The organism is Streptomyces sp. AB3(2024), assembly GCF_041862025.1.
GTDB lineage: Bacteria > Actinomycetota > Actinomycetes > Streptomycetales > Streptomycetaceae > Streptomyces.
On sequence record NZ_JBGWAB010000026.1, the window covers coordinates 1 to 57,671 of the forward strand.

General features: G+C 73.7%; 44 protein-coding genes, 1 tRNA gene and 1 pseudogene (1 of these 46 running past the window's edge). 24 read left to right on the forward strand and 22 right to left on the reverse strand.

All coding sequences use genetic code 11. The features are described 5' to 3' along the window. The 6 genes from ACEPPI_RS13790 to ACEPPI_RS13815 form a co-directional block, all read left to right on the forward strand. Window positions 1-1,007: glutamate ABC transporter substrate-binding protein (locus tag ACEPPI_RS13790; RefSeq protein WP_373915520.1), on the forward strand; the 1,007-nt coding region annotated here is incomplete at its 5' end. Between the two features lie 56 nt (window positions 1,008-1,063). Next, complete coding sequence (locus tag ACEPPI_RS13795; protein ID WP_373915521.1) at window positions 1,064-2,338, forward strand: hypothetical protein; 1,275 nt, start codon at window positions 1,064-1,066, stop codon at window positions 2,336-2,338. 5 nt (window positions 2,339-2,343) lie between these two features. Beyond that, window positions 2,344-5,109 carry a tetratricopeptide repeat protein gene (locus ACEPPI_RS13800; RefSeq protein ID WP_373915569.1) on the forward strand — a complete coding sequence of 922 codons (2,766 nt, stop codon included), beginning with the start codon at window positions 2,344-2,346 and terminating at the stop codon, window positions 5,107-5,109. A gap of 3 nt (window positions 5,110-5,112) precedes the next feature. Next, the gene (locus ACEPPI_RS13805) at window positions 5,113-6,687 is read left to right on the forward strand and encodes a PP2C family serine/threonine-protein phosphatase (protein WP_373915522.1); all 1,575 of its coding nucleotides are present in this window, start codon (window positions 5,113-5,115) and stop codon (window positions 6,685-6,687) included. Between the two features lie 37 nt (window positions 6,688-6,724). Then, window positions 6,725-8,044 (forward strand): VWA domain-containing protein, encoded by a 1,320-nt coding sequence (locus tag ACEPPI_RS13810; protein ID WP_373915523.1) that lies wholly within the window; start codon window positions 6,725-6,727, stop codon window positions 8,042-8,044. A gap of 44 nt (window positions 8,045-8,088) precedes the next feature. Then, window positions 8,089-9,210 (forward strand): FHA domain-containing protein, encoded by a 1,122-nt coding sequence (locus tag ACEPPI_RS13815; protein WP_373915524.1) that lies wholly within the window; start codon window positions 8,089-8,091, stop codon window positions 9,208-9,210. Between the two features lie 3 nt (window positions 9,211-9,213). On the opposite strand, the gene ACEPPI_RS13820 is transcribed toward ACEPPI_RS13815, so the two are convergent. Continuing rightward, window positions 9,214-10,269 (reverse strand): methyltransferase domain-containing protein, encoded by a 1,056-nt coding sequence (locus ACEPPI_RS13820; protein ID WP_373915525.1) that lies wholly within the window; start codon window positions 10,267-10,269, stop codon window positions 9,214-9,216. Between the two features lie 111 nt (window positions 10,270-10,380). Between ACEPPI_RS13820 and ACEPPI_RS13825 the strand changes: the two genes are divergently transcribed. Beyond that, window positions 10,381-10,785, forward strand: a complete 405-nt coding sequence (locus tag ACEPPI_RS13825; RefSeq protein ID WP_266839076.1) for a globin — start codon at window positions 10,381-10,383, stop codon at window positions 10,783-10,785. Between the two features lie 37 nt (window positions 10,786-10,822). Here ACEPPI_RS13825 and ACEPPI_RS13830 read toward each other — a convergent pair whose 3' ends face one another. The 3 genes from ACEPPI_RS13830 to ettA are packed head-to-tail and all read right to left on the reverse strand — an operon-like array spanning window position 10,823 to window position 13,668. Further along, a complete protein-coding gene (locus tag ACEPPI_RS13830; RefSeq protein WP_373915526.1) occupies window positions 10,823-11,542 on the reverse strand; it encodes a hypothetical protein in 720 nt (239 codons plus the stop codon). Then, entirely contained in the window at window positions 11,539-11,994 is a 456-nt protein-coding gene (locus ACEPPI_RS13835; RefSeq protein WP_266839080.1) for a thioesterase family protein, read from the reverse strand. The genes ACEPPI_RS13830 and ACEPPI_RS13835 overlap by 4 nt, the downstream gene beginning before the upstream one ends. Before the next feature lie 9 nt (window positions 11,995-12,003). Beyond that, window positions 12,004-13,668, reverse strand: coding sequence for an energy-dependent translational throttle protein EttA (gene ettA, locus ACEPPI_RS13840; protein ID WP_373915527.1), 1,665 nt, complete (start codon window positions 13,666-13,668; stop codon window positions 12,004-12,006). A 246-nt stretch (window positions 13,669-13,914) separates the two neighbouring features. Between ettA and ACEPPI_RS13845 the strand changes: the two genes are divergently transcribed. After that, window positions 13,915-14,526 carry a hypothetical protein gene (locus ACEPPI_RS13845; protein ID WP_373915528.1) on the forward strand — a complete coding sequence of 204 codons (612 nt, stop codon included), beginning with the start codon at window positions 13,915-13,917 and terminating at the stop codon, window positions 14,524-14,526. A 109-nt stretch (window positions 14,527-14,635) separates the two neighbouring features. On the opposite strand, the gene ACEPPI_RS13850 is transcribed toward ACEPPI_RS13845, so the two are convergent. From ACEPPI_RS13850 to ACEPPI_RS13870, 5 genes are all read right to left on the reverse strand, one after another. Next, the gene (locus tag ACEPPI_RS13850; RefSeq protein ID WP_373915529.1) at window positions 14,636-16,120 is read right to left on the reverse strand and encodes a bifunctional phosphatase PAP2/diacylglycerol kinase family protein; all 1,485 of its coding nucleotides are present in this window, start codon (window positions 16,118-16,120) and stop codon (window positions 14,636-14,638) included. 33 nt (window positions 16,121-16,153) lie between these two features. Next, window positions 16,154-17,356 carry a thioester domain-containing protein gene (locus ACEPPI_RS13855; RefSeq protein ID WP_373915530.1) on the reverse strand — a complete coding sequence of 401 codons (1,203 nt, stop codon included), beginning with the start codon at window positions 17,354-17,356 and terminating at the stop codon, window positions 16,154-16,156. A 317-nt stretch (window positions 17,357-17,673) separates the two neighbouring features. Next, window positions 17,674-18,081, reverse strand: a complete 408-nt coding sequence (locus ACEPPI_RS13860) for a single-stranded DNA-binding protein (RefSeq protein WP_266839090.1) — start codon at window positions 18,079-18,081, stop codon at window positions 17,674-17,676. 95 nt (window positions 18,082-18,176) lie between these two features. Then, the gene (locus ACEPPI_RS13865; protein ID WP_373915531.1) at window positions 18,177-20,132 is read right to left on the reverse strand and encodes a GTPase; all 1,956 of its coding nucleotides are present in this window, start codon (window positions 20,130-20,132) and stop codon (window positions 18,177-18,179) included. A 4-nt stretch (window positions 20,133-20,136) separates the two neighbouring features. Next, window positions 20,137-21,759 (reverse strand): dynamin family protein, encoded by a 1,623-nt coding sequence (locus ACEPPI_RS13870; RefSeq protein WP_373915532.1) that lies wholly within the window; start codon window positions 21,757-21,759, stop codon window positions 20,137-20,139. Window positions 21,760-22,082: 323 nt separating this feature from the next. Here ACEPPI_RS13870 and ACEPPI_RS13875 point away from each other — a divergent pair. Continuing rightward, window positions 22,083-22,155 (forward strand) — tRNA-Arg (locus ACEPPI_RS13875). 135 nt (window positions 22,156-22,290) lie between these two features. Here the strand turns inward: ACEPPI_RS13875 and ACEPPI_RS13880 are convergent. Further along, window positions 22,291-22,764 (reverse strand): phospholipase, encoded by a 474-nt coding sequence (locus tag ACEPPI_RS13880; protein WP_373915533.1) that lies wholly within the window; start codon window positions 22,762-22,764, stop codon window positions 22,291-22,293. A gap of 392 nt (window positions 22,765-23,156) precedes the next feature. Between ACEPPI_RS13880 and ACEPPI_RS13885 the strand changes: the two genes are divergently transcribed. Further along, complete coding sequence (locus tag ACEPPI_RS13885) at window positions 23,157-23,693, forward strand: hypothetical protein (RefSeq protein ID WP_373915534.1); 537 nt, start codon at window positions 23,157-23,159, stop codon at window positions 23,691-23,693. Window positions 23,694-23,742: 49 nt separating this feature from the next. Here the strand turns inward: ACEPPI_RS13885 and ACEPPI_RS13890 are convergent, their stop codons facing one another. Next, window positions 23,743-24,519 (reverse strand): alpha/beta fold hydrolase, encoded by a 777-nt coding sequence (locus ACEPPI_RS13890; RefSeq protein WP_373915535.1) that lies wholly within the window; start codon window positions 24,517-24,519, stop codon window positions 23,743-23,745. A gap of 81 nt (window positions 24,520-24,600) precedes the next feature. Between ACEPPI_RS13890 and ACEPPI_RS13895 the strand changes: the two genes are divergently transcribed. The 4 genes from ACEPPI_RS13895 to ACEPPI_RS13910 all read left to right on the forward strand — a co-directional run bounded on the left by ACEPPI_RS13895 (window position 24,601) and on the right by ACEPPI_RS13910 (window position 29,740). Further along, entirely contained in the window at window positions 24,601-25,302 is a 702-nt protein-coding gene (locus tag ACEPPI_RS13895) for a 4'-phosphopantetheinyl transferase superfamily protein (protein ID WP_373915536.1), read from the forward strand. A gap of 452 nt (window positions 25,303-25,754) precedes the next feature. Further along, a complete protein-coding gene (locus tag ACEPPI_RS13900; RefSeq protein WP_373915537.1) occupies window positions 25,755-27,092 on the forward strand; it encodes a S8 family peptidase in 1,338 nt (445 codons plus the stop codon). A gap of 219 nt (window positions 27,093-27,311) precedes the next feature. After that, a complete protein-coding gene (locus tag ACEPPI_RS13905; protein WP_373915538.1) occupies window positions 27,312-28,604 on the forward strand; it encodes a hypothetical protein in 1,293 nt (430 codons plus the stop codon). Window positions 28,605-28,708: 104 nt separating this feature from the next. Continuing rightward, entirely contained in the window at window positions 28,709-29,740 is a 1,032-nt protein-coding gene (locus ACEPPI_RS13910; RefSeq protein WP_373915539.1) for a WxL protein peptidoglycan domain-containing protein, read from the forward strand. A gap of 195 nt (window positions 29,741-29,935) precedes the next feature. On the opposite strand, the gene ACEPPI_RS13915 is transcribed toward ACEPPI_RS13910, so the two are convergent. The 4 genes from ACEPPI_RS13915 to iolC form a co-directional block, all read right to left on the reverse strand. Next, complete coding sequence (locus ACEPPI_RS13915) at window positions 29,936-31,435, reverse strand: CoA-acylating methylmalonate-semialdehyde dehydrogenase (RefSeq protein WP_373915540.1); 1,500 nt, start codon at window positions 31,433-31,435, stop codon at window positions 29,936-29,938. Between the two features lie 10 nt (window positions 31,436-31,445). Beyond that, a complete protein-coding gene (gene iolD, locus ACEPPI_RS13920; protein WP_373915541.1) occupies window positions 31,446-33,320 on the reverse strand; it encodes a 3D-(3,5/4)-trihydroxycyclohexane-1,2-dione acylhydrolase (decyclizing) in 1,875 nt (624 codons plus the stop codon). Further along, window positions 33,317-34,192 carry a 5-deoxy-glucuronate isomerase gene (iolB, locus tag ACEPPI_RS13925; protein ID WP_373915542.1) on the reverse strand — a complete coding sequence of 292 codons (876 nt, stop codon included), beginning with the start codon at window positions 34,190-34,192 and terminating at the stop codon, window positions 33,317-33,319. Before iolB ends, iolD begins: the two co-directional genes overlap by 4 nt. Window positions 34,193-34,616: 424 nt before the next feature. Beyond that, entirely contained in the window at window positions 34,617-35,588 is a 972-nt protein-coding gene (iolC, locus tag ACEPPI_RS13930; RefSeq protein ID WP_373915543.1) for a 5-dehydro-2-deoxygluconokinase, read from the reverse strand. Between the two features lie 105 nt (window positions 35,589-35,693). Between iolC and ACEPPI_RS13935 the strand changes: the two genes are divergently transcribed. The 5 genes from ACEPPI_RS13935 to ACEPPI_RS13955 all read left to right on the forward strand — a co-directional run bounded on the left by ACEPPI_RS13935 (window position 35,694) and on the right by ACEPPI_RS13955 (window position 40,895). Continuing rightward, the gene (locus tag ACEPPI_RS13935; RefSeq protein ID WP_373915544.1) at window positions 35,694-36,608 is read left to right on the forward strand and encodes a sugar phosphate isomerase/epimerase family protein; all 915 of its coding nucleotides are present in this window, start codon (window positions 35,694-35,696) and stop codon (window positions 36,606-36,608) included. Window positions 36,609-36,627: 19 nt separating this feature from the next. Next, window positions 36,628-37,653, forward strand: coding sequence for a Gfo/Idh/MocA family protein (locus tag ACEPPI_RS13940; protein ID WP_373915545.1), 1,026 nt, complete (start codon window positions 36,628-36,630; stop codon window positions 37,651-37,653). Between the two features lie 242 nt (window positions 37,654-37,895). Further along, the gene (locus ACEPPI_RS13945; RefSeq protein WP_373915546.1) at window positions 37,896-38,096 is read left to right on the forward strand and encodes a helix-turn-helix transcriptional regulator; all 201 of its coding nucleotides are present in this window, start codon (window positions 37,896-37,898) and stop codon (window positions 38,094-38,096) included. Window positions 38,097-38,283: 187 nt separating this feature from the next. Then, entirely contained in the window at window positions 38,284-38,517 is a 234-nt protein-coding gene (locus tag ACEPPI_RS13950) for a heavy-metal-associated domain-containing protein (protein ID WP_373915547.1), read from the forward strand. Between the two features lie 95 nt (window positions 38,518-38,612). Continuing rightward, window positions 38,613-40,895 carry a heavy metal translocating P-type ATPase gene (locus ACEPPI_RS13955; protein ID WP_373915548.1) on the forward strand — a complete coding sequence of 761 codons (2,283 nt, stop codon included), beginning with the start codon at window positions 38,613-38,615 and terminating at the stop codon, window positions 40,893-40,895. Between the two features lie 357 nt (window positions 40,896-41,252). On the opposite strand, the gene ACEPPI_RS13960 is transcribed toward ACEPPI_RS13955, so the two are convergent. Both ACEPPI_RS13960 and ACEPPI_RS13965 read right to left on the reverse strand, forming a co-directional pair. Further along, a complete protein-coding gene (locus tag ACEPPI_RS13960) occupies window positions 41,253-42,542 on the reverse strand; it encodes a citrate synthase (RefSeq protein WP_136216460.1) in 1,290 nt (429 codons plus the stop codon). Between the two features lie 182 nt (window positions 42,543-42,724). Then, a complete protein-coding gene (locus ACEPPI_RS13965) occupies window positions 42,725-44,971 on the reverse strand; it encodes an ATP-dependent RecD-like DNA helicase (protein WP_373915549.1) in 2,247 nt (748 codons plus the stop codon). A gap of 265 nt (window positions 44,972-45,236) precedes the next feature. Here ACEPPI_RS13965 and ACEPPI_RS13970 point away from each other — a divergent pair, with 265 nt between their 5' ends. Together ACEPPI_RS13970 and ACEPPI_RS13975 are read left to right on the forward strand one after the other, a co-directional pair. After that, window positions 45,237-45,779 carry a DUF937 domain-containing protein gene (locus tag ACEPPI_RS13970; RefSeq protein ID WP_373915550.1) on the forward strand — a complete coding sequence of 181 codons (543 nt, stop codon included), beginning with the start codon at window positions 45,237-45,239 and terminating at the stop codon, window positions 45,777-45,779. A gap of 165 nt (window positions 45,780-45,944) precedes the next feature. After that, window positions 45,945-46,442: pseudogene (locus ACEPPI_RS13975) on the forward strand (GNAT family N-acetyltransferase); the annotation flags it as partial. On the opposite strand, the gene ACEPPI_RS13980 reads toward ACEPPI_RS13975, so the two are convergent. Continuing rightward, the gene (locus ACEPPI_RS13980) at window positions 46,393-47,316 is read right to left on the reverse strand and encodes an EamA family transporter (protein ID WP_373915551.1); all 924 of its coding nucleotides are present in this window, start codon (window positions 47,314-47,316) and stop codon (window positions 46,393-46,395) included. The pseudogene ACEPPI_RS13975 and the gene ACEPPI_RS13980 sit on opposite strands and share 50 nt — an antisense overlap. 83 nt (window positions 47,317-47,399) lie before the next feature. Here ACEPPI_RS13980 and ACEPPI_RS13985 point away from each other — a divergent pair, with 83 nt between their 5' ends. Next, complete coding sequence (locus ACEPPI_RS13985) at window positions 47,400-48,356, forward strand: LysR substrate-binding domain-containing protein (protein ID WP_373915552.1); 957 nt, start codon at window positions 47,400-47,402, stop codon at window positions 48,354-48,356. Between the two features lie 55 nt (window positions 48,357-48,411). Then, a complete protein-coding gene (locus ACEPPI_RS13990; protein ID WP_373915570.1) occupies window positions 48,412-50,190 on the forward strand; it encodes a glycoside hydrolase family 3 protein in 1,779 nt (592 codons plus the stop codon). Window positions 50,191-50,200: 10 nt separating this feature from the next. Here the strand turns inward: ACEPPI_RS13990 and ACEPPI_RS13995 are convergent, their stop codons facing one another. Further along, window positions 50,201-51,637, reverse strand: a complete 1,437-nt coding sequence (locus ACEPPI_RS13995; protein WP_373915553.1) for an aminopeptidase — start codon at window positions 51,635-51,637, stop codon at window positions 50,201-50,203. Between the two features lie 84 nt (window positions 51,638-51,721). Then, window positions 51,722-52,087, reverse strand: coding sequence for a hypothetical protein (locus ACEPPI_RS14000; RefSeq protein WP_373915554.1), 366 nt, complete (start codon window positions 52,085-52,087; stop codon window positions 51,722-51,724). 306 nt (window positions 52,088-52,393) lie between these two features. On the opposite strand from ACEPPI_RS14000, the gene ACEPPI_RS14005 reads away from it, so the two are divergent. After that, window positions 52,394-52,948, forward strand: a complete 555-nt coding sequence (locus ACEPPI_RS14005; protein WP_373915555.1) for an EF-hand domain-containing protein — start codon at window positions 52,394-52,396, stop codon at window positions 52,946-52,948. A gap of 10 nt (window positions 52,949-52,958) precedes the next feature. Here ACEPPI_RS14005 and ACEPPI_RS14010 read toward each other — a convergent pair whose 3' ends face one another. Both ACEPPI_RS14010 and ACEPPI_RS14015 read right to left on the reverse strand, forming a co-directional pair. Beyond that, window positions 52,959-56,738: an ABC transporter ATP-binding protein gene (locus tag ACEPPI_RS14010; protein WP_373915556.1), complete on the reverse strand. Its 3,780-nt coding sequence runs from the start codon at window positions 56,736-56,738 to the stop codon at window positions 52,959-52,961. Window positions 56,739-56,922: 184 nt separating this feature from the next. Beyond that, window positions 56,923-57,671 carry the end of a thiamine pyrophosphate-binding protein gene (locus ACEPPI_RS14015; protein ID WP_373915557.1) on the reverse strand. Its footprint extends 919 nt past the window's final position, so the window shows 749 of its 1,668 coding nt (coding positions 920-1,668); its start codon lies beyond the right edge, outside the window — the gene reads right to left on this strand; it ends in the stop codon at window positions 56,923-56,925.

Here is a 57,671-nt window from a genome sequence, read left to right on the forward strand (position 1 = left end):
CCGGGGCGCCCGGGGCGGTCCGGCCGCGGCGGGCCGCGCACCGGCTGCGCGGCTGGGGCGGGGTCACCGCGATGGCCGCCGCCTGCGCGGTGACGGCGGCGTCGGTGCTGCTGCCGCTGGCCAGGACCTCGCCGGGCACCGCGCACCGTACCGCGGTCCAGGAGCCGGCCACGATGGCGGCGGCCCCCTTCGTCCCGGCCGACACCTGCCAGGACCCGGAGGCCAGCCTGGCCCCGTCCGGTCTGGACGGTCCGACGATCGAGCGGATCCGCAAGGCGGGCAAGCTGGTGGCGGGTGTGGACCAGAACAGCTTCAAGTGGGGGTACCGCAATCCGGACGGCCACCTCGACGGCTTCGACATCGACCTGGTCAAGGCCATAGCCAAGGACATCCTGGGCCGGGAGGACGCGGTCATCTACCGGGCCATCCCCACCAGCCAGCGCATCCCGGCGCTCCAGGAGGGCCGTGTAGACATCGTCGTGCGGACCATGACGATCAACTGCAAGCGGCTGGAGGACGTGGCCTTCTCCACGGCCTACTTCGAGGCCGGGCAGCAGGTACTGGTCCCCAAGGGTTCGCACATCACCGGCTACGACGCCTCGCTGGCGGGCCGCCGGATCTGCACGGCCGCCGGCTCCACGGCGGAGACGGCGCTCAAGGCCAAGTCGTACGGCGCGCTGCCGGTGTCCGTGCCCAACCAGCTGGACTGCCTGGTGCGGCTGCAGCTGGGCGAGGTGGACGGCATCATCACGGACAACGCCCTGGCCGCCGGCCAGGCGGCGCAGGACCCGTCGGTGCAGCTGGTCGGCGCTCCCTTCACCCGCGAGTTCTACGGGGTGGCGATGAACAAGGACGCCTCCGACCTGGTGCGCCGGGTCAACAAGGTGCTGGAGAACTACCGTGCGGGCGGCGAGCAGAGCCCCTGGGTGACCTCCTACCGCAAGCACTTCGAGAACGTGCTGCCGAGCCCGGCCCAGCCGCCCGCGCCCAAGTACCGGAACGGCTGAGGCCGGTGTCGGAATCGAAGCCGTACGCGAGCCATCCGGGAACGGGGCGGGACGTGATGGACCGGGACGAAGTCGACCGCGCGCTGGCGCGGCTGGGCGCGGAGCACGAAGCGGTGGAGACCTCGCTGCTCGCCCTCCAGGACCACGCCGGCCGCCGGCTGCTGGAGGGCGCCGCGCTGAGCGGGGTCACCGAGGAGCGCTGGGCCGCCACCGACGCGGCGGTCACCCGGCTGTGGACGTACTTCGACGCCTACAGCGGGGCGCTCGCCGCGGCCCGGGAGATCCGGGAGCGGCGCCGCTGGCCCACCCGGGAGGACCTGGCCGAGCTGACCGAGCGGCTGCGCGGTCCCGGAGTGGTGATCGCCGGGGCCGGAGCCGGGGGCGCCGCGCTCGCGGAGCGGTTCTCGCTGGCCGAGCTGGTGGCCCGGATGAACGAGCTGTACGCCGGCTCGCTGGACGTGGTGGTCGCCGCCGACTCGGTGTGGTCGGCGCTGCCCGCGCGGATCGACCTGCTCGGCGCCGAACTGCACCGCACGCGCGCGCTCGCGCACTCGGTGGGGGTGCGGCCGGGCGAACACCCCTCGGGGGACGACCTGGAGGAGATCACCGCCGAGCTGGCGGAGCTGCGCGCCCGGGTGATCGCGGACCCGCTGGGGTTCTGGATCCCGGTGGCGGGGAGCTCCGCCCCCGGCGGCGGCCGGCCCGACACCGGCCGCTACGACCGGGCGGCCCGCGCGCTGGACGACGTACGCCGTGAGGTGGAGGCGGTGCTGACCGTGCGGCAGGACGCGGAGGCGCGGCTGATCGGTGTGCGGGACGTGCTCTCGCGGGCCGACCGGACCCTGGCGGAGGCGCGGACGGCGCGCGGCGAGGTGCTGGCGAAGATCGCAGCGTCCGAGGTCCCGGCGGTCAGCGGTCCGCCGACGGCCCTGCAGGAGCAGTTGGCGGCGGCGGCCGAGTACCGGCGGCGGTCCCAGTGGCACCGGCTGTCGCCGCTGCTGGACTCCCTGGAGGACCGGGCCGACGAGGAACTCCGACGGGCCCGCGAATCGTTGACCGCTGTGACGGCGCCGCTGGCGGTGCGGGCGGAACTGCGCGGCCGGCTGGACGCGTACAAGGCGAAGGTGGCCAGGCACGGCATGGCGGAGGACCCGCTGCTGATCGAGCGGTACGACACGGCACGGCGGATGCTGTGGAGCGCGCCGTGCGACCTGCGCGCCGCCGAGCAGGCCGTCCTGCGCTACCAGAGTGCGACGGCCGAGACACTGGTGCCGAGGCAGCCCCTGCCGCAGGACCACCGGCCCGCCGGGCCGGGGGAGGAGGACGCGTGAGCCTGATCGGAACACCGTGCGTGCGTCCCGGCTGCCCGGGGACGTACGAGGACATGGGCGGCGGGGAGCTCTACTGCGACACCTGCGGGCTCGCGCCGGTCGGCGCGGTCGCGGCGGGCGCGGAAGAGCTGGTGTCGCCGCCGACGGGGATGACGAGCGCCGCCCGGCACGGGGATTCCCGGGGGTCGGCGGGCTCGCGCGGTTCGGGCCGCTCCTCGGCCTCGGCGCGCTCCTCTCGGTCCTCGCGCTCCTCGTCCTCGCGCCGTTCGGTGTCGGGGCGGCTCTCGCGGTCCCTGCCGGGCGCCGCGTCCACCCGTTCGGTGTCGGTGCGCAGTTCGGGCTCCTCCGCCCCGTCCTCGGGGCGCAGCAGGCTGGGCGCCGGGCTGGTCACCATGCCGGAGGTGCCGCGTCCGGATCCTTCGGCGGCGGTGCTGGAGAACCCTGAGGTGCCGGAGCGCAAGCGGTTCTGCTCGCGTTCGGACTGCGGGGCGCCGGTGGGCCGTGCGCGCGGCGACCGGCCGGGCCGCACGGAGGGGTTCTGCACCAAGTGCGGGCACCCGTACTCCTTCGTGCCGAAGCTGCGCGCCGGTGACGTGGTGCACGGCCAGTACGAGGTGGCGGGCTGTCTGGCGCACGGCGGCCTGGGCTGGGTCTACCTGGCGGCGGACCGGGCGGTCTCGAACCGGTGGGTGGTCCTCAAGGGCCTGCTGGACACCGGCGACCAGGACGCGATGGAGGCGGCGATCTCCGAACGGCGCTTCCTGGCGGAGATCGAGCACTCCAACATCGTGCGGATCTACAACTTCGTGGAGCACCTGGACCAGCGGACGGGTTCGCTCGACGGGTACATCGTCATGGAGTACGTGGGCGGCAAGTCGCTGAAGGAGATCGCGAACGAGCGGCGCCGGCCCGACGGACGGCGGGACCCGCTGCCGGTGGAACAGGCGTGCGCGTACGGGATCGAGGCGCTGGAGGCCCTCGGCCACCTGCACAGCAGGAACCTGCTGTACTGCGACTTCAAGGTCGACAACGCCATCCAGCAGCAGGACCAGCTGAAGCTGATCGACATGGGCGCGGTCCGGCGGATGGACGACGACGAGTCCGCGATCTACGGCACGGTGGGCTACCAGGCGCCCGAGGTGGCGGAGCTGGGCCCCTCGGTGGCCTCGGACCTGTACACGGTGGCGCGCACCCTGGCGGTGCTGACCTTCGACTTCCAGGGCTACACGAACGTGTTCGTGGACTCGCTGCCGGACCCGGAGCACATCGAGGTCTTCGGCCGGTACGAGTCCTTCTACCGGCTGCTCGTGCGGGCGACCGACCCGGATCCCGGGCGGCGGTTCGCCTCCGCGCAGGAAATGGCGGACCAGCTGACGGGTGTGCTGCGGGAGGTGGTCGCGCTCCAGACGGGGCGGCCGCGGCCGCAGCCGTCGACCCTGTTCGGGCCGGAACTGCGGGTGCCCGACACCCGGTTGTACGCCGATGCTGACGGGGCGGAGGTGTCCCGGCTGGGCGTGCGGGAGATCCCGCGCCGCATCTGGGGGCGCCGGAGCCGGGCGGCGGCGGTTCCCGGGCCGGCTCCGCTTCCGGCTCCGGACGGATCCGTGGGGGCCGGGACGGCCGGCGCGGCCGGATCGGGTGCGCCGGGGCCGTCCGGGGCCGGGGGTTCCGCGCCCGCCCCGGTGGTGGCGTCGGGAGCCGGGAGCGTGCCCGCGCTCGGCACCACCGCCACGCACGTGGCGGGCGCCGCGGTGCCGACGCCCCGCCGCGGGAGCGCGGTGCCGGACCCGCTTCCGGTACCGGTTCCGCTTCCTTCGGGGGCCGGGCCCGGGCGGGCGGCGGCCGGGCCCGCCCCGCTCGACGCGCACGACACCGCACTTGCCCTGCCGGTGCCGCTGGTGGACCCGGCCGACCCGAACGCCGGTTTCCTGGCCGGCCTCCTCGCCTCCGCCCCGGCCGACCTGCTGGGCGCGCTCGGCTCGGCCCCGGCCGACTCCGCCGAACTGCGGCTGCGGGAGCTGCGCGCCCGGCTCGAACTGGGCGAACCGGCCGTCGCCGGAGAGGCCCTGGCCGAACTGGAGGAGCGGCACCCGGACGACTGGCGGGTGGTGTGGGCCCGCGGGATCGCCTCGCTGGCCACCGGCGACGACGAGATAGCGGCCCTGTCCTTCGACGCCATCTACGACGCCTTCCCCGGCGAGCCCGCCCCGAAGCTGGCCCTCGGCCTGTGCGCGGAGGTGCTGGGGCAACTGGACAACGCCGCCGAGTACTACCGGCTGGTCTGGATCACCGATCCGGGGTTCGTCAGCGCGGCCTTCGGACTGGCCCGGGTGCAACTGGCCGCCGGGGACCGGGAGGCGGCGGTGCTCACCCTGGAGTCCGTGCCGGAGGCCTCGATCCACTACACCGCCGCACGGGTGGCGGCCGTACGGGCACGCCTGCGCGACCGGTCCCCTCACGAGGCCCTGCTGGCCGATCTCTCGGCCGCGTCGGACCAGGTGGAGGCGCTGCGCCGGTTCGGGCTGGATCCGGAGCGGCACGAGCGGCTGGCGACGGAGGTTCTGGGCTCGGCCCTGGACTGGGTACTGTCGGGTAGCCGGGGTGCCGACCCCGGCCGGACCTCGTTGCTCGGCATTCAACTGGACGAGCGGGGGCTGCGCTTCGGCCTGGAGCGCTCTTACCGCATCCTCGCCCGGCTGGCGCAGCGGGGCGAGGAGAGGATCGAACTGGTGGAGCGGGCAAACCGTTTCCGACCCCGGACGTGGGTGTGATTGATGTCGATGCATCGGCTGTCGGGCTGCCCCGGCTGCGCGGAGCCCCTCGAAGAGGGTGACCGTTTCTGCGGCGTGTGCGGATACGCCCTCTCCTCGCCGCCTCCCGACCCGGATCCGACGCCGACCCTCCCGGTCACCCCGGTGGCCGGGCCCGGGGCCGGGCCCGGGGCCGGGGCCGCCGGGGAGTCCGCCCTCGCGGGCGGGTCCCGCTCACCCGCGCCGGCGGGTCCCCGGTACGCGGCCGCGGCGGACCCGGCCGGGGCCGCCCTGGTGTCGGTCCCGACGTCGGCGGGCGGGGTCCCGGCCGGGAACACCGCCGCGCACTCCGGCTTCTCCGGGGTGCCCGCGCCCGGATGGGGCGGCACCGACGAGCAGGCCCCGACCCTGGCCGGGGACGCCTGCGCACTGCCCGGCGGCGGCCCGTGGGGTTCCGCCGGCTCCGGGCACGAGACCCCGTACGGCGCGGAGCCCGTCCGCCACGACCTCCCCGGCGGGACCGGAACGCCCCCCGAGGGCACGCCCTGGGGCCCGTCCGCGCCCGAGGAGCCGTACGCCGGCGCCCCGCAGGGTCCGGCCGCGCCCGAGGACCCGTACGCGGCCGCCCCGCAGGCGGACGGCGGGAAGACCTGCGTCGCCTGCCGGGCCGGGCACGTCGACACCGACGGGTACTGCGAGCACTGCGGCCACGCGCAGCCCCGCGAGCGCGACCACCTGGAGGAGGAGCTCTGCAGCGTCGCCGCGGTCAGCGACCGCGGACTGCGCCACCACCGCAACGAGGACTCCTTCGCCGTCGCGGCCACCGCGCTGCCCGACGGCTCCGCCGCCACCGTGGCCATCGTCTGCGACGGGGTGTCCTCCGCGAGCCGCCCCGACGAGGCGTCGGCGGCGGCCGCCGGCGCCGCCAACGAGGCCCTGCTCGACGCGCTCCCCCGCGGCGCCCACCCGTCGGAGGCCATGCACGGCGCGATCCTGGCGGCAGCCGCCGCCGTGAACGCCCTCGCCCCGGAAGTCCCCGGCGCGCAGAACGCCCCGGCCTGCACCCTGGTCGGCGCCGTCGTCAGCGGCGGGGTCCTGACCATCGGCTGGGTCGGCGACAGCCGCGCCTACTGGGTCCCGGACGACCGGGCCGCCCTGCCACGCCGCCTCACCGAGGACGACTCCTGGGCCGCGCAGATGGTGGCGGCGGGTCTGATGGGCGAGGCCGAGGCGTACGCCGACGTCCGCGCGCACGCCATCACCGGCTGGCTCGGGGCCGACGCCTACGACCTCGACCCCCACACGGCCAGCTTCAGGCCGGACCACCCCGGCGTGGTCGTGGTCTGCACGGACGGCCTGTGGAACTACGCCGAGTCCGCGACGGACATGGCCCAGATCCTCCCCGCGGACGCCGCGGCCCGCCCCCTGCACAGCGCGCAGGTGCTGGTCGGTCACGCCCTCGACGGCGGCGGGCACGACAACATCACCGTCGCCGTGGTGCCCTTCGCCGCGGAACCGGAAGCAGCACAGGAAGCCGAAGCGGAAGCGCAACCGGAAGCACCGGCGCGGGCGGAGACGGAACCGCGCACCGAGGCCTGACCCGCCCTCTCCCAGCCAGCCCCGAGGAGTCCTGTCGATGGCGAACTTCGCCAAGCCGAGCGCCCCGCGCTTCAGCGTGGAGGTGTACCAGAACGAGTTCCTTCCCGTGGGCGGGCGGGACGTGCACGCCATCGTGACCGTCACCTCCACCGGCGGCGCCACCGCCACCCGCTCCCTCGGCCAGGACGCGGCCGTCGTGATCATGGTGGACTGCTCCGGCTCGATGGAGTACCCGCCGGACAAGATGCGCGGCGCCCGCGAGGCCACCGCCGCCGCGATCGACACCCTCCGCGACGGCACCGCCTTCGCCGTGATCGCCGGCACCCATGTGGCGAAGGAGGTCTACCCCGGCCAGGGCCGCCTCGCCACCGCCGGTCCGGACACCCGCGCGCGGGCCAAGGAGGCCCTGCGCGGCCTCGGCGCGGGCGGCGGCACCGCCATCGGCACCTGGCTCCGGCTGGCCGACGGCCTGCTGCGGCAGTCCACCGCCACCATCCGGCACGGCATCCTGCTCACCGACGGCCGCAACGAACACGAGGAACCGGCCGTGCTGCGCGCCACCCTCGACGCCTGTGCCGGCCGCTTCACCTGCGACGCCCGCGGGGTGGGCACCGACTGGGAGGTGAAGGAGGTGACCGGGGTCGCGCACGCGCTGCTCGGCTCCGCCGACATCGTCGCCGACCCGGCCCACCTCGCCGAGGACTTCACGCGCATGATGGAGAACGCCATGGGCAAGGAGGTCGCGGACGTCGCGCTGCGCCTGTGGACCCCGGTCGGCGTGGAGATCCAGTACGTCAAGCAGGTCTCGCCGTCCGTGCAGGACCTCACGGACCGCCGCACCGGGGCGGGTCCCCGCGCCGGGGACTACCCGACCGGTTCCTGGGGCGACGAGTCCCGCGAGTACCACGTGTGCGTCCGGGTGCCGGGCGCCTCCGTCGGCCAGGAGATGCTGGCCGCCCGCGCCTCGCTGGTGCTTCCCGGCCCGTCGGGAGAGCCTCAGCCCCCGCTCGCCCAGGGTCTGGTGCGGGCCGTGTGGACCGACGATCTGGCCGCCTCGACCGCCATCAGCCCGCAAGTGGCGCACTACACAGGGCAGGCGGAGCTCGCGCAGGCTATCCAACAGGGGCTGGAAGCCCGCAAAATGGGTGATGTCAACGGCGCCACGGCCAAACTGGGTCGTGCCGTGCAGCTGGCCAGCGTCTCCGGGAACGCGGACACTGCCAGACTGCTGGCGAAGGTGGTGGACGTCGTGGATGCCGTGGCGGGTACTGTGCGGCTGAAGGCGAAGGTCGCCGATGCCGACGAGATGACCCTTGAAACGCGTTCGACGCAGACCGTCCGAGTGAAGAAGACCTGAGAAGACCTGACGCCTTGACGCAGGGAGAAGGGGGAAGCGCCGCGATGCCGACCTGCCCGAACGGGCACCAGTCCGCCTCCGACGACTGGTGCGAGGTCTGCGGCCACCGCATGGCTGCCCCTACGGGCACCCCCGCGGCGCCCTCCTACGGCTACGGCTACCCTCCCACCTCGGGTGAGCCGACCGCCCAGGCCGAGTTGTGCCCGCAGTGCCGGACCCCGCGCGAGGCCATGGCGCCGTTCTGCGAGGAGTGCCGGTACAACTTCCTGACGCGCAGCGCGACCTCGTATGCCTCGGCCCCGGACGCCGGTCCGGGCGGCGGTCCGGGCCATGCGGCGGGCCAGGGCCAGGGCCAGAGCTCGGGTCAGGGCCAGGCGACCGGTGCGGGAACGGGCGCGGGCACCCCGCCGCCCCCGGCGCCGCCCCAGCCGGTTTACTCCCAGGACCACTTCGACTACCAGGGCTCCCGGCCCTCGCGGGTCAACCGCCCCGCCGAGCCGCTCCAGGGCGAGGACGACTGGCTGCTGCCGCCCCCCGCCTCCGCGCGGCAGCCGCAGGCGCAGCCGGTGCCACCCCAGCCGGCACAGCCGCAGCCCGTGCACCAGGAGTACCGGGAGTACCAGCAGCCGCACTACCAGCAGCAGCCCCCGCCGCCGGAGTACCCGCAGCAGCCGGTCCAGCAGCCCGCCCCGCCGCAGCACGAGTACCAGCCGGAGAAACCCCAGCAGGCGCAGCAGCCTTTCCCGCCCCAGAACGGCACCGGCTCCTGGACGGCGACGATCGGCCCCGACCGCTCGTACTTCATGGCGATGATGCAGCGCAGCGGCCCCGAGGCGGCCGGGCTCAACCTGCCCGCGTACTCCCCGGAGCAGCACCTCCCGCTCTCCGGCGGCCAGATCACCATCGGCCGTCGACGCGCCTCGACGGGCGAGTCCCCGGACGTCGACCTGTCGGTGCCCCCGGAGGACCCGGGCGTCTCCCACCAGCACGCGGTACTGGTGCAGCAGCCCGACGGCGGCTGGGCCGTGGTCGACCAGAACTCCACCAACGGGACCACCATCAACGGCGGTGAGGAAGCGATCCAGCCGTACGTCCCGGTCCCGCTCGCCGACGGCGACCGGGTCCACGTCGGCGCCTGGACCACCATCACCGTCCGCCGCGGCTAGCCGCTATCCGACGGCCTCCCCCAGGGGCCACACGTAGGGCCCCTGGGGATCGTCGAGCCAGGACCACTGGCCCTCGGCGGTGACGGTGACGCCGAACCGCTCGCGCGGCGGCCGGCCCTCGCGGCGCCACAGGTCCAGCGCCTCGCGCGGGTGCAGCACGCCCGCGGTCAGGATCAGCAGGAACTGGAAGCGCTCGTTCTCCACCATCTCGTACGGCACCCCGTGCAGCGGCCCCGTCGCCCCCGCGGGCAGCGGTGAGGCCGTGGCCCCGCGCAGCGGGACGAAGTAGGCGGAGGTATGCAGGAAGCGGCCCTCGGCGAAGTCCGCGTCCCGGACCGTGAGGGCGATCAGCCCGGTCGACAGGGGCGCCAGGATCCGCGCCCCCGGCCGGCACTGGCCCAGCCAGGCGTGCGGGATCAGCGGCAGGGTGCAGGTCACCAGGACCCGGTCGAAGGGGGCTCGGGCGGGGCAGCCGCGCGCCCCGTCCCCGGTGACCACCGTCGGCCGGTAGCCGAGCAGGGCCAGATGGGCCCGCGCCGCCTCGGTGATCTCCTCTTCGAGGTCCACCGTGGTGACGTGCTCCTCGCCGAGCCGGTGGCACAGCAGCGCGGCGTTGTAGCCGGTCCCCGCGCCGATCTCCAGCACGTCGTCCCCGTCGCGCACCTCCAGGCTCTCCAGCATCTTCGCCATCAGGGAGGGCTGGCTGCTGGAGGAGACCAGCTCGCCGTCGCGCAGCCGCGTCGCCAGGGGGGCGTCCGTGTAGACCCCGCGCAGCCAGCGGGCCCGCCGTACCGGATCGGGGTCCTCGCCCCACAGCCGTTCGTGCCCGGCGCCTCGGCCGGTCCAGAAGTACGGCACGAAGAGGTGCCGGGGCACGGCCGCGAAAGCCGCCCGCCAGGCCGGGTCCTCCAGCGCGCCCGCCGCGGTGAGCTCCCGTACCTGGGCGGCGTGCGCGGTCGCCCGCAGGTCCCGTACCGCCGGGCCGCCCGGCGGGGTGCGGGGTGTGCGGGGATCGCCTGGAGTGCGTGACGCGTGAGCGCCCGTGCCGCCCGTGCCCATGTCTCCACTGTGCTGCGGGCGGCCTCCGGGTGCGACCCCTCGCCCCCGCGGACGGGCATCCGGGGTCCTGGGGCCGGGGTCCTCCGTCCGGGCGTCTGAGACGATGGTCGGGTGAATGACGATCCGCAGAGCACGGTCCAGGAGACGACCTTCTACGAGCAGGTGGGCGGCGAGGAGACCTTCCGCCGTCTGGTCCACCGCTTCTACCAAGGGGTCGCGGGGGACCCGCTGCTGCGTCCGATGTACCCGGAGGAGGACCTCGGGCCCGCCGAGGAGCGGTTCGCGCTCTTCCTGATGCAGTACTGGGGCGGTCCGACGACGTACAGCGACCACCGCGGCCACCCGCGCCTGCGCATGCGGCACGCCCCGTTCCAGGTGGACGCGGCCGCGCACGACGCGTGGCTGGGGCACATGCGGGTCGCGGTGGACGAGCTGGGCCTGGCGCCGGCGCACGAGGCGCAGCTGTGGCGGTACCTGACCTACGCGGCCGCCTCGATGATCAACACCGCGGGCTAGGCGGTCCGTCCGGGCCGGCCGGGACCGGGTCGTGCGTTCAGACCGGGCGCACCTGGAGGGCGCCCAGCCCGCCGGTCCGGCCGGGACGCCGGGTGGCGACGGAGCCGTAGGGCGTGGCCAGCCGCAGCCAGCTGCCGGAGGCGAACAGCGCCACCGGTGTGGGGGCGCCGGCGGGGGTGGCGGCCGGGGGGACGGTGGCCCGTACCGGCCGCAGGAAACCCAGGGACTGGGCGGCGTGCACGGCGCGCAGCGGGAGGTCGGTGTCACCCAGCGTGCGCGACCAGATCTCGTGGCCGATGCGGTCCCGCTCGGACCGGGTCCGGTGCTGCGGGGGCAGGGCCTCGTCGCGGGCCCGGAACTCGGCGACGGCGGCGGCCACGGCCGCCCGTACGGCCTCCGGCGCCGGCAGTCCGGGCACGGGCTGCCAGCCGCCGCGCGGCGGGAGCACCCCGGCCCAGGGCGGGCCGGTGACGGGTCCGGGGACGAGCAGCCCGGCGCCGGTCTCGTCGACCGCCTCCAGCAGCTCGCCGACGGACACGGTCACGTCCAGCGGGGTGGCGAAGGGTGCGGCGAGCCGCGCCGTGCGGACGGCCAGCACGTCGAAGGACGGCGGCCGCCCGAAGACGGCGAGCGCGCCGCCGCCCGCCCGCGCCTGGAGGCGCACGGCGGCGGCGCGGTCGTAGTGCACCAGCCGGCCCAGGAAGGCGGCGAGGTCCGCCGCCTCCCCGGAGTCGGCGAAGTGCAGCTGCTCGTTCATGCCGCGAGGCGCCCTTCGGCCGCCGCGGGCGCGTCGAGGTACTGCTCCAGGAAGTGCCGTTCCTCGGCCGTGATGCGGCGGGGCCGCCCCTCGGCGAGGTTGTAGGGCACGACCACGGTCTCGGCCCGGACGTACACCGTCTCGGGAGCGTCGGCCGTCGCCTCGTCCTTCACCTCGTAACGGATGGTCAGGGACGCGGCGCCTATCCGGGTCACCCAGGACTCGATGAGCACCGGCTCGTGCCGGTGCACGAGGGGCAGCTTGTAGTCGATCTCGTGACGGGCCACGACGGAACCGCCTGTGAACGAGTCGCTGCCCTCCCCCGGCGCCAGGCGGAACATGAAGTCGATGCGCGCCTCCTCCAGGTAACGGAGGAAGACCACGTTGTTGACGTGCCCGAAGGCATCCATGTCCGCCCAGCGGAGGGGGCACCGGTAGTGGTGTCTGGCCATGGTCTCGGCCTAACCCCGGGTGAGCTTCTTGTAGGTGGCGCGGTGCGGGCGCGTGGCGTCCGGGCCGAGCCGCTCGACCTTGTTCTTCTCGTAGGACTCGAAGTTGCCCTCGAACCAGAACCACTTCGAGTCGCCCTCGTACGCCAGGATGTGCGTGGCGACGCGGTCCAGGAACCAGCGGTCGTGGGAGACGACCACGGCCGCACCGGGGAACTCCAGCAGCGCGTTCTCCAGGGAGCCCAGGGTCTCGACGTCGAGGTCGTTGGTGGGCTCGTCGAGGAGCAGCAGGTTGCCGCCCTGCTTGAGGGTGAGCGCGAGGTTCAGGCGGTTGCGCTCACCGCCGGAGAGCACGCCGGCCGGCTTCTGCTGGTCCGGGCCCTTGAAGCCGAAGGCGCTGACGTAGGCGCGGGACGGCATCTCGACCTGGCCGACGTTGATGTAGTCCAGCTCGTCCGACACGACCGCCCAGAGGGTCTTCTTGGGGTCGATGTTGGCGCGGCCCTGGTCCACGTACGAGATCTTGACGGTCTCGCCGACCTTGATCTCGCCGGAGTCCGGCGTCTCCAGGCCCTGGATCATCTTGAAGAGCGTGGTCTTGCCGGCGCCGTTCGGGCCGATGATGCCGACGATGCCGTTGCGCGGCAGCGTGAAGGACAGGTCGTCGATGAGGACCTTGTCACCGAACGCCTTGGAGAGGTTGGCGACCTCGACCACGATCGAGCCCAGACGCGGGCCCGGCGGGATCTGGATCTCGTCGAAGTCGAGCTTGCGCATCTTGTCGGCCTCGGCCGCCATCTCCTCGTAGCGAGCGAGACGGGCCTTGGACTTGACCTGACGGCCCTTGGCGTTGGAGCGGACCCACTCCAGCTCTTCCTTGAGGCGCTTGGCGCGCTTCTCGTCCTTCTTGCCCTCGACCTTGAGGCGCTCGGCCTTCTTCTCCAGGTAGGTGGAGTAGTTGCCCTCGTAGGGGTGGGCACGGCCGCGGTCGAGTTCGAGGATCCACTCGGCGACGTTGTCGAGGAAGTAGCGGTCGTGGGTGACGGCCACGACGGCGCCCTTGTACTGGGCCAGGTGCTGCTCCAGCCAGTTCACGGACTCGGCGTCGAGGTGGTTGGTGGGCTCGTCGAGGAGCAGCAGGTCGGGGGCCTCCAGCAGCAGCTTGCAGAGGGCCACGCGGCGCTTCTCACCACCGGAGAGGTTGTTGACCGGCCAGTCGCCGGGCGGGCAGCCCAGGGCGTCCATGGCCTGCTCCAGCTGGGCGTCGAGGTCCCACGCGTTGGCGTGGTCCAGGTCGTCCTGGAGCTTGCCCATCTCCTCCATCAGCTCGTCGGTGTAGTTCGTCGCCATTTCCTCGGCGATCGCGTTGAACCGGTTGAGCTTGGTCTTGATCTCGCCGACGCCGTCCTCGACGTTCTCCAGGACGGTCTTGCTCTCGTCGAGCTTGGGCTCCTGCATGAGGATGCCGACGGAGTAACCGGGCGACAGGAAGGCGTCACCGTTGGACGGCTGCTCGATGCCCGCCATGATCTTCAGGACGGTGGACTTGCCGGCGCCGTTCGGGCCGACCACGCCGATCTTCGCGCCGGGCAGGAAGTTCAGGAAGACGTCATCCAGAATCACCTTGTCGCCGTGCGCCTTGCGCGTCTTGCGCATGGTGTAGATGAACTCAGCCAAGAGAAACCGTCCGGCAGATCGATGGGTGGGCAGATACACCCCATACTGCCGTACGTCCATCCCCCGGGGGAAACGCGTATGGTCAACGGCCTGCGAGCCCGGCCACCGTCCGTGACCGCGGTCCAACGGTCCGAACGCGTCCGGTCGCTGCCCGGCGCCGGGGGGCGGACCGGGATCCTCGACAGCGGTCGAGGTGCGGGGCCGCCGTAGCGGTGGGGAGCCGGTGTTCCGGGGGGACGGGGAAGAATGGACAACGCGTTACTGGCGCTCGCCAGCGCGATCGTGGCGGTGACGGGCACCCTGCTCGCGCCGGTCCTGTCGCAGCGGATCACGGCCCGGGTCCAGGCCGATCAGTTCGACCGCCAGGAACGGCTGGCGCGGGCCCAGTGGCATCGGGACCGGCGGGTGGCCGAGCGCGAGAGGCGGCGCGACTGCTACGTGCACGCCAACGCCGGGTACCGCCGCTACCGGGTCGAGCTGATGAACCACCTGTGGGCGGTGCACCGGGACGAGGTCACGGACGAGGGGCGCAGCGCCCTCCAGGAGGCCCGGCACGCCATGCACTCCGCCTTCGCGGAGGCCCAGATGATCGCCTCCGACGCGGTCATGGCGGAGCTGGACACCCTGACCCGGGAGCTGGCGGGCGCGTACGCCCGGACGATGCGGCTGGAGCGGGGGAGCCCGTCGCCGGGGTGGGGGTTCGACGAGATACTCGCCGGGCTTCTGGAGCTGGGCGACGCCTGGGTACGGGCGCGGTCCGTGATGCGCACCGACCTCGGGGTGGAACCGGGGCCCGTGGCGCCGGACGACGCGGTGGACGGGGACGGCCCCGAGGACGTCGGGCCCGACGACGACTGACCCGACGGCTACCGACCCGACGGCTACGGCCCGCACGGCGCGGACGGACGGGGCGGGGAGGCGGGGGCGCCGTCCGGGGGCGGTCAGCGTGGGCGGTCAGCGTGGGCGGTCAGCGTGGGCGGTAGACGGTCAGGGCGTCGGGGAGCGCGGCCAGCACGAGGGAGCCGGGCGCCTTGGCGTACTCGCCGTCGTAGGCGAGCGGGGTGCCCGGCGGGATGTCCTCGACGCGCAGACCGTGCCGGCGGGTGGCCACGTGGAGCGGGGAGCGGCTCAGCGGGCCGGTGAAGGCCGCGGCCAGCAGGCGGGGGCCCGGCCGGCCTCCGCCGTGGACGAGCCGGAGGTCGAGGAGGCCCTCGCCGACGCTGTCACGGCGCCGGGGCGTGGGGCCGGTGCCGTGGTAGGTGCCGTTGCCCGCGAAGAGCAGCCAGACGCTGCGGGGGCGTCCGGCCAGGGTGAGCCGGACGGGCCGCTCGGCCCGCAGCACCCGCCAGGCGGCGAGCACGGCGGCCGGGCCGCCGCCGATCCGCGGGGCCCAGCGCAGCCGGTGGCGCAGCAGTTCCGGGTAGGCGCCGATGCTGAAATTGTTCAGGAAGTACCGCGTCGCACCGTCGCCGGACCCGTCCGTCGGGGTGATCCGACCCACCGAGACCCGGACGGCCCGGCCCTCGGCGATCGCCCGGCAGGTGTCCTCGGCGCCGCCGAGCCCGAGGTCGAGCGCGAAGTGGTTCAGGGTGCCGCCGGGGAACAGGGCGAGCGGCACCCCGGCGCGCAGGGCCGCCGTGGCCGCGGCGTTGACGGTGCCGTCACCCCCGCAGACCCCCAGCACCTCGGCCCGGGCGGCGGCCGCGGCCAGCTCGGCCTCCAGCTCCTCACCGGTGCATTCGACGACCTCCGCCTTGGGCAGCCGCTCGCGCAGCACGTCGGTCCCCGCCGACCCGGCGGTGCCCGAGGCGGTGTTCACCACGACCGTGAGCCCCTCCCCGTCCGGCAGGGCGGGGACCCCGGGCGCCGTGCGCTCGTCGCCCGGTACGGCCCTCGCCCGCTCGGCCTCGTGCGCGAGGCGGCGTACGGCGAACGCCGCGGCCACCCCGAGCGCCGACCCGACCGCCACGTCGGAGGGGTAGTGCACCCCGGTGTAGACCCGCGAGAAGGCCACCGACGCGGCGACGGGGACCAGCACGGCTCCCCACCCCGGGGATTCGAGGGCCACGCCTGCGGCGAAGGCGAAGGCAGAGGCGGAGTGCCCGGACGGGAACGAGGTGGTCCGCGGCGGCACGGCCGGCTGCCGCGGCAGCGGGACCCCGTCCAGCACGGGCCGGGGCCTGCGCACCGACCACTTCCCGACGGTGTTGATCGTGGCGGAGGCCAGCGCCAGCGAGCCGATTCCGCGCAGCGCCGCCGTGCGGGCCCGGGGTGAGCCCAGGACGGTGATCGCCACGGCGGCCCCGCCCCACAGCACCCCGTGGTTGGCGGCGCGCCCGAGCCGCGGCAGCACCCGGTCGGCGCCCGGCCAGTGCCGCCGGGCCACCGCGTCGAACAGATGGCGGTCCCACCGCGCGACCGTGCCCCGCCAGGTCAGTTCCTCATCAGCCATTGCCTGCGCCTACCCCGGGACGACGCTCCGGAATCAGCCTTCCGCTCCCTCGGACCCCCCTGCGTCCTCCTCTCCCTCCAACGGACGCTTGCGCAGCAGGAGGACCACCATGCCGCCCAGTACCACCAGCCCCACCGCGAGCGAGGCGATCACCGGCGTGGCGGCGGAACTGCCGCTGATGGCCAGCCGCTCGTCGTCCGGAGACTCCGGCGAGGCGGTCGCGGACGCCTCGGCGCCCGCCACCTCCGAGGCTCCCGCCAGGGTGCCCACCGTCCCCGCCGGGCCCTGCGCCGGCGGCTGTGCCTGCGGCCAGACGGCCGTGGCGGTGGCCGTCGCCGCGGCGTCGCTGGAGCCGGCCACGATCTGCGCCTCGGCCGGGATCCCGCTGGCGAAGACCCGCCCGACGGGCACCTTCGTGGAGCCCTGCACGACGACCGACGCCGTCCCGTCCGGGGTGCCCGCGGGCACCTCGAAGTAGAGCCGGCTCCCGTTGCCCGCGGAGTCCAGCGGCCGCCCCTCGGCGTCCACCACGCGCACCCCCATGGCCGAGGCCGCCGCGTCCGGGGTGACGGTCACGCTCTGCGCCCCCGTCCGGACCGTGACCGGCCCGAGCCGGCTGCCGGTCGGCCCCGTCACCGGGCCGGAGACCCGGCCGGGGTCCAGGTCCAACGAGGCCGGGGGCTCCGGCAGCCGCCCCGCCTCCCGCTGGAGGTAGTCGGCCAGCCGCGCCGCCGCCGGGTCCGCCGCCTCGACCTGCGCGCCGTCGGCCAGCCGCCAGATGGCCACCTGGGTCCCGGCGGCGGCGCTCTCCGCGGTCAGCGTCCCGGCCCCGGCCTCCTTCGCCAGCCCGGCCAGGTCGTTGTGCTGCGGATAGGAGTGCTCCAGGACCCAGCGGATCCGTCCGGCCTCGGCGTTCCCCGCCAGGGAGCTGCCGTTCCAGCCGCTCTCCGTGTACCGGGCCTGCGGCTGCGCCGAGCCCGCGATCCCGACCCCGTACGTCTGCAGCATGCCGCCGCCGTCGACCCGCATCTCGTAGAGCCCGGCCGGGATCTGCCGGACCGAACCGTCCCCGGCGCGCAGGACCGCCTGCCCGTACGTCTTGAGCCCGTCCAGCACGGCGCTCGCGCCCTCCGCCGCCCGGCCGGCGGCCGGGTCCGGGTCCGTCGAGGCGCGGGCCCCGGGCCCGCTGGCGAGGGCGGCCGCGGTGAGCAGGGCGACCGCCAAGGGCCGCCGCACGGACCCCCGCGCCGGGCCCCCGGCGCCCGCGCCCGGATCCGGAACGGGCCGCGCGGGCCTCCCGGGAACGACGCCGGGACCAACGGGCCCCGCGGGAAGCGGAATCGCCGCACGGGCCGCGGCGACGGCCGGTGGCGCGGCGGACGCGGACGGTGATCCGCCCACGGATGCGGGCGGCGATCCGCACGCGGAAGCGCGGGGATCGGGGGACGCAGAGGACGCAGAGGACGCGGGAACAGCAATCGACACAGTCTTCCCCTTCGGGCCAAAGACCCAGGTGCCCGTGAGTACCGGGGAATCCTAGCCTCCTCGAACACTCAGACCACCGCCGCCTTCTGAGGCCCCATCAGTGGCGTGTCCGTCTTGACCACCCGCCGGAACGCGGCAGTTCCGCGGTTGAGGTCGTGTCCGATGGCCACCGCGTCGATGTCGGCCGAGAACCACCGCACCCCGTCGCCGTCGGGTGGATCCTCCCGGACCCGCAACCGCCCGTGGACGACGAGGGGTTCCCCCACCGAGACGGAACTGGCCAGGTTCAGTGCCAGCACCCGTCGTGCCCAGACGGTGTAGAAGCTGGTCGCGGCATCCGTCCAGGTGTCCGTGCGCCGGTCGAAGTACCTCGGGGTCACCGCGAAGCGGAACCGCGCCGACGGGCCGGCCGGCGTCTCCTTGAAGTCGATCTGCGTCGCCACGTACCCCACCAGCGTCACCAGGGTGTCGTTCATCCCGGCCGCCCTCCCCGCGTCGTACCCGTCCGGACCGTCCGCACGGGATACGACCATGCTGGCGCGGGGCGGACCTCCCCGCTCGGGCCTGTGGACTACTGGCGGGTTGTGGACAACTTCGTCCCCCCTGCGGCGACGGTGGCGTACTGCTCGCGCACCTCGCGGTAGCGCAGCAGTTCCGCCGCCACCGGCTCCAGCACCCTGGCCCGCCCGCAGCCGGCCGCGGCCTGACGCAGTTTGCGCTCGGCGTCCTGCCCGTAGCGGCGTGCCGGACCGCGGGCCGCGAGAGAGCACGCCCACTCCACGAGCGGCCCGCCGACGATCCCCGCCACCATGAACAGCACCGGCGGCAGCAGCCTCGGCTCCAGGACCCCGGCGATCTGTCCGACCAGCCAGAGCCCGCCGAAGATCTGCACCAGCGTCATGGCCGCCTGCGCCAGCACCGCCACGGGCCACCAGGCGGGCCGCGGCGGCCTGGCGGCGGGCACCGCGACGGCCGCACCCAGCGTGACCGCCAGTTCGTCGAGCGCCTCCGGCAGCCGTTCGGCGCCGCGTACGGCGGTCTCCCGTACGGCCTGGGCCCAGGGGTCGGGCAGCCCGATGACCGCTTCGTCCGCGACGGTCCGCACGGCCTGCTCCACCCGCTGCCGGGCGGTCACCTCCTGCTCGACCGGGGTCTGCTCGGAAGCCGCCGGGGTACGGCCGATCGCGGCGAGGGCGGCCAGGCCCGCGAGCGTGCGCGGGGCTCGCCTGCTCTCGTACCAGCGCCACAGCCGCAGCCAGGGCGTGCCGCAGGCCTTGCCGGCGTTGCGCCGCCAGGCCCGTTCGGCGGCGAGGCCGGCCGCGTAGGCCCCGACGGCCTCCGCGAGCCGGTCCTCGAACTCGGCGCGGGCGGCCTCGCCGATCTCGGGTCCGGCGTGCCCGTCGGCGACGTACAGGGGCCGCAGGCGTCCGGCGGCCCGGTCCACATCGGCGGAGATGCGGCGGGTCGCCGCGCCCTTCTCCTGGGTGAACTGACCGAGCAGTTCCCGGAGTTCCCCGACCCCCTCACCCGTCAGGGCGGACAGTCCGAGCACGGTGGCCCCCGGCTCGCCGTGTTCGCCGAGCGCGATGCCGTCGTCGTCGAGGAGCCGGCGCAGGTCGTCCAGGACGAGGTCGGCGGCCTCGCCGGGCAGCCGGTCCACCTGGTTCAGGACGACGAACGTCACTTCCGCGTGGCCGGCCAGCGGTCGCAGGTACCGCTCGTGCAGGACGGCGTCCGCGTACTTCTCCGGGTCCACCACCCACACCACGGCGTCGACCAGCGCCAGCACCCGGTCCACGTGGTCGCGGTGCGCGCGGACCGCCGAGTCCAGGTCGGGCAGGTCGACGAGGACCATCCCGCGCAGCACCTCGGCCTCCGAGGTCTCCCGGGGCCTGCGTCGCAGCCGGCCCGGGATCTCCAGCCGGTCCAGCAGCCCCGCGGCCCCGTCGGACCAACTGCACGCGATCGGCGCGGCGGTGGTCGGGCGGCGCAGACCGGTCTCCGAGATCTGCACTCCGGCGAGCGAGTTGAAGAGCGTGGACTTGCCGCTTCCGGTGGCTCCGGCGATGGCGACGACCGTGTGCTGCGGGGACAGGCCGCGTCGCGCCGCCGCCTCGTCCAGCACCCGGCCGGCCTCGGCGAGGGTCTTGCCGTCCAGCCGGGTCCGGGACAGCCCGACGAGCTGGCGCAGGGCGTCCAGGCGCAGCCGCAGGGCCCGCGCCTCGGGGCTGAGCGGCAGGGCGGGAGCCTTGCCGCCGTCGCTGCCGGCGCCGGAGACGGCCCGGACGAGGGCCTCGTCGCCCTCGCGCCGCTCCTCGTCCGGCTCCTCGCCGAACACGTCGTCGAGGTCGTCGAGGCCGACGCCGCCGCGTTCCTCGCGCGGCCCCGACGCCCCCGGGGAACCGGACCGCGGTCCCCCTCCTCGCGCCCCCGCACCGCCCTTGCGGATGCTCCGGTGGCGCGAGCGCGCGATGAAGCCGTCGTCCCAGCGGTCTTCGGTGCGGTCGCGGTCGGTCAGCGCGGTCACCGCGTCACCTCTCCTTCTGCAGTAGGGACAGCGCGGCGATCAGCTCGGCCTGCGGTTCCGGGGTCACTTCGAGCGCTTCCAGCGGGGCGAGCCTGCGGTCGCGTTCGGCGCGCAGCACCTGGTCGAGGTGTTCGGCGACCAGCTCCCCGCCCCGGTCCCGCAGCCGTACGGCGGCCTGTACACCGATCCGCTCGGCGAGCTTCTCCCCCGCCGGCCGGGCCCGCTTGCCACCCAGGAGGGCGGCGACGAGGAGGGCGGCGATGGCGTCGGGGTCGGGCGCCGGCTGCCGGTCGAGCCGGGCGACCTCCTCCTCGGCCAGCTCCTCCAGTACGCGCCGCCAGCGCCGTACGGCCACGCCGATGCGTTCCGCCGCCTCGCGGTCGGGCGCGGGCAGCGTCACCGCCCCGGCGGCCGGTTCGCGCCGCCAGGCGGCGGCGATGCGTTCGTCGGCGGCGGCCACGGCGCACTGGAGGAGCGCGGCCAGCGATTCGGCGAGGGAGTCGAGGAGTTCGTCGGCGCTGGTGTCGAGGGGGTAGCCGCGCCATCTGGTCAGCGCGTCCCCGGCGAGTACGGCGCCCCGGTCCAGGCGGTTGCGCACCCGCCTGCCCTCCTGCTTGTACGCGTCCTCGACGGCCGACGTCAGCCGCACGGCGGCGGCGTGCTGCGCGGCGACTGCGGAGGCGAGTTCCGGCATGCGGCGTCCGAGGGAGTCGAGGGCGCCCAGCGCGGTCCGCCCGACGGCGTACTGCCGGGCGGCGGGGTCCTGGACGTGGTGGCTGAGCCAGGCGAGCAGCGGCGCGACGGCGCTCGCCGGCAGCAGCCCGCCCCCGCCCGCCGACTCGGGCAGCTCCGGCACCGTGAACCGCGGTACGTCACCCAGCCCGGCCCGGGTGAGCAGGGCCCCGTACTGCCGCGAGACCTCGGTGAGCACCTGGTGCGGGACCCGGTCCAGGACGGTGACCAGGGTGGCCCTGTACTGCTTGGCGGTGCGCAGCATGTGCCAGGGGACGGCGTCGGCGTACCGCGAGGCGGTGGTGACCATGACCCAGACGTCGGCGGCGCAGATCAGCTGCGCGGCGAGCGTCCGGTTCTCGACCACCAGGGAGTCGACGTCGGGGGCGTCGAGGACGGCGAGCCCTCGTGGGAGGGTCGAGACGGTCTCGATCCTCAGTTCGCCCGTCACGGTCCGCTGGCCGGATCCGCGGGGAAGGCGCTTCTTGGGCGCGGGGAGCAGTTCGTCCTCGCCTTCGGGCGCCCATACGCGCAGGAGGTCGGGCAGGATCCGCATCCCGGCGAACCAGTGATGGTCATCCGGATGGCAGACGAGCACGGGGGTGCGTGTCGTCGGCCGGAGCACCCCCGCTTCACTCACCTGGCGTCCGACGAGGGAGTTGACGAGGGTGGACTTACCGGCACCGGTGGACCCGCCGACGACGGCGAGCAGGGGCGCCTCGGGCGCCTTCAGCCGGGGTACGAGGTAGTCGTCGAGCTGCGCGAGCAGCTCGGCTCTGGTCTGGCGGGCGCGCGGGGCGCCGGGCAGGGGCAGCGGCAGACGCACGGACGCGACCCGGTCGCGCAGGGCGGACAGGGCATCGAGCAGCTGAGGCCGAACATCCAAGGTCACCACATGCGAAGAATGCCCAATTTGGGACCATTTTTGAAGCTTATACGCCCTCTGCGCGCCGACCGCGACCCCGATGGGACATCCTGGACACGAAGGACGAGTGGGACGCAGGCATAACGAGTGCACAACACCCAGGCCGACGCGGCGCAAAAGCGATGCGCGAATCGCACCTGCCTGCGATTATCGGGACCGCTTCACCGAACCTCCACATCGTGGCACGCGGGTGAAGCAACCGGGACAAGGCGACCGGAGCCCTATCCTTGACCCGGCACGGACCGCAGTCCCACCCCCACCAAGGGGCTCCAGGCCACCACGGTCACCTTCCGGCCCCCGTAGCTCAGTGGATAGAGCAGGCGCCTTCTAAGCGCTTGGCCGCAGGTTCGAGTCCTGCCGGGGGCACTCTTCGCACCACGACGGAAGCCCTCCCACCGGGAGGGCTTCCGTGTTTCCCGCGAGGGGGGCCGTCCCGCCCGACGGGGGCGGGGGCGGGACGGGGATCGGAGGCGGCGACAGGGCCGGGGCGGGACGGGGCCGTCAGGCGGCCGGGGCGTCCTGCGGGGAGACGCCGAACGCCTTGACCGCCTGGTAGTAGGTCCAGGCCGTGCTGTCGCAGGAACCCTTCTTGACGCCCGAGTACTGCGAACACACCCGCTTCAGGTCCGCGTACAGGGCGTCGTCCAGCCGGGACTTGTTCGCCGGGAAGGAACCCGCCGCCTTGTAGTTGCGATAGCCGAAGTCGTGGCGGGCGCAGGCCGTCTGGAACGGGAAGCCGAACGGGTTGTCCGGGGAGGACGAGCAGTAGTCCGTGGACCAGTCGAAGCCGTACGAGGCCCAGTTGCCCTGGCTGCCGCGCGCCGCGACCCAGGCGTTGTAACTGGACGCGCTGGTCTGCGTCCAACTGCCGAGGACCTGCGGCTTGTCCGCCGGGGCGGCCGACGCGGGGGGCGCGAGGGCGAGCAGACCCGCGGCCGCCGTGGCGGCGAGCAGGGGAGCGAGACGAAGACGCATGACATTCCTCCGGGCGGCGGGGGGAGTGGGGGGAGAGCGCGGGCCGCTCCGTCAACTTCGCGGCGCGGCTTGCGTGTTCACTCTCGGAGCGCGACATATCCGCGATCCCCAGCGCATCTATAACGAGGCCCCGCAGGTCCGGTGGGTACGGCGGCCCTGGTGGGTCCGGCGGGTCCGCCCTCGCCCGGTGTTCCGGTGTTCCGGTGTTCCGGTGTTCCGGTGTTCCGGTGTTCCGGTGTTCCGGTGTTCCGGTGTTCCGGCGAAGGACCGTCGACCTAAGCCGGCCGCCCGGACCGGCACTCAGGTATGACGGCGTATGCGACTTCAGGCAGAGTCAAGATTCGTACTGCGGAGGGACGCGCGAGCGGGCTTCGACCCGAACACTTATAGCTATGAACCGCCGTCCGCTCGTCATCGCCGCCGCCTTGGCGGGAGCCTTCGCCATCGCCGCGCTCGCTCTGCCGAACCTTCCGCCCAACCCGGTCACCAACACCCTCAACGACCGCTTCTTCAAGGAGAAGGGCAGGCACTTCGCCACCGCCGCCGACGCTCCGACGCGCGGTGACCTGGCGTTCGTCCTGCCGAGCTGGATACCGAAGGATGCCACCGATGTGCGCGTACGGGTGCGCACCACCGGCGAGGCCCGGCTGATCCGGTTCACTCTCGGCAAGACCCCGCTCGATGGTCCGCAGTGCGCCGTCAGCGCCCCGAAGAAGGCGGGCGGGCCTCATCTGAACGCCCGTTGGTGGCCCGGCGACACACGCTCCGAGGAACGGCCCGAGTGCCGTGACCGGTACCAGTACCAGGTCGCCGTGCGCGGCAGGAAGGTCTACGCCTGGACCGACGGCACGCCCTCACCGGGGGCGCGAATACCGGACGGACAGCCCTCCGTGGCACCGGCCTCGGCCGTCCCGGCCGGACGCCGCTGACCCCTCCACCGACCCTGCCGCTCCCCCGGGCCCACCCGGCGGGGACGGGTCAGGGAGCGGTCGGGGCGAGGGCGGCGGCGGTGGCGCGGACAAAGGCCTCGGGGTTGTCCAGCATGATGTTGTGCCCGCAGTCCGGCACCGCGACGACGGCGACCCCCGCGGCCTCCAGGGCCTCGGCCCCGGGCAGGGAGCCGTCGGCCTCCGGGTAGAGGAAGGTGCGCGGGAGCTTCAGGTCCAGCAGGAGCTCGCGCATGGTGGGCGTGGTGCCCGCGGCGAGGTGCACCGCGCTGCGGTGCAGGGCGGTGCGGTCGGCCAGCCGCATGGTCGACCACCAGTGCGCGCCGACCCGGTCGCGGACCTCGGACCAGCCTCCCGCCAGGAACTCCTCCTCCGTGTAGGAGGCGATCCCGCTGCTGCCCGGTACACGGGGAACGACCGGGACCGGGTCCAGGTTGGCGTCGACCAGCACGAGCCGGGAGACCAGCCGGGGGTGCCGGGCGGCGAGCACGATGGCCACCGCCCCGCCCATGCTGTGGCCGATCAGCTCGGTCCCCTCGACCCCGGCCTCGGAGAGCGCCCGCGCGACGGCGTCGGCGTGCGCCTCCAGGGTGTACGTGAACGCCTCGGGCCGGTCGCTGTGCCCGTGCCCCAGCATGTCGACCAGCAGCGAGCGCCGCCCGGCCAGCAACGGGTGCGCGGCGACGGCCGCGAAGTAGGCCGGCGAGGTGGCGCCGAGCCCGTGCAGCCAGACGCGGACCGGCCCCTCCCCGGCGAGTTCGACCCAGCGGATCCGGTCGCCTTCCGGCGTCACGACAGCACTGTGCACGGCGAGTTCCCCCTGGACTCGGAAAGATCAATACCGGACGAGGGTAGCCGGGCCCGCCGCCGCCTCGTCTACCCTCATCAGGTGATCGAGTACGTGAACCAACTCGGCGAGGGCATACCCCGGACCGGCGCTCTCCCGGTGGGCGCCGCCGTGACCGTGTGGTCGCTGGACACCACGCGCGAGGTGGTCGGCGGCCACGACGTCGCCGGTGCGGTCGCACTGCTGGACGCGTCCGAGCGGGACCGGCTCTCGCGGCTGCTGCGCGCCCGCGACCGCCGCAGCTACCTCGCGTCACACCTGGGGCTGCGCGTACTGCTCGGCGGTTACCTCGGGCTCCCGCCGGAGAGGGTCGCCCTGGTGCGGGAGGACTGCCCGTGCTGCGGCGGGCCGCACGGGCGCCCCGCCGTGGCCGGGGGCGCGCTGCACTTCTCGCTCTCGCACAGCGACGACATGGCGTACTTCGCCTTCGCGGGGGTACCGGTCGGCGTGGACATCGAGGGTCTGCCCGGAGCGGGAGCGGTGGACGACGTCCTGGGTACCCTGCATCCGGCGGAGACGGCCGAGCTCGTGGGCCTCCCGGTGGCGGAACGCCCGGCCGCCCTCGCGCGGGTGTGGTCCCGCAAGGAGGCCTACCTCAAGGCCACCGGCACGGGACTGGCACTCGGCCTGGTCGACCCGTACGTGGGCTCGGCGGCCACTCCGGCCCCGGTCCCGGGCTGGACCCTGCGCGACCTCCCGGCACCACCCGCGTTCGCGGCCGCCCTGGCCCTCCGCGCCATCTGATCCACCGGCCCGCCCTGGCCACGTACGACTCGGCAGGCGCCGGGCACGAGGGCGTCCCCACGATGCGCGGCCGGGCACTCGGTCGGCCCGTCCCCTCCGGATCCCCCCGACCGAGCCCGCGCCGCCCGGCACCACATCCCTCGGCCCCGCGAGGCTCTCCTCGGCCCCTCGACACCGGCGGCCCCGAAGCACCAGCGGCACCGGCTTCCCGCGCGTCCCCGAGACACCGGCAGCCCCCGGCTACCCCGAGGGCCCGGCAGCCCCGGCAGCCCCGGCGTCCCCGCCCATCGGCCGGCGCGGGCTCGGCCGGCGCGGGCTCGGCCGGCGCGGGCTCGGCCGGCGTTATTCGGGAGTGGCGGCCCGATCCGGCGCGCCCCTCGCGGCGGCGTGTCGTGCGGCCGGTCGGCGCACCCTCCGCGCGCCGCCGCCGGGGCGGCCCGAGCATCGGCGGCATGACCGCCATGACCGCGCTCCTCCCGGCCGCCGCCCTCCTCGCGGCGGCCACCGTCCTTCCGCCGCACACCGCCGACGCCGCGCGTGCCACCGACGCCCCCACCGCCCCCTACGTCGTCGTCCTCAAGGACACCAGCTCCCGCGCCCCGGCCCGCGCGCTCGCCGCCGAGGCGGCGGAGGCGGGCGACCAGGTCTCGGCGGTCTACGACACCGCCCTCAACGGCTTCGCCGTGCGCACCACCGCGGCCCGCGCCGCCGAGCTCGCCGCCGACCCGAGGGTGGCTTCCGTGGAGCCGGACGGGCTGTACCGGATCTCCGACGACCCGACGCCGCCCCCACCCTCCGCTCCCGCGGCGCCCGCCACCACCGTCGCGGCCCCGGCACCCGCGGCGCCCGCCCCCGCCGTGCAGCGGTCCGCGCCCTGGCCGTTGGACCGGATCGACCAGCGCGAGCTGCCGCTCGACGGCTCGTACACGTACGCCTCCCAGGGCCGGGGCGTCACCGTCTACGTGGTCGACACCGGAATCAACGCCCTCCACCAGGAGTTCGGCGGACGCGCCCGCGCCGGCTACAACGCGGTGTTCCTGGAGGGCGCGTCCGACTGCAACGGTCACGGCACCCACGTCGCCGCGGCCGTCGGCGGGGCCACGTACGGGGTGGCGAAGGGGGTCTCCCTCGTCGGGGTGAAGGTGGCCGACTGCCGGGGTGACGGGCGGCTGTCGGCCATCCTGCGCGGCCTCGACTGGATGGTGAAGGACGTGGTCAAGAACGCGACGAAGGGCCCGTTCGTGGCCAACATGAGCATGGGCGGCTCCCGTAGTCACGCCATGGACGCGGCCGTCATCCGCGCGGTGGCGTCCGGGATCACCTTCACCGTGGCCGCCGGGAACGAGGGCGAGGACGCCTGCGCCGGTTCCCCCTCCGGCGTCCCGCAGGCCCTCACCGTCGGCGCGACCGACGCCACCGACCGCCGCCCCGCGTTCTCCAACCACGGCCCCTGCGTGGACATCTCCGCGCCGGGCGTGTCCGTCGTCTCCGCCTGGAAGGGCTCCGCGACCGCCCTCGCCCGTGCTTCCGGCACCTCCATGGCCGCCCCGCACGTGGCGGGCGTGGCTGCACTGATCCTTTCGGACACCGGGGACGGCACGGCCGGAACCGGCGGGGCCGTCGGCGCGCCGGGCACGCCCGGCGCCACCGGCCTGCCCGGCGTGACCGGCATGCGCCCGTCCCCCGAACAGGTCCGCCAGGCCCTGGTGCGCGCCGCTGTTCCGGACCGGATCACGAACCTCCCGGCCGGGACCGCGAACCTGCTCCTGCAGGTCCCGACAAACCGCTGACCCCTCCCGCCCCGGGCGTACCCGCCACCGACCAGTCGGTATCCGATGTCCCATCAGACCGGGTCTGATGGGACATCAATGTCTGTGTGCTTCGGGCGAAAGCAAGCCATTGACTTCTCATGACCGCGACGCGTCAATGACGGCCATCCGCACCGGCTCAACCTCCTCCCCACAGCGGGTGGGGGGAGGGGTTTCGTCTGACGAAGGAGTCGCGACCCAGTGAGTACAACGTTCCGACGAAGAGTTCTGGCCGGGGCGGGCGCCCTTTCCCTGGCCCTGACGGGCGGTGTGGTGGCCCTCACGGGCACGGCGCAGGCCGCGACCAAGACCACTTCGGTCCCCGTGAAGTGCGTGGCCCCGGCGCCCCAGCCGGGCGCCAACGGCAACCAGGACTACACGATCACGCTGCCGGACACCGCGAAGGCGGGCCAGAGCGTCCCGATCACCATCGACCCCGGTGAGACCCCGGTCGTCCCGATGTTCACCATCGACACGGTCAACACGATCAAGGCGAAGCTGCTCGTCGGCGGGGTCGCCCAGACGGTCACCAGCGCGGCCGTCCCCAGCCACCAGGAAGCCGGCAAGAAGGCCGACCCGCCCGCCTTCAGCGGGAACATCACCATCCCGGACGGCGCCGAGGGCACCACGGTCCAGATCACCATCGACCAGGTCATCACGGACGCCGACCTCGGCGGCACGGTCTACACGACGACCTGTACACCGGATCCGCGTCCCAGCGCCTCCGTCGGCTCGGTGGCCGTCGAGGCCCTGCCCAAGGACCCGGTCACCACCAGGCTGACGCCCAACAGCGGCAAGGCGGGCACCGCCGTCACCGCCACCGGCGCCAACTTCCCGGCCGGCCCGGTCACCTGTTCCGCCCTCCTCGCGGGCGCCGCGACCGGTGACACCGGTACCGGCACGGCGGACGCGACCGGCGCCGCCACCTGCAACATCACGGTCACCAAGAAGGCCGACGCCATCAAGATCGACGGTTCGGTGCCCCCGGCCAAGCCCTTCGTGTTCGTCGAGGAGCAGGCGGGCGTGCAGAACCCGGTGGACGTCGAGGTGCTGCCCGGACCGCTGGCCCTCGGCCCGAAGGCCGGCCAGCCGGCCGTCAGCTTCGGCTCGGTGACCATCAACGGCAAGGCCCAGTCGGTGTTCGGCGCGTTCAACGCCGCCACCGTCCAGGACTTCCGCGGCGGCAGCCTCGGCTGGGACGTGACGGCGACCCGTACGCCGTTCCTGAACCAGACGACCGGCCACTCGATGGCGAAGGCGCAGATCGGCATCCAGCCGTCCTGCACCGTGACCAACCCGGACAGCCCGAGCACCTGCACCGCCGGTGCGCCGGGCGCGATCACCGACACCCCGATGAAGGTCGCCTCCCAGGCGGCCGGCGGTGACGAGCTGACCGGCGGCGAGTTCGCCGTGGGCGGCGCGGCGATGCTGCAGCTGCCGCCGTTCATGTTCGCCGACACCTACCAGTCGGTCGTGACCTTCTCGATCGCCTGACCGGGCCCGGCCCCGGGGGGGGGGGGGGGGGGGGGCGGGGGCGCCCCCCCCCCCCCCCCCCCACCCCTCTTCCCGTTCCGCGCCGTGACTGGAGAGACCCGCCCATGCGCCTGCGCACCCTCCCGCACGTCCTCCTCGCCGGACTGTGCGGGCTGCTGCTGCTCCCCGCCCTGTCCGCCGCCCCCGCCACGGCCGCGGACAACGGCACCTGGGGGGTGTTCCCCACGCCCGCCGCGGGTGCCGCGATGACCGACCGCGCGTACTTCTTCCACCAGGGCGCCGCCGGGGCCACCGTCGGCGACAGCGCCACGATCCTGAACTCCTCCGACAAGGAGCTGACCTTCCAGGTCTTCGCCACCGACGCCGTGAACACCCCGTCGGGGGGCGCCTTCGCGCTGTTGCCCGCCGAGACGAAGCCCAAGGACGTCGGCACCTGGATCGCGCTGGCACCGCAGGCGTCGGCCACCGTGACCGTGCCGCCGAAGGGCCGCGCCGACATCCCCTTCACCGTCAAGGTCCCCCGGGACGCCACGCCGGGCGATCACGTCGGCGGGATCGTCGCGCTCAACACCGCCGTCGAGGGGGTACAGAAGGACGGCAAGGTGCAGGTGGGGGTGAAGCGTTCGGTGGGGGCCCGGCTGTACTTCCGGGTGCCGGGACCGCTGACCCCGGGGCTGAGCGTGGAGGACGTACGGGTGACCCGGGGGGCGCCGCTGCTGCCGTGGGTGAAGGACGCCCGCGCCACGGTCTCGTACGCGCTGGTCAACCGGGGCAACGTGGTGGTGGAGCCGAAGGTGGCGGTGTCCGCGCGGGGGCTGTTCGGGCGCCGGGTGCTGGACCGGCCGGCCCGGGAGCCGAAGCTGGTGCTGCTGCCGGGGCAGCGGGTGGAGCTGACCGAACCGTGGCCTGACTCGCCCCAGTTGGACTGGGTGAGCGTCAAGGTCTCGGCGGGCGCGGCCGCCTACCCCGACCTCTCCTCCGAGTCCGCCACGGACTTCCTCGCGGTCCCCTGGGCAGCGGCGGGAGCGGTCCTGGTGCTGGCGGGGGCGGGGACGGCCGTGCTGGTACTGCGCCGGCGGCGACGCTCGGATCCCCCACGGCCGCGACCCGCACGGGACTTGGCGCAGACGTACTGACCGGCGAGGCCCCGGGCGGCCCGAGGCACGGGCGGCCCGAGCGCCCCCGGCGCGGCGAACGGCAGGACCCCCCGGCCGGTGAGGGTGGGCCAGGGGGGCCTGCCGTTCGGGGACGCGCCGGCCGACGACGGTGGCGGCCGGGGACCGGAGGCCGCCGGGGATCGGAGGCCGCCGGGCGTCACCGGCGGCCGGGCGTCAGTGGTTGCGGGGGAAGCCCAGGTCCACGCCGGCCGGGGCGTCGGCCGGGTCCGGCCAGCGGGTGGTGACGACCTTGCCGCGCGTGTAGAAGTGGATGCCGTCGTTGCCGTAGATGTGGTGGTCGCCGAAGAGCGAGTCCTTCCAGCCGCCGAAGGAGTGGTAGCCCACCGGCACCGGGATCGGCACGTTCACGCCGACCATGCCCGCCTGGATCTCCAGCTGGAAGCGGCGGGCGGCGCCGCCGTCGCGGGTGAAGATCGCGGTGCCGTTGCCGAACGGCGAGGCGTTGATGAGGGCCACGCCCTCCTCGTAGGTCTCGGTGCGCAGCACGCACAGCACCGGGCCGAAGATCTCGTCGCGGTAGGCGTCGGAGTCGGTCTTGACGTTGTCCAGGAGGGACAGGCCGATCCAGTGGCCGTTCTCGTTGCCCTCGACCGTGTAGCCGGTGCCGTCGAGGACGACGTCGGCGCCCTGGGCCGCGGCGCCCTTGACGTAGGAGGCGACCTTGTCGCGGTGGGCGGCGGTGATCAGCGGGCCCATCTCGGACGTGGGGTCGTTGCCGGGGCCGATCTTGATCTTCTCGGCGCGCTCGCGGATCTTCTCGACGAGCTCGTCCGCGATGGAGCCGACGGCGACGACCGCGGAGATCGCCATGCAGCGCTCGCCCGCCGAACCGTAGGCCGCGGAGACGGCCGCGTCGGCGGCGGCGTCCAGGTCCGCGTCCGGGAGCACCAGCATGTGGTTCTTGGCGCCGCCCAGCGCCTGGACGCGCTTGCCGTTGGCCGAGGCGGTGGTGTGGATGTGGCGGGCGATCGGGGTCGAGCCGACGAAGGACACGGCGGAGATGCCCGGGTGCGCGAGGAGCGCGTCGACGGCCACCTTGTCGCCGTGGACGACGTTCAGGACGCCCGCGGGGAGACCGGCCTCGGTCATCAGCTCGGCCAGCTTGTTGGCGGCCGAGGGGTCCTTCTCGCTGGGCTTGAGGATGAAGGTGTTTCCGCAGGCCACGGCCAGCGGGAACATCCACATCGGGACCATCGCCGGGAAGTTGAAGGGCGTGATGCCCGCGACGACGCCCAGCGGCTGGCGGATCGAGGAGACGTCCACCCGGTTGGAGACGGAGGTGGACAGCTCGCCCTTGAGCTGGGTGGTGATCCCGCAGGCCAGCTCGACGATCTCCAGGCCGCGGGCGACCTCGCCCAGCGCGTCCGAGTGCACCTTGCCGTGCTCGGCGGTGATCAGTTCGGCGATGGCGTCGCGGTTGGCGTCCAGCAGCGCGCGGTAGGCGAACAGCACCTTGGTGCGGGCGGCCAGCGAGGACTGGCCCCAGGACAGGAACGCCTCCTGGGCGACCCGTACCGCGGCGTCGACCTCCTCGGCGGAGGCGAGGGCGACCTGCGTGGTGACCTCGCCGGTGGCCGGGTCGGTGACCGGGCCGTAGTTGCCCGACGCGCCCTCGACGGTCTTGCCACCGATCCAGTGGTTGACGGTCTTCATGCTTGCTCCTTCACAGATGGCGACGTCGCTGCGCGGCTTGCCGGTCGTACTCGTCACGGGCCAGGGCCGCCGACGCACGGGTCGCGGTCTCGGCCACAGGAACATCCCACCACGCCTGTGCCGGGGGTGGGCCCGACACAGTGTCGGGTGTTCGGGTCTGTGCGTAGACACATGTGGGACGGTCCGCCGCACGTGCTTCGGAGAGGGCTTTTCGCAGGTCACCGATGGTGTGGGTACGGATGGTGGCCATCCCCAGGGAGGCCGCGTTCGCGGCGAGGTCCACCGGGAGGGGGGCGCCGTCGTACGCGCCGTCGGGCCCCCGGAAGCGGTACGCCGTGCCGAAGCCCTCGCCGCCCACGGCCCCCGACAGGCCGCCGATGGAGGCGAAGCCGTGGTTGTCGAGGATCACCACCTTGACGGGGACGCCCTCCTGCACGGCGGTGACGAGCTCGGTGGGGTTCATCAGGTACGTCCCGTCGCCGACCAGGGCCCACACCGGGCGGCCGGGCGCGGCGAGGGCGGTGCCGAGGGCGGCGGGGATCTCGTAGCCCATGCAGGAGTAGCCGTACTCGACGTGGTACTGGTCGGCCGAGCGGGCCCGCCAGAGCCTGTGCAGGTCTCCGGGGAGCGAGCCGGCGGCGTTGACCAGGATGTCGGTGCCGTCCACGAGCCCGTCGAGGAGGCCGAGGACCTGGGCCTGGGTGGGCGGCAGGTCCTCCGCGTCGGCGGGTACGGCGTACGCGGCGTCCACGCGGGCCTCCCACCCGGCCTTGGCCGCGGTGTACGCGGCCTCGTACGCGGGCGCGACCCGGTACCCGGCGACCGCGTCGAGCAGCTCCGCCAGCCCCTCGCGGGCGTCCGCCACCAGGGGCAGGGCGGCGAGCTTGTGGGCGTCGTACGGGTCGAGGTTGAGGCCGAGGAAGCGGACGGCCGGGTTCTGGAAGAGGGTCGAGGAGGCGGTCGTGAAGTCGGTGAGCCGGGTCCCGGCGGCGATGACCAGGTCGGCCTCCCGGGCCAGCGTGTCGGCGGTGGCCGTCCCGGTGTGACCGACGCCGCCCACTTCGGCGGGGTGGTCGTACGGGAGGACCCCCTTGCCCGCCTGCGTGGTGGCGACCGGGATCCCGGTGGCCTCCGCGAGGGCGGCGAGCGCGGCCCCGGCGGCGGCGTGCCGGATGCCGCCGCCGGCGACGATCAGGGGGCGCGCGGAGCCCCGTACCGCCTCGGCGGCGGCGGCCAGCTCGCGGCGGTCGGGGCGCGGGCGGCGCACGGTCCACACCCGCTCGGCGAAGAACTCCTCGGGCCAGTCGTGGGCCTCGGCCTGCACGTCCTGCGGCAGCGCGAGGGTGACGGCCCCGGTCTGCACGGGGTCGGTGAGCACCCGCATCGCCTGGAGGGCGGCCGGGACCAGGGCCTCGGGCCGGGTGATCCGGTCGAAGTGGCGCGAGACGGGCCGCAGGGTGTCGTTGACGGAGACGTCTCCGGCGTAGGGGACTTCGAGCTGCTGGAGCACCGGATCGGCGGGCCGGGTCGCGAAGGTGTCGCCGGGCAGCAGGAGCACCGGGATCCGGTTGATCGTGGCGAGGGCGGCTCCGGTGACGAGGTTGGTCGCGCCGGGCCCGATGGAGGTGGTCACGGCGTGCGCGGAGAGCCGGCCGCTCTGGCGGGCGTAGCCGACGGCGGCGTGCACCATGGCCTGCTCGTTGCGCCCCTGGAGGAAGGGCATGGCCTGGGGGCCGCTCTCCAGCAGGGCCTGCCCGATCCCGGCCACGTTGCCGTGCCCGAAGATCCCCCAGGTGGCGGCGATCAGCCGGTGGCGCCGGCCGTCGCGCTCGGTGTACTGGCGGGCCAGGAAGCGGACCAGGGCCTGGGCGGTGGTGAGCCTCATGTGCCGTCCTCCGGGCGGTCGTCCTGCGGGCGGTCGTCCTGCGGGCGGGGGAAGGGCAGCCGGGGGTCGACGGCCAGGCCGGGCCAGGTGCCGCGGATCCAGCCGTGGTCGGGGTGGTCCCGGATCAGCCACTCCCGCGTGGCGTCCGGCCCGGCCATCACGTTCAGGTAGTACATGTCGTGGCCGGGCGCGGCGATGGAGGGGCCGTGCCAGCCGTCCGGGACGAGGACGGTGTCGCCCGTCCGCACCTCGGCGAGGACGTCGGTCCTCCCGGCCGGGGAGGGGCTCACGCGCTGGTAGCCGACACCGGGGACGCCGTCGTGCGGGGCGATCTCGAAGTAGTAGATCTCCTCCAGGCGGGACTCCTCGCCGGGGTGGTGCTCGTCGTGCTTGTGGGGCGGGTACGAGGACCAGTTCCCGCCGGGGGTGAGCACCTCGACGGCGATGAGCCGGTCGCAGGGGAACACGTCGGCGGCGGCGAAGTTGTGGACCTGCCGGGAGCAGGTGCCGGCGCCGCGCAGCTCCACCGGGACGGCCCCGGCGGGCCCGTACCGGGCCGGCAGGCGCCGCTCGCAGCGGGCCCCCACGAGCGCGAACCGGCCGCCCCGCGCCGAGGTGACGTCCGCGCGGCCGTCGCGGGGCAGGTACGCGAAGTCGCTCGGGCCGTCGAACACCCCGCTCCGGCCCCCGAGCCGGAAGACCTGCGGTCCGCTCCCCCCGGCCCCGCCCGGCCCGCCGGCGAGCCGGTCCGGACCACGACGCCCGTCCGGGCCCGGATCCGAGCCTGCGCTCCGGTCCGGAAACGGCCCGGGGCGCCCGTCCGGGAACGGCTCGGGATCGGGCTCAGGATCCGGATCCACCCCGGGACCCACCCCGGAACACCCATCCGGGAACGGCTCAGCATCCGGCTCCGGATCCGGGCCCACCCCGGGACCCACCCCGGAACACCCATCCGGGAACGGCTCAGCATCCGGCTCCGGATCCGGGCCCACCCCGGGACCCACCCCGGGGGACCCTTCCCGGGCGGGGCCGGGGTGTCGTGCCGGGGCCGCGCCGGAACGCCCGTCCGGGAACGGCTCCGGATCCGGGCCAGGACGCCCGTCCGCAAACGGCCCGGAGGCCGGATCGGGATCCGGTCCGGCACGCCCGTCCGGGGCCGGGGAAGCCCCCGCGCAGCGGACCTCGCAGCCGCCCGCGAGGGGGAGGACGATCCACTCCGCGTCGCCGCAGGCGAACCCGTACGTCTCCCCCGGCGCGAGTTCCAGCACCCGCAGCCGGGTGAACTCCATCACCGACTCAGACACCACCGGCACGGCCCAGCACCTCCTCCACCTCGTCCGGGAACGGCATCGCCGTCGAGCACGCCAGCCGGGAGGCCACGATCGCGCCGGCCGCGTTCGCGTGGCGCAGCACCCGTTCCAGGTCCCAGCCGGCCAGCAGTCCGTGGCACAGGGCGCCCCCGAACGCGTCCCCGGCGCCCAGCCCGTTGACCACCGTCACCGGCACCGGCGGCACCTCCACCACCGTCCCGTCCCGGTGCACGGCCAGCACGCCCTGCGGCCCGCGTTTGACCACGGCCAGTTCCACCCCGGCGGCGAGCAGCGCCCGCGCGGCCGCGTACGGCTCGTCCCGGCCGGTGGCCACCGCGCACTCCTCGGTGTTGCCGACGGCGACGGTGGCCAGGGCGAGGGCCCGCTCGTACCAGGGCCCCGGCGGTTCCTCCCAGAGCATGGGCCGCCAGTCCAGGTCGAAGACGGTGGTCCCGGACTTCGAGCGGGCCTCCAGCGCGCCGAGGGTGGCGCTGCGGCTGGGCTCCGCGCTGAGTCCGGTGCCCGTCATCCAGAAGACCCGGGCCGCGCGCACCGCCTCCCGGTCCACCTCGTCCACCCCGATCTCCAGGTCGGGGGCCTTGGGGAGCCGGTAGAAGTAGAGCGGGAAGTGGTCCGGCGGGAAGACCTCGCAGAAGGTGACGGGCGTCGGGTACCGCTCGACCTCGCCCACCCACCGGTCGTCGACGCCGAAGCCGCGCAGCTCGGCGCGCAGGTACGCCCCGAAGGGGTCGGCCCCGGTCCGGGTGATCACGGCCGTGCGGCGGCCCAGCCGGGCCGCGGCGACGGCGACGTTCGTGGGCGAGCCGCCGAGGAACCTGCCGAAGGTGTCGGCCTCGCCGAGCGGTACACCGGTCTTGAGCGGGTAGAGATCCACCCCGATCCGTCCCATGGTGATCAGGTCGTACGCGGACCCGTCCACGCTGTTCACAGCCGACACTCCCGCGACTCCTGCCACTTGCGCCGCTCCTCCCGCTCCCCGTACCCGTACCCGTCCCATTCGCCTTCCCCGTTGCCTTGAGCCTCGCACCCTAAGGTGGCCGTCATGACCTCCTCCCCACCCGCGTTGACCCGTATCCGTGTCGGTTCGGCTCCGGACTCCTGGGGTGTCTGGTTTCCGGAGGATCCCCTCCAGACCCCCTGGGAGCGCTTCCTCGACGAGGTGGCCGACGCCGGGTACGAGTGGATCGAGCTCGGCCCCTACGGCTACCTGCCCACCGACGCGGCCCGCCTCGCCGACGAGACGGCGAAGCGGGGCCTGCGGGTGTCCGCCGGAACCGTCTTCACCGGACTCCATCACGGGCCCGCCGTCTGGGAGGAGACCTGGGAGCACGTGTCGCGGATCGCCGCGCTCACCCGGGACACGGGAGCGGAGCACCTGGTCGTCATCCCCTCCTTCTGGCGCGACGACAAGACGGGCGCGGTGCTGGAGGACCGGGTCCTGACCCCGGACCAATGGCGCGAACTGACCTCCCAGACCGAGCGGCTGGGCCGGGAGGTCCGGGACCGCTACGGGCTGCGGATCGTGGTCCACCCGCACGCCGACACCCACATCGACACCCCGGCGAACGTGGCCCGGTTCCTGGACGCCACCGATCCGGCCCTGGTCTCGCTGTGCCTGGACACCGGGCACTACGCGTACTGCGGCGGGGACAGCGTCGAGGCGATCGAGACCTTCGGCGAGCGGATCGGCTACCTCCACCTCAAGCAGGTGGACCCGCGGGTCCTCGCCGAAGTGCGGGCCGAGGAGCTGCCCTTCGGGCCGGCCGTGGCCCGCGGGGTGATGTGCGAGCCGCCGTCGGGAGTGCCCGCGCTGGAGCCCGTACTGGCGGCCGCGCAACGGCTCGGGGTGGAGCTCTTCGCCATCGTGGAGCAGGACATGTACCCGTGCGCGCCCGACCGGCCGCTGCCCATCGCCCGGCGCACCCGGGCCCATCTGCGCTCCTGCGGCGCCCGTTGACACCCTGGAGGAGAGACACATGAGCGGCACGCTCGGCATCGCGGTCATCGGCACCGGGAGGATGGGTTCAGATCACGTCCGGCGGATCGGCACCACGGTGGGCGGAGCGCGGGTGGTGGCCGTCGCCGATCCGGACGGGGACCGGGTCAAGGAGGTCGCGGCGGGTCTGGAGGGCGCGGGCGCGTACACGGACCCGGAGGCCGCGATCGCGGCGCCCGGGGTGGACGCCGTACTGATCGCCTCCCCCGGTCCCGCCCACGAGGAGGCGGTCCTGCACGCCCTGGAGCGCCGGCTGCCGGTGCTCTGCGAGAAGCCCCTGACCCCGGATCCGGAGGGAGCCCTGCGGATCATGGAGGCGGAGCGGCGGCTGGGGCGGCGGCTGGTGCAGGTGGGGTTCATGCGGCGTTTCGACGCCGAGTACGAGCGGCTCAAGGAGCTGCTGGACGCGGGCGGGATCGGCCGGCCGCTCTTCCTGCACTGCCGCCACCGCAACGCCTCCTCCCCCTCCTTCTTCACCGGCGACATGCTGATCAGCGACTCGGTGGTGCACGAGGTGGACGCGGCCCGCTGGCTGCTGGGCCAGGAGGTCACCGCGGTGACCGTGCTCGCGCCCACCCCCACCTCGGCCGCTCCGGAGGCACTGGGCGATCCGCGCTTCGTCCTGCTGGAGACCTCGGGTGGCGCGATCGTGGACGTGGAGATCTTCGTCAACTGCGGTTTCGGCTACCAGGTGCGCTGCGAGGCGGTCGGCGAATCCGGCACCGCCCGCATCGGCGACGGCCACGCGATGGTGGTCGAGTCGGGCGGCCGGTGGGGCGGGGAGGTGGTCCAGGACTACACGACCCGGTTCGCCGACGCCTACGACCGCCAGGTGCGGCGCTGGGTGGCCGCGGCGGCGCGGGGCCGGGTGGCGGGACCCGACGCGTGGGACGGGTACGCGGCGGCGGCCGTCTCGCGGGCGGGGCTGGCGGCCGCACGCAGCGGCGTACGGACCGAGGTGCGGCTGGCGGAGCGGCCGGAGCTGTACGCGGCCGGGCGGGACTGACCGGGCTCGCACGCCCCGCACGCCCTGGTGACTCCTGTGTCGTATTCCGTCACGGGAGTCACCCTCCTATGACGGATGTCCGCATTTCGCGGGTTTTCTGTCACAGGCCGTCGACAGCCGCTCCCCCGAACTCACCGGACGTCGTTCTCCGGGCACAACCCGAGTGATCGTCAGCGTCCACGCGCCGGCTCCCCCGACGGCCGTCCGGCCGGCCCCGCGGCGTGGACCAGGAGGTGTCGTGGATGAGCGACCGAACGCTGTGGTCGTACAAGGAGATCGCCGCCCATATCCAGGTCCAGCCGGACAGCGTGCGCTCCTACCGGAAGCACGGGCTGCTCCCCGCGCCCGACCATGTGGAGGGCTCGAAGCCCTACTGGTACGCCGACACCATCCGCGCCTGGGTGGCCCGCCGCCCGGGCAACCGGGGGCGCCGCGACGGCTGACGGCCCCGGTGGCCACTATCGGTGGATACCGTTCCATATGCACCGTAAACGCCGTTTACTGGGATTGCGGCGATCTTGCCCCCCACGCGCTTCACTGAGATCCCGCCAAGTCCCGCCAGATGCTCGCTCAATACCCCCTAGGGGTATAATCTGGGAGCAGAGAGACACCCCGATGAAGGAGAACGACATGACCGCCGAGACGGACAACCGGACCACCGCCGTGTACAAGGTCACCGGAATGACCTGTGGGCACTGCGAGGGCGCCGTGACCGCCGAGCTGACCGCCCTGGCGGGAGTGTCCTCGGTCAAGGCCGTCGCCGCCACCGGTGAGGTCACCGTGGTCTCCGCCGCCCCGCTCGCCGAGGAAGACGTCCGCGCCGCCGTGGACGAGGCGGGCTACGAGCTCGCCGGCCGGGTCTGAGCCGCGCCCCGCCACTCCCGCAGCGCCCAGCCGGTCCGTACCGGCCAGCTCATACTGGTCCCGTACGGGCCGGCCCTCCCCCTGGAGCCGGAAACATGACCAGCACAGTGCACGACGGGCCCATAACGGCGGTCGAGCTCTCGATCGGCGGGATGACCTGCGCCTCCTGCGCCGCCCGGATCGAGAAGAAGCTCAACCGGATGGACGGCGTCGAGGCCACGGTGAACTACGCCACCGAGAAGGCCCACGTCTCCTGCACGGGCGACGTACGGGTCGCCGACCTGATCGCGACCGTCGTGAAGACCGGGTACACCGCCGAGGAGCCCGCGCCCCCGCCCCCGCCCCCCGCGGCGGCCGACGGGGCCGGACCGGAACGGGAAGCGGAAGCGGAAGCGCCCTCCGGACGCGACCCGGAACTGGCCGCGCTGCGGCAGCGGCTGCTGGTCTCCGCCGTCCTCGCCGTGCCCGTCGTCGTGCTCGCGATGGTCCCGGCCCTCCAGTTCGACAACTGGCAGTGGCTCTCGCTGACCCTGGCCGCGCCCGTGGTCGTCTGGGGCGGCTTCCCCTTCCACAAGGCCGCCTGGACGAACCTGCGGCACGGCGCGGCCACCATGGACACCCTGGTGTCCATCGGCACCCTCGCCGCCTTCACCTGGTCGCTGTGGGCCCTGTTCTTCGGGCAGGCGGGCATGCCCGGCATGCGGCACGGCTTCGACCTGGGCGCCTCGCACGCGGACGGCTCCTCCGCCATCTATCTGGAGGTCGCCGCCGGAGTCGTCACCTTCATCCTGCTCGGCCGCTACCTGGAGGCCCGCTCCAAGCGGAAGGCCGGGGCCGCCCTGCGGGCCCTGCTGGAACTGGGCGCCAAGGACGTGGTGGTGCTGCGCGCGGGCCGGGAGGTCCGCGTCCCGGTCGCCGCGCTCGCGGTCGGAGACCGGTTCGTCGTCCGCCCCGGCGAGAAGATCGCCACCGACGGCACCGTCGTCGAGGGCTCCTCCGCCGTGGACGCCTCGATGCTGACGGGGGAATCCGTCCCGGTCGAGGTGGCCGTCGGGGACCCGGTGACCGGCGCCACGGTCAACGCCTCGGGCCGGCTCGTCGTCGAGGCCACCCGGATCGGGGCCGACACCCAGCTCGCCCGGATGGCCAAGATGGTCGAGGACGCGCAGAGCGGCAAGGCCGCGGTGCAACGGCTCGCCGACCGCGTCGCCGGCGTCTTCGTCCCCGTCGTCCTGCTCCTCGCCCTCGGCACCTGGGTCGCCTGGCTGCTCATCGCCGACGACGCCACCGCCGCCTTCACCGCCGCCGTGTCCGTCCTGATCATCGCCTGCCCCTGCGCCCTGGGCCTGGCCACGCCGACCGCGCTGATGGTCGGCACCGGACGGGGGGCCCAGCTCGGCATCCTGATCAAGGGCCCCGAGGTGCTGGAGTCGACCCGCCGGGTGGACACCGTGGTCCTGGACAAGACCGGGACGGTCACCACCGGCCGGATGACCCTGTCCGCCACCCATCCCGCCGAGGGGGTCGACGCCGGCGAACTGCTGCGCCTGGCCGGCGCCCTGGAGCACTTCTCCGAGCACCCGATCGCGCGGGCCGTCGCCGCGGCGGCCGCGGACGCCGCCGGCGGGCTGCCCGTCCCGGAGGACTTCCGTAACCACGGCGGGCTCGGCGTCGAGGGCACCGTCGAGGGACACGCCGTACTCGTGGGGCGCGAACGGCTGCTGGCCGACCGGGCGGTGCCGCTGCCCGCCGCGCTCGCCGACGCCAAGGAGGCCGCCGAGGCCACCGGCGCCACGGCCGTGCTGGTGGCCTGGGACGGAACGGCCCGCGGGGTGCTGAGCGTGGCCGACGCGGTCAAGGAGACCAGCGCCGAGGCCGTGACCCGGCTGCGCGCACTGGGCCTGACCCCGGTCCTGCTGACCGGCGACAACCGGGCCGTGGCCGAGACGGTGGCCCGCGAGGTGGGCATCGACGAGGTCATCGCCGAGGTGCTCCCGCAGGACAAGGTGGACGTGGTCCGCCGGCTCCAGGCCGAGGGCCGCACGGTCGCCATGGTGGGCGACGGGGTCAACGACGCGGCCGCGCTGGCCCAGGCCGACCTCGGCCTGGCCCTGGGAACCGGTACCGACGCGGCCATCGAGGCCGGGGACCTGACCCTCGTACGGGGCGACCTGCGGGTGGCCGCAGACGCCATCCGGCTCTCCCGGCGCACCCTCGCCACCATCAAGGGCAACCTCTTCTGGGCCTTCGGCTACAACCTGGCGGCGCTGCCGCTGGCGGCGGCCGGGCTGCTCAACCCGATGATCGCGGGGGCCGCGATGGCCTTCTCCTCGGTCTTCGTGGTCACCAACAGCCTGCGGCTGCGGTCCTTCCGCTAGTGACCCTCCTCCCCCAGCCCTCCACAGTTCCTTCACTGGAGACGCAGATCACAGTGATCGCAACGTAACCATCCGGGGTCGACACGGGTCTAATGGGGCGATGCCAGAAACATCTTGGGGGATGTTTCACGGAGGTCTTGGGGGACGTCCTGGGCATCTGCCGGCCGGGACGCGTGCCCTCGGGAAGCCTTGAGCGGCCCTCCCGACCCGAACGGGTCCCGGCACACACCGACGCCCCGGCGCGGATCCCGTGGGGGGAATCCGCTGCCGGGGAAAAGGAAAGCGCCCCGACCGTCGACCCGTGGGGGGATCGACGGCGGGGCGCTTTTCGTACGCTCGGGCCGCGCGGGCTCGCGGTCAGCGGGCCTCGACGGGGACGAAGTCGCGCAGGACCTCGCCGGTGTAGATCTGGCGCGGGCGGCCGATGCGGGAGCCGGGCTCCTTGATCATCTCGTGCCACTGGGCGATCCAGCCGGGGAGCCGGCCGAGCGCGAAGAGCACGGTGAACATCTCGGTCGGGAAGCCCATGGCCCGGTAGATCAGACCGGTGTAGAAGTCCACGTTCGGGTAGAGGTTGCGCGCGACGAAGTACTCGTCGGCCAGCGCGTGCTCTTCCAGCTTGAGCGCGATGTCCAGCAGCTCGTCGCTCTTGCCGAGCGCCGAGAGGACGTCGTGCGCCGCCGCCTTGATGATCTTCGCCCGGGGGTCGAAGCTCTTGTAGACGCGGTGCCCGAAGCCCATCAGGCGGACGCCGTCTTCCTTGTTCTTCACCTTGCGGATGAAGGCGTCGACGTCGCCGCCGTCGTTCTTGATGCCTTCGAGCATCTCCAGGACGGACTGGTTGGCACCGCCGTGGAGCGGGCCCCACAGGGCGGAGATGCCGGCGGAGATCGAGGCGAACATGTTCGCCTGCGAGGAACCGACCAGACGCACGGTGGAGGTCGAGCAGTTCTGCTCGTGGTCCGCGTGCAGGATCAGCAGCTTGTCGAGCGCCGAGACCACGACCGGGTCCAGGTCGTACTCCTGGGCCGGCACGGAGAAGGTCATGCGCAGGAAGTTCTCGACGTAGCCGAGGTCGTTGCGCGGGTAGACCACCGGGTGGCCGACCGACTTCTTGTACGCGTACGCGGCGATCGTCGGGAGCTTGGCCAGCAGCCGGATCGTCGAGAGGTGGCGCTGCTTCTCGTCGAACGGGTTGTGGCTGTCCTGGTAGAACGTCGACAGCGCGCTGACCACGGAGGACAGCATCGCCATCGGGTGCGCGTCGCGCGGGAAGCCGTCGTAGAACCGCTTGACGTCCTCGTGCAGCAGCGTGTGCTGGGTGATTTCGTTGCGGAACGACGCGAGCTGGTCGACGGTCGGCAGCTCACCGTTGATCAGCAGGTAGGCGACCTCGATGAAGGTCGAGCGCTCCGCCAGCTGCTCGATCGGGTAGCCGCGGTAGCGCAGGATGCCCTGCTCGCCGTCGAGGTAGGTAATCGCGGACTTGTAGGCGGCGGTGTTTCCGTAGCCGCTGTCCAGCGTGACGAGCCCGGTCTGGGCCCTCAGCTTCGAGATGTCGAAGCCCTGGTCACCGACAGTGCTTTCGACCACCGGGTAGGTGTATTCACCGTCCGCGTACCGGAGTACTACAGAGTTGTCGCTCACGTCATCCCTCACCGACGTAGTGCCTCTTCTTCGAGGTGCCCTGACTGCCTCTACCTTCCCCCATTTGGCGCAGGAAAGTGCACTCGGGGTCGGCCTTTGGTTCTTTTGACGGCACTGAGTGCCTTCAGCCTGCTCATCCTGCCCCCTCCGCACCGGTGGGGACACCCCAAATGATCGATCATCTAGGTGATGTTTCCCACCGGTATCCGACCGGACAGCCTCGCGGCGACCGCCGTGTACCTCCTGCCTGCGGAAACGGTACGCACCGCCTGCCCCAGGGCCCTGCGGGACCCGACCAGGACGACCAGTTTCTTCGCCCTGGTCACCGCCGTGTAGAGCAGATTTCGCTGGAGCATCATCCAAGCCCCGGTGGTGACCGGGATCACGACCGCGGGATATTCACTCCCCTGGGAGCGGTGGATGGTGACGGCGTACGCGTGGGCGAGCTCATCGAGCTCGGCGAACTCGTACCCCACCTCCTCGTCCTCCTCCGTCCTGACGGTCAGCCGCTGTTCGTCGAGGTCAAGCTCGGTGACGACGCCGACGGTGCCGTTGAAGACACCGTTGGCCCCCTTCTCGTAGTTGTTACGGATCTGGGTGACCTTGTCACCCACCCGGAAGACCCTGCCGCCGAACCGCTTCTCGGGCAGGTTCGGCCGGGCCGGGGTGATCGCCTGCTGCAGCAGGCCGTTGAGGTTCCCGGCGCCGGCCGGGCCGCGGTGCATGGGGGCCAGTACCTGGATGTCACGCCGCGGGTCCAGACCGAATCTGGCCGGAATTCGACGGGCGGCCACGTCGACGGCGAGCAGGCCGGCCGCCTCGGTGTCCTCCTCGGGGAAGAGGAAGAAGTCCGGCAGCCCGTCGGTGATCGGCGGGACCCCGGTGTTGATCCGGTGCGCGTTGGTGACCACGCCCGACTGCTGGGCCTGGCGGAAGATCCTGGTCAGACGGACGGCGGGAACCGGGCCACCCTCGGCCAGCAGGTCCCTCAGCACCTCTCCCGCCCCGACGGAGGGGAGCTGGTCCACATCGCCGACGAGCAGCAGGTGCGCGCCCGGGGCCACGGCCTTGACGAGTTTGTTCGCCAGGAGCAGATCCAGCATCGAGGCTTCGTCCACCACGACGAGATCGGCGTCCAAGGGCCGGTCCCGGTCGTACGCCGCGTCCCCGCCCGGCTTCAGCTCCAGCAGCCGGTGCACGGTGGAGGCCTCGGCCCCCGTCAGCTCCGACAGCCGCTTCGCCGCCCGGCCGGTGGGGGCGGCGAGCACCACCTTGGCCTTCTTCGCGCGGGCCAGCTCCACGATCGAGCGCACCGTGAAGGACTTGCCGCAGCCCGGCCCGCCGGTGAGGACGGCGACCCGGCGGGTGAGGGCGAGGCGGACCGCGTCCCGCTGCTCGGGGGCGAGGTCCGCCCCGGTGCGCCCGGCCAGCCAGCCGAGCGCCTTGTCCCAGTCCACGTCCCGGAAGCCGGGCATCCGGTCCTCCTCCGCGTTCAGGAGCCGCCGGACCTGCCCGACCAGCGACAGTTCCGCCCGGTGGAAGGGCACCAGGTACACGGCGGTGAGGGGGTCCGGGCCGCCCTGGGGGTCCGGAACGGATTCCCGTACGACGCCTTCCGGATCGGCCGCGAGTTCGGCCAGGCACTCGATGACCAGGCCGGTGTCCACCTGGAGCAGCTTGACCCCGTCGGCGATCAGCCGCTCCTCGGGGAGGAAGCAGTGGCCCTGGTCGGTGGACTGGGACAGGGCGTACTGGAGCCCGGCGCGGACCCGCTCGGGGCTGTCGTGCGGGATGCCGACGGCCTGGGCGATCCGGTCGGCGGTGAGGAAGCCGATGCCCCACACGTCGGCGGCGAGCCGGTAGGGCTGGTTCTTGACCACCGAGATGGAGGCGTCGCCGTACTTCTTGTAGATCCGCACGGCGATGGAGGTGGAGACGCCCACGCCCTGGAGGAAGACCATGACCTCCTTGATGGCCTTCTGCTCCTCCCAGGCGGCGCCGATCATCTTCGTCCGCTTGGGGCCGAGGCCGGGGACCTCGATCAGGCGCTTCGGCTCGGCCTCGATGACGTCGAGGGTGTCGGTGCCGAAGTGCTCCACGATCCGGTCGGCGATCCTCGGGCCGATCCCCTTGATGAGGCCGGAGCCGAGGTAGCGGCGGATGCCCTGGATGGTGGCGGGCAGCAGCGTGGAGTAGTTCTCGACGCTGAACTGCTTGCCGTACTGGGGGTGCGAGCCCCAGCGGCCCTCCATGCGCAGGGACTCGCCGGGCTGCGCGCCGAGCAGTGATCCGACGACGGTCAGCAGGTCCCCGGCGCCGCGGCCGGTGTCGACCCGGGCGACGGTGTACCCGCTCTCCTCGTTGGCGTAGGTGATGCGTTCCAGCACCCCCTCGACCACCGCCAGTTGCACAGCCCCATTGGTTGTCATGGCACGAAACTACCGGCAGGCGCCGACAGCAGGCCGGTGCCTGTGGAGAAACGGAAGGGGGTCCGGCCTTCCGGCCGGACCCCCTCACGGTTACCCCTCCCCCGTCGGACTTCCCGATCCCCCCGGATCCCACCCGGAAGTGCCGACGTACCGTACGACCCGCGATCGGCCCGCAGGGTTGCACTCCGATCGCCGGATTTGCCTTTCCCTTACCAAACGCCTACCCAAGGTGCCAGCGAATCGGGACGGACGTAGCGTTTCCGGCATGAGCGAATCTTCATTCCAGGACGACGTGCTGGGCGAGCTCGGCGACGAGAAGCTGACCGAGATCGCGGGCCTGCTCGGCACCGACACGGACGGCGCGCGCGCCGCGGTCGACGAGACCGTGGGCGCCATGGCCGGGGGCCTCCAGGAGAAGGCCGCGGGGGAGGGCGAGGACGGCGAGGTGCGCCAGGCCCTCGCGGAGGTGGCCGAACCCCCGCTCCAGGGCGTGGCCACGCTCGGCGGCCTGGGCGGGCTGCTCAGCGGCGGCATGATGGCCGGGGTGCTGGCGAAGGTGAGCAAGCCCGTGGCCAACGCCGTCGCGAAGAAGACCGGGATCCCGGCCGCGACCGTCAGCCGGGTCATCGAGGTGCTGATCCCGGTGGTGCTGGCCGTCTTCGCCAAGCGCGCCGCAAAGGGCAAGGCGGGCGCGGGCGCCCCGGCGGCGGGCGGCGCCCCGGCCCCCGGCGCGGCCCCGGCGGCGGGCTCGGACGGCGGCGGGCTCGGTGACCTGCTCGGCCAGATCCTGGGCGGCGCCAAGAAGTAGCCCCTACGGCACGGCGCGTGGCGCGGACCGGGACGTGCGGGCCGTCCACCGGTCCGCACCGTCCCGCCGGTCCGCACCGCGCTCCGTCCCCCCGGTCGGCGCCGCGCGCTATCCTCGGGCGCCATGAAGCCCCCTGCGCTCCCTGAGGACAGCCCCGGCCGGCCGGTGCGGCTGCGGGACCCCGAGCCCGGCGACCTGGGCTGGATCGTGCAGCGCCACGGCGCGCTCTACTCGGCCGAGTACGGCTGGAACCAGGAGTTCGAGGGCCTGGTCGCCGGGATCGTCGCGGACTTCGCCGGGGACCACGACCCCTACCTGGAGCGGGTCTGGATCGCCGAACACGAGGGCCGCCCGGTCGGTTCGGTGATGTGCGTGCGCGAGGAGGGCGCCCCCGGCACGGCCCGGCTGCGGCTGTTGCTGGTGGACCCCGCCGCGCGCGGCCTGGGGGTGGGCGCCCGGCTCGTGGACGCCGTCGTCGCCTTCGCCCGTTCGGTGGGCTACCGCGAGCTGGTGCTGTGGACCAACGACGTGCTGGTTTCGGCCCGTTCCCTCTATCTGCGGGCCGGGTTCACCCTGGTCGCGGAGCGCGCGCACCGCTCGTACGGGGCCGACCTCACGGGGCAGGACTGGCGGCTGTCGCTGCGGGAGGACGCCCCGCGCTGACGGCGGCCCGCCGGCCGGCCCGCGCGGGGGCCAGGGAGGTCAGCCCGACGCCGCCGACCAGCAGCACCGCCGCCAGCCAGCGCGGCCCCGAGATGCCCTCGCCGAGCACCAGGGCGGCCGAGGACATCCCGAAGACCGGTACGAGCAGGGAGAACGGCGCCACGGAGGAGGCCGGGTAGCGGCGCAGCAGGTAGCCCCAGGCGCCGAAGCCGAAGACGGTGGACACCCAGGCGACGTAGCCGATGACGGCGGCCCCCGACCAGTCCAGGGCGCGCAGCGCGGCCAGGTCCCGGTCGGGCCCCTCCAGCAGCAGCGAGAGGGCGAACAGCGGGATCACGGGGACGGTGCACACCCACACCATGAAGTTCAGGGCGTCCGGCGGGGCGGCCTTGCGGGTGAGCACGTTGGACACGCCCCAGCAGGCGGCGGCCGCGACGACCAGGACGAAGCCGGTGACCGGCCCCGAGACGCCCCGGTCGACGGCGGCGACGCCGATCCCGGCCAGGGCCACGGCCATGCCCAGCACCCGGACCCGTCCGGGCCTCTCGCGCAGCACGACGGCGGCGAGGACGGCGGTGAAGACGGCCTGGATCTGCAGGACCAGGGAGGACAGTCCGGCCGGCATCCCGGCGGCCATGCCGGTGAACAGCAGCCCGAACTTGGCGATGCCGAGGGCGGCGCCGACCCCGAGGATCCACTTCCAGGCGACCTTGGGGCGCCCGACGAAGAACACGGCGGGCAGCGCGGCGACCAGGAAGCGCAGCGCGGACAGCAGCAGCGGCGGGAAATGGCCGAGGCCGATCTCGATGACGACGAAGTTGAAGCCCCAGACGGCGGCGACGAGTACGGCGAGTGCGGTGTGTACGGGACGCATGTCCCGAGCATCGGCGACCCCGACCATGTAGCACCAGCGCGGATCTCTTCCCCGTTGGATGAAGCGATGCTTACGATTGGCGCATGCTCGACCTCTCCCGGCTGCGCGCCCTGCACGCCGTCTCCGTCCACGGCTCGGTCGCGGGCGCGGCGGCCGCCCTCGGCTACACCCCTTCCGCGGTCTCCCAGCAGATCGCGAAACTGGAGCGGGAGACCCGCACCACGCTGCTGGAACGGCGCGGCCGCGGGGTCGCCCTCACCGAGGAGGCCCGGCACCTGGCCGACACGGCCCGGGAACTGCTGGCCATCGTGGAGCGGGCGGAGACCACCCTGGAGGAGCGGCGCGGACAGCCGAGTGGTCTGCTGACGGTGGCCGCGTTCGCCTCGGCGGCGCGCGGTCTGCTGCCGGGGGTGCTGGCCGACCTGGCCCGCCGGCATCCCACGCTGGACGTACGTCTCACGGAGGTGGACCCGCACCTCTCGGTGGACCTGGTGGCCCGCGGGGTCACCGACCTGGCGGTGGCGCACGACTGGGACATCGCCCCGCTGCCGGCCCCCGAGGGGGTGGAGCAGGCGGTGATCGGGGACGACCGGTGTGACCTGGTGGTGCCGGCCGGGCACCCCTTCACCGCCCGCAAGGCGGTGCGTCGGGCGGACCTCGCGGGGCAGCGGTGGGTGTGCCAGCCGCCCGGACGGGTCTGCCACGACTGGCTGGTGCGGACCCTGCGCACGGCCGGGCTGGAGCCGGACATCGCGCACGTGGCCGAGGAGAACCACACCATCGTGGCGCTGGTCGCGGCCGGGCTGGGCATCGCCGTCGTGCCGCGGCTGGGGACCGGCGCGCTGCCGCCCGGCGCGGTGGCGGTGGCGCTGGAGCCGGGCCCCGTACGCCGGTTGTACGCCCTGTGGCGGACGGGGGCGGCCCGCCGGCCGGCGATCACCGAGGCCGTGCGCGTCCTCCAGGAGCACTGGCCCGCCGCGGCCCCCCTTCCGGGGGACCTCCCGAGTGTCCCCCGGGCTGACGGAGCGGCCCGCCAGTAGGGTCCGGCGGGTGCCGTACCACGCCTCCCGCCGGGCCCTGCTCGCCGCCGCCGCCATGGCCGCCGTCACGGCCGCCGGGGCCTCCTCCGCCGCCGTGGGCTCCCGCGGCACCGCACCGGACGACTCCCGCTCCCCGGGGGAGCCCGGCCGCCACCCGGACCGGGCCCGGCTGCGCGCGGTGATCTCCCGGATGAGCCTGCCGGAACAGGTGGGGCAGCTGTTCGTGTCCCGGGCCTACGGACACTCCGCGACCGATCCCGACGCGGCGGACGCCGAGCTGAACCTGGCCCAGTTCGGGGTGCGCACGGCCGCCGAGGTGGTCACCCGCTACCGCCTGGGCGGGGTCGTCTACTTCGGCTGGGCCCACAACACCCGGACCCCGCACCAGATCGCCGAGCTGTCCGACGGCCTCCAGCGGGCGGCGGCCGGCTCGGGCGCCGGGATCCCGCTGCTGCTCTCCACCGACCAGGAACACGGGGCCGTCGCCCGGATCGGCCGGCCGGCCACCCTGCTGCCGGGGGCGATGGCGCTGGGCGCGGGCGGGTCCACGGCCGACGCCCGCCGGGCGGCGCGCGTGGCGGGGTCCGAGCTGGCGGCGCTGGGCGTACGGCAGGACTACGCCCCGGTGTCGGACGTGAACGTGAACCCTGCCAATCCGGTGATCGGCGTACGGTCCTTCGGCGCGGACCCGCGGGCGGTGGCGGCCCTGGCCGCGGCCCAGGTGCGCGGCTACCAGGCGGCGGGGGTGGCCGCGACGGCGAAGCACTTCCCGGGGCACGGGGACACGGAGACCGACAGCCACGTCGGGCTGCCGGTGATGCGGCACACCCGCGCGCAGTGGGAGGAGCTGGACGAGCCGCCGTTCCGGGCGGTGGTGAAGGCGGGCGTGGACGCCGTGATGACGGCGCACATCGTCTTCCCCGCGCTCGATCCCTCGGGGGATCCGGCGACCCTCTCGCGGCCGATCGTCACCGGCATCCTGCGCGAACGCCTCGGCTTCCGGGGGGTGGTGGTGACCGACGCCCTCGACATGGCGGGGGTCCGCCAGAAGTACGGGGACGACCGGGTCCCGGTGCTGGCCCTGAAGGCGGGCTGCGACCAGCTGCTGAACGCACCGGACCTCGCCCTCGCGCAGCGCAGCGTGCTGGCAGCGGTGGAGGCGGGCGAGCTGACGCGGGAGCGGATCGGGGAGTCGGTGCTGCGGATCCTGGAACTCAAGGCCCGCCGCGGCCTGTTCGAGGACCCGTACACCTCTGCGGCCCGGGTGGACGCGGAGGTCGGCACGGGCGGGCACCTGGAGGCGGCGGACGAGATCGCGGCGGCCACGACCACCCTGCTGGCCAACCCGCTGGGCCTGCTGCCGCTGGACGCGGCGGCCGGGCCGAAGCTGCTGGTCACCGGGACCGACCCGGTCTCCCCCACGGGTACCACCGGACCCCCTACGACGGTCCTGGCGCGGGAGCTGACGGCGCTGGGCTGCCGGGCGACGGCGCTCGCGCCCGCCGGGGCGCCGGCGGCGGCCCCGGGCCACGCGGCGGTGCTGGTGTGCACGTACAACGTCCCGGAGGGGGAGAGTCCGCAGCGCACGCTGGTGGCGGACCTGGTCGCGACGGGCGTCCCGGTGGTGCTGGTGGCGATCCGCAACCCGTACGACCCGGCGCGGCTGCCGCGGTGCGCGGCCGAGCTGGCGACGTACTCCTGGACGGACGTGGAGATGCGGGCGGCGGCCCGGGTACTGACGGGTGCGAGGCGGCCCGCCGGCCACCTCCCGGTCCCCGTCCCGGGCCGCTACCCCCTGGGCCACGGGCTGTCGTACCCGCCCGTGGCCCGGTAGCTCCCGAGGACTACGGCCGCAGCTGCGGCTCGTGCCTGAGGTCGACCTGGTCGAGCACCGGGTCCGGCGCGGCCAGCGGCGCGGGGGCCTGGGCCCGGCCGGACAGGGTCTGGGCGGGGGCGACCCCGGCCCACTGGAGGATCTTCGCGGTCGCGAGGGCCTTCTCGCCCTCCTGGAGCTTGGCGACGTTGGCCCCGTGGTTGGCGCCCGGCGCGATCATCACGTAGCTGTCGCGCACGGTGTACCCGAGGTGGAAGGGCTCGGCGCCCCACGGGTCGTTCTGCCCGTAGACGAAGAGCATCTGGTTCGCGTTGTTGCGGACCCAGTTGTCCACGTCCGCCATGACGCCCGGCTGGAAGGTCATCGGGATGTCGCGGGGCACGAAGTTGCGCGGCGGCTGGTAGCCGTAGCGGCTCAGGCCCTTGAGGTGGGGCTGCTTGATGTCGGGCGAACCCAGCTGCGTACCGGCCTGGTAGTAGTACGGCGTGTAGGTCTCCAGGCCCTGGTCGGCGTAGGCCGAGAAGCCGGAGATGGTGTCCACCGTGTCCCAGATCTCCTGGTCGCTCGCGGTGGCGGCGGTCGGGATGGCCGCGCAGTCGGTGAGCAGGCTGTACTGCCAGAAGGCCCAGCTGTAGTCGAGGACGACGGCCTCGAAGGCCCTGTCGAGGCTGCCGACCGTGTTGAAGGTCCAGCCGTTCGCGGCGGCGGCGGCCGTGTACTTGGCCTCCAGCGGCTCGCGGCGGATCAGGGCCTCGCGCTGCACGTTGTTCAGCTTGTCACGGCACTCCTTGGTGCCGACCTTGGTGAAGAACCGGTCGTAGGCCGAGTCCTCCTTGTTGACGACGTCGTTGGGAGCGACGTACGCGACGACGCCGTCCATGTCACGCGGGTAGTAGCGCTCGTAGTACGTCGCGGTCATACCGCCCTTGCTGCCGCCCGTGGCCAGCCAGTTCTTGGGGTAGATCTTCTTCAGCGCGGTGAAGATGCGGTGCTGGTCGCTGGCGGCCTGCCAGATGTCCAGGTTCCCCCAGTTGGCCGGGTCGGGCCGGGAGGGGGTGAAGAATCGATACTCCAGGGAGATCTGGTTGCCGTCGACGATGGTCGTCGGCTCACTGCGGCGCGGGCTGGTGTTGACGTTGTAGCCCGAGGTGAAGAACACCGTGGGCCGCGAGACGTCCTTGTGCAGCAGGGTCATGCGCTGCTTGAAGGTGCCCTTCCACGGCTGCCGGTGGTCGACCGGCTGCTCGTAGTTCAGTACGAAGAAGCGGTACCCCGGGTACGGCTTCTCCTCGATCAGGCTCATCCCCGGAATGCTGAGGATCTGGTCCTTGATGTCCGTGGCGGCGGCAGGCCCCGCGGCGGTGGCCGCTTGTGCCGTGGCGCCGGCCGCGCCCATGGTGCCGATCAGCACCACGAGCGACAGCAGCCATCCGAGCGTCTTGCGCATTCACCCTCCCCTTGAGTTCACTGTGGTCGCCGTGAACCTAGCGGGGGCAACATGCCCATGAACAGTCCCAGTTGGGCCGCGAGCTCAGCACAGGATCCAGCCGGAATCGACGGATCCGGCCGCCACTCCGCCCTTTACATACACACATCGGTTGATCGCACCCACACTGACGGGGCCCGCGTACCGGGTGAATTGCCCCGCATCGCCCACCGGGACGCCACCACGTGGCTGAATACTGACCCACATGTGACGGCGCTCCCCGGCCCGCAGGGCCACCGTCACCGCGCACGCCCGGTCCCGGCTCTTGTACACCCGCAGCTCTCCGGTGACGAAGGGCAGCGCCTTGACCAGCTCACCCTCGCACCCGCCGGTCGCGGCCTGCGCCGGAGCGGCCGCGAACACCCCTCCCACGACGAGCCAGAGCGCCGCCCCGGCCGCCCCCAGGGACACGACCCTCCCCCGGCCACGCACCTTCCCGCCCCGCACCTCGCGCACCCTCTGCCCCTGACGCAGCACCCTGCCCCCACCCGATCGGCCGTACGCAACACGTACGCACGTACGACGCGCAGGCACCGCGGAAGGTTGCGCACGGCAGCCGCACCGGGGGTCCCGCACGTACGGGCCCGGCCGTACCCCGTAAGAGTGCATCCCCGACTTCCCGGCGGGAGAGCGGGAGTTCGTGATCAACGGACAGATTACGCTAGGCGGCCGAGCGACCGCTCAGCGTATCCGTGGCAGCCGTGAAGGGCATCTGACATGACGAACGACCTGCTCGACCGCAAGCTGGAGCGCGCGTTCGCGCACCTGGACGCGGACTCCAACGGCGTGATCGACGAGCAGGACATGATCGCGCTCGGGTCCCGCCTGCTCTCGGCCCTGTCGGAGCCGGCCACCTCCCCCAAGGCGGCCGACGTGTTCCGCGGCCTCACGGACTTCTGGGTGGACCTCTTCAACGAGCTGGGCGTCGGCGAGGACCAGAAGCTCACGCCCGAGCAGTACCGGGACGGCATGACCCGCCTGTACAAGGACGGCGGCCCCGCGTACGAGAAGTCCTTCCGGCCGATGATGAAGGCGATCCTCACGGTCGCCGACACCAACGGCGACGGGCAGATCAGCCCCGAGGAGTTCCACCGGGCGCAGCTGGCCTTCGACACCAAGCTGGAGCCCGCCGACGCGGACGTCCTCTTCGCGAAGATCGACAAGAACCACGACGGCTACCTGTCGCTGGACGAACTCCTCGACGCCGTACGCGAGTACTACACCGGGGACGACGAGGACGCCCCCGGCAACCTGCTCTTCGGCGAGCTCTGACCGGACGCCCTCACGCGGCCGCCGCGGGCTCGTCCTCCCCGGCGAAGGTCCGCCACAGCTCGGCGTACCGGCCGCCACGGGCCAGCAGTTCGAGGTGGCTGCCGTCCTCGACGACCCGGCCGCGGTCCATGACCACCACCCGGTCGGCGCGGGCGGCGGTGGTCAGCCGGTGCGCGACGACCAGGGTGGTGCGCTTGCCCGCGAGCCGGTCGGTGGCCTGGTTGACCTGCGCCTCGGTGGCCAGGTCCAGGGCGGCGGTGGCCTCGTCGAGGAGCAGGACGTCCGGGTCGACGAGCTCGGCACGGGCCAGCGCGATCAGCTGGCGCTGGCCCGCCGAGAGGTTGCGGCCGCGCTCGGCGACGGCGTGCAGGTAGCCGCCGTCGAGGGTGGCGATCATGTCGTGGGCACCGACCGCCCGGGCGGCGGCCTCCACCTCGGCGTCGCTCGCGCCGGTCCGCCCGTAGGCGATGGCGTCGCGGACCGTACCCGGGAAGAGGTAGGGCTCCTGGGGGACCACGCCGAGGCGGTGGCGGTACGCCGTCAGGTCCAGCTCCCGCAGGTCGGCGCCGTCGGCGGTGACCCGGCCGGAGGTCGGGTCGTAGAACCGGGCGACCATCTTGACCAGCGTGGACTTGCCGGCTCCGGTCTCGCCGACGAAGGCGACGGTCTGCCCGGCGGGTATCCGCAGGCTGATCCCGGCCAGCGCCTCGCCCGTCTCCCCGCGCTCCTCGGCGGTGCCGTACCGGAAGCGCACGTCCTCGAAGGCGATCTCGCCGCGCAGCTTCGGCACGTCGACGGGGGCGGCGGGACGCGGGGTGGTGGTGGGCTCGCGCAGCAGCTCCTGGATCCGGCCGAGGGAGACGGTGGCCTGCTGGTAGCCGTCGAAGACCTGGGAGAGCTGCTGGACCGGGGCGAAGAAGAGGTCGATGTACAGCAGGTACGCCACCAGCGCGCCGGTGGTGAGGGTGGCCGCCTCCACCCGGCCCGCGCCGACGATCAGCACGGCCGCGGCCGCGCCGGAGGACAGCAGCTGCACGAAGGGGAAGTAGACGGATATCAGCCACTGGCCGCGCACCCGGGCCTGGCGATAGGAGTCGCTGCGCTCGGCGAAGCGGGCGGCGCCGGTGGACTGGCGGCGGAAGGCCTGTACGAGGCGGAGCCCGGCCACGGACTCCTGGAGGTCGGCGTTGACCACGCTGACCCGGTCGCGGGCGAGCTCGTAGGCGGCGACCGACTTGCGGCGGAAGACGACGGTGGCGAGGACCAGCAGGGGCAGGGTGGCGAAGACGATCAGCGCGAGCTCGACGTCGAGGACGAGCAGGGCGATCAGGATCCCGAAGAAGGTGAGGACGGAGACCACGGCGGTGACGAGCCCGGTCTGCAGGAAGCTGGACAGGGAGTCCACGTCGGTGGTCATCCTGGTCATGATCTTGCCGGTGAGCTCGCGCTCGTAGTAGTCCAGGCCGAGGCGCTGGAGCTGGGCGAAGATCTTGACGCGCAGGGAGTACAGGACGCGCTCGCCGGTGCGGCCCGTCATCCGGGTCTCGGCGAACTGCGCGGCCCACTGGCCGAGGACCAGCAGGAGGGCGAGGCCGGAGGCCGCCCATACGGCTCCGAGGGCGGCCTGCTCGACGCCCTGGTCGATGCCGTGCCGGATCAGCACGGGCAGCAGCAGTCCGGAGCCGGCGTCGAGGGTCACCAGGCCCAGGCTGATGGCGAGCGGCGCCCAGAAGCCGCGCAGCAGGCGGCGCAGACCGTAGCTGTCCTCGGCGGCGGCGGCCCGGACCTCGTCCACGGCCGGTTCGTCGGCGGCGGGCGGCAGGGCCGCCACCTGGGCGAGGAGTTCGGGGGTGGCGGGCATGCCGGGGGCCGCCGGGGTGGTGGCGGACCTGCCGCTCTCCTCGCGCCGCCACAGCTCGGGGGTGACCCCGTCGGCGACCCGGCGCTTGGCGTTGACCGGCTCGGAGTCGATCTCCGCTTCGAGTTCCAGGTCCCGCTCGATGTCCCGCTCGAACTCGGCCATCGCCGGTGCGCCGGGAGTGCGCGGGGAGGCGGCGCCGAGGGCGTCGGGGTCGGTCAGCAGCCTGCGGTACAGGTCGCAGCGGCGCTCCAGCTCCTCGTGGGTGCCGATGTCGGCGAGCCGCCCGTGGTCGAGTACGGCGATCCGGTCGGCCAGCGCGAGGGTGGAGCGGCGGTGGGCGATGAGGAGGGTGGTGCGGCCCGCCATGACGGCCCGCAGCGCCTCGTGGATCTCGTGCTCGACGCGGGCGTCGACGGCGGAGGTGGCGTCGTCGAGGAGGAGCAGCCGGGGGTCGGTGAGGATGGCGCGGGCGAGCGCGATGCGCTGGCGCTGGCCGCCGGAGAGGGTGAGGCCCTGCTCCCCGACGCGGGTGTCGAAACCGGCGGCGAGGGCCTCGACGAAGCCCTCGGCCTGGGCGGCGCGGGCGGCGGCGCGGACCTCCTCGTCGGAGGCGTCGGGGCGGCCGAAGGCGATGTTGGCGCGGATGGTGTCGGAGAAGAGGAAGGAGTCCTCGGGCACCAGGCCGATGGCGGCGCGCAGGGAGTCGTAGGTCAGCTCGCGGACGTCGTGGCCGCCGACGCGGACGGCGCCGTGGTCGGCGTCGTAGAAGCGGGGCAGGAGCAGGGCCACGGTCGACTTGCCGCTGCCGGAGGAGCCGACGACGGCCACGGTCTCGCCCTCGGCGATGGTGAGCGAGAACCCGTCGAGGACGGGCCGCTCGGGGTCGTAGCCGAAGCGGACGTCGTCGAACTCGACGGTGGCGGGGGCGTCGGCGGGCAGCTCGCGGGTGCCCTCGCGGATCACGGGCTCGGTGTCGATGAGCTCGAAGACCCGCTCGGCGCCGGCCCTGGCCTGCTGGGCGACGGTGAGGATCATGGCGAGCATGCGGACGGGGCCGACGAGCTGGGCGAGGTAGGTGGAGAAGGCGACGAAGGTGCCGAGGGTGACCTGTCCCCGGGTGGCCATCCAGCCGCCGAGGGCCAGCATCGCGACCTGCCCGAGGGCGGGAACGGCCTGGAGGGCGGGGGTGTAGCGGGAGTTGAGCCGGATGGCGCGCATCCGGCCGCCGAACAGCCTGCGGCCGGCCTCGCGGAGCTTGCCGGTCTCCTGCTCCTCCTGTCCGAAGCCCTTGACGACGCGGACTCCGGTCACGGCGCCGTCGACGACGGTGGCCACGGCGGCGGCCTGGGCCTGGGCGTACCAGGTGGCGGGGAAGAGCTTCTTGCGGCTGCGCTTGGCGATGAACCAGAGCGCGGGGGCCATCAGCAGGGCGACCAGGGTCAGCAGCGGGGACAGCCAGAGCATGACGCCGAGGGATATCCCGAAGAGGAGGAAGTTCCCGATGGTCATGGGGAGCATGAACAGCAGGCCCTGGATCAGCTGGAGGTCGCTGGTGGCCCGGCCGACGACCTGTCCGGTGGACAGCTCGTCCTGACGCCGCCCGTCGAGGCGGGCGATCGTGTCGTACATGTCGGTGCGCAGGTCGTGCTGGACGTCGAGGGCGAGGCGGCCGCCGTAGTACCTGCGTATGTAGGTCATGACGTACACGAGCAGGGCGGCGCCTACGAACAGGCCGGCCCAGGGCGCCATGTCCTCGGTCTTGTTCCCGACGACGTCGTCGATGATCACGCGGGTGACGAGGGGTACGAAGGCCATGACGGCCATGCCGGCCAGCGAGGACCCGAGCGCGAGCAGCACGTTGCGCTTGTACCGCCAGGTGTAGGCGGTCAGCCGCCTGCCCCAGCCCTGTTTCCCGCCGGCCGCCGTCACGTGGTACCTCCCCGTAGGTCCTGTCCTGCCGCCACCCCAACGCTCCGACCGGCGGATTTCATCCCGCCGCAACAATCGCACGGCCGTACGGGGGCGGCGCGCGAGCGTGACCCGACCGGGTGTCGAGCGGGGCTCGGGGACGCCGGGGAGGTCGTGGGCGGCGCCGGTGGGCGCCGGGGCGGTGTCAGAGGTGGGTCGGGGCGAACATCTTCAGGGTGGTGGGGAGGACGACCACCGAGGGGCCCGGGGTCTTGAGGGCCTGGGTGAGGTCCGCCCGCAGGGTTTCCGGGGTGGTGACCGTCGCCGGGACGCCGAAGGAGGCGGCCAGGGCGGCGAAGTCGGGGCGGGCGAGGTCGGTGCCGGTGGCGCAGCCGTACTCGCGCAGGATGCCGTAGCCGCCGTCGTCGACGATCAGCCAGGTGACGTCGAGGTCGTGCTGGCGGGCGGTGGCCAGGTCGGCGATCGAGTACATCGCGCCGCCGTCGCCCGACACCGCGAGGACCGGGGTGTCCGGCTCCGCGACGGCCGCGCCGAGGGCCGCCGGGAAGGCGTAGCCGAGGCCTCCGGCGCCCTGGGCTGAGTGCATGGTGTTCGGGTGCCTGGGGTCGAAGGCGGACCAGGCCCAGTACGAGAGGATCGTCATGTCCCAGAAGGACGGGGAGCGGGGCGGGAGGGCCGCGCGGACCGAGGTCAGGACCTCCTGCTCCAGGGTGAGGTCCTGGGCGGCGAGGCGGTCCGCGACCGCGGCGAGGAGGGACGCGACCCGTTCCGGGGCGCCCGGGTCCTCCCGGGGGGTCACCGTTTCCAGGAGGGCCTGGAGGGCGAGGCGGGCGTCGGCGTGGATGCCGAGGGCGGGGTGGTTGGACTCCAGCTTGCCGAGGTCGGCCTCGATCTGGACGACCCGGCCCGTGGGGAAGAACGTGTGGTAGTTCG

Bases quoted from the DNA above. Each gene is read 5' to 3' on its own strand.
- ACEPPI_RS13795 (WP_373915521.1), top strand. From the start codon at position 1,064: ATGGACCGGGACGAAGTCGACCGCGCGCTGGCGCGGCTGGGCGCGGAG.
- ACEPPI_RS13805 (WP_373915522.1), top strand. From the start codon at position 5,113: ATGTCGATGCATCGGCTGTCGGGCTGCCCCGGCTGCGCGGAGCCCCTC.
- ACEPPI_RS13810 (WP_373915523.1), top strand. From the start codon at position 6,725: ATGGCGAACTTCGCCAAGCCGAGCGCCCCGCGCTTCAGCGTGGAGGTG.
- ACEPPI_RS13815 (WP_373915524.1), top strand. From the start codon at position 8,089: ATGCCGACCTGCCCGAACGGGCACCAGTCCGCCTCCGACGACTGGTGC.
- ACEPPI_RS13820 (WP_373915525.1), bottom strand. From the start codon at position 10,269: ATGGGCACGGGCGGCACGGGCGCTCACGCGTCACGCACTCCAGGCGAT.
- ACEPPI_RS13830 (WP_373915526.1), bottom strand. From the start codon at position 11,542: ATGAACGAGCAGCTGCACTTCGCCGACTCCGGGGAGGCGGCGGACCTC.
- ACEPPI_RS13835 (WP_266839080.1), bottom strand. From the start codon at position 11,994: ATGGCCAGACACCACTACCGGTGCCCCCTCCGCTGGGCGGACATGGAT.
- ACEPPI_RS13845 (WP_373915528.1), top strand. From the start codon at position 13,915: ATGGACAACGCGTTACTGGCGCTCGCCAGCGCGATCGTGGCGGTGACG.
- ACEPPI_RS13850 (WP_373915529.1), bottom strand. From the start codon at position 16,120: ATGGCTGATGAGGAACTGACCTGGCGGGGCACGGTCGCGCGGTGGGAC.
- ACEPPI_RS13860 (WP_266839090.1), bottom strand. From the start codon at position 18,081: ATGAACGACACCCTGGTGACGCTGGTGGGGTACGTGGCGACGCAGATC.
- ACEPPI_RS13880 (WP_373915533.1), bottom strand. From the start codon at position 22,764: ATGCGTCTTCGTCTCGCTCCCCTGCTCGCCGCCACGGCGGCCGCGGGT.
- ACEPPI_RS13885 (WP_373915534.1), top strand. From the start codon at position 23,157: ATGAACCGCCGTCCGCTCGTCATCGCCGCCGCCTTGGCGGGAGCCTTC.
- ACEPPI_RS13900 (WP_373915537.1), top strand. From the start codon at position 25,755: ATGACCGCCATGACCGCGCTCCTCCCGGCCGCCGCCCTCCTCGCGGCG.
- ACEPPI_RS13910 (WP_373915539.1), top strand. From the start codon at position 28,709: ATGCGCCTGCGCACCCTCCCGCACGTCCTCCTCGCCGGACTGTGCGGG.
- ACEPPI_RS13915 (WP_373915540.1), bottom strand. From the start codon at position 31,435: ATGAAGACCGTCAACCACTGGATCGGTGGCAAGACCGTCGAGGGCGCG.
- iolD (WP_373915541.1), bottom strand. From the start codon at position 33,320: ATGAGGCTCACCACCGCCCAGGCCCTGGTCCGCTTCCTGGCCCGCCAG.
- ACEPPI_RS13935 (WP_373915544.1), top strand. From the start codon at position 35,694: ATGACCTCCTCCCCACCCGCGTTGACCCGTATCCGTGTCGGTTCGGCT.
- ACEPPI_RS13940 (WP_373915545.1), top strand. From the start codon at position 36,628: ATGAGCGGCACGCTCGGCATCGCGGTCATCGGCACCGGGAGGATGGGT.
- ACEPPI_RS13945 (WP_373915546.1), top strand. From the start codon at position 37,896: ATGAGCGACCGAACGCTGTGGTCGTACAAGGAGATCGCCGCCCATATC.
- ACEPPI_RS13950 (WP_373915547.1), top strand. From the start codon at position 38,284: ATGACCGCCGAGACGGACAACCGGACCACCGCCGTGTACAAGGTCACC.
- ACEPPI_RS13955 (WP_373915548.1), top strand. From the start codon at position 38,613: ATGACCAGCACAGTGCACGACGGGCCCATAACGGCGGTCGAGCTCTCG.
- ACEPPI_RS13965 (WP_373915549.1), bottom strand. From the start codon at position 44,971: ATGACAACCAATGGGGCTGTGCAACTGGCGGTGGTCGAGGGGGTGCTG.
- ACEPPI_RS13970 (WP_373915550.1), top strand. From the start codon at position 45,237: ATGAGCGAATCTTCATTCCAGGACGACGTGCTGGGCGAGCTCGGCGAC.
- ACEPPI_RS13980 (WP_373915551.1), bottom strand. From the start codon at position 47,316: ATGCGTCCCGTACACACCGCACTCGCCGTACTCGTCGCCGCCGTCTGG.
- ACEPPI_RS13985 (WP_373915552.1), top strand. From the start codon at position 47,400: ATGCTCGACCTCTCCCGGCTGCGCGCCCTGCACGCCGTCTCCGTCCAC.
- ACEPPI_RS13990 (WP_373915570.1), top strand. From the start codon at position 48,412: ATGGCCGCCGTCACGGCCGCCGGGGCCTCCTCCGCCGCCGTGGGCTCC.
- ACEPPI_RS13995 (WP_373915553.1), bottom strand. From the start codon at position 51,637: ATGCGCAAGACGCTCGGATGGCTGCTGTCGCTCGTGGTGCTGATCGGC.
- ACEPPI_RS14005 (WP_373915555.1), top strand. From the start codon at position 52,394: ATGACGAACGACCTGCTCGACCGCAAGCTGGAGCGCGCGTTCGCGCAC.